48 protein-coding genes and 1 pseudogene (1 of these 49 only partly in view) are annotated in these 46981 nt (G+C 71.1%); 28 read left to right on the top strand and 21 right to left on the bottom strand.

Annotated features, from left to right (window positions below; all coding sequences use genetic code 11):
- The 10 genes and pseudogenes from ADL15_RS53120 to ADL15_RS21570 all read left to right on the top strand — a co-directional run.
- On the top strand, nt 1-363 hold a 363-nt coding region (locus tag ADL15_RS53120; RefSeq protein ID WP_232344260.1), incomplete at its 5' end, for a hypothetical protein.
- A gap of 210 nt (nt 364-573) precedes the next feature.
- Nucleotides 574-1644: an ATP-binding protein gene (locus tag ADL15_RS21610; RefSeq protein ID WP_067694033.1), complete on the top strand. Its 1071-nt coding sequence runs from the start codon at nt 574-576 to the stop codon at nt 1642-1644.
- A 79-nt stretch (nt 1645-1723) separates the two neighbouring features.
- Nucleotides 1724-2092: an STAS domain-containing protein gene (locus ADL15_RS21605; protein ID WP_067694029.1), complete on the top strand. Its 369-nt coding sequence runs from the start codon at nt 1724-1726 to the stop codon at nt 2090-2092.
- A gap of 792 nt (nt 2093-2884) precedes the next feature.
- Nucleotides 2885-3439 carry a cytochrome P450 gene (locus ADL15_RS21595; protein ID WP_157441506.1) on the top strand — a complete coding sequence of 185 codons (555 nt, stop codon included), beginning with the start codon at nt 2885-2887 and terminating at the stop codon, nt 3437-3439.
- 5 nt (nt 3440-3444) lie between these two features.
- The gene (gene ccrA, locus ADL15_RS21590; protein WP_067694021.1) at nt 3445-4791 is read left to right on the top strand and encodes a crotonyl-CoA carboxylase/reductase; all 1347 of its coding nucleotides are present in this window, start codon (nt 3445-3447) and stop codon (nt 4789-4791) included.
- Nucleotides 4788-5678, top strand: a pseudogene (locus ADL15_RS57110) (AMP-binding protein); the annotation flags it as partial. The gene ccrA and the pseudogene ADL15_RS57110, both read left to right, overlap by 4 nt.
- A 79-nt stretch (nt 5679-5757) precedes the next feature.
- Complete coding sequence (locus ADL15_RS54300; protein ID WP_198170934.1) at nt 5758-6528, top strand: acyl-CoA synthetase family protein; 771 nt, start codon at nt 5758-5760, stop codon at nt 6526-6528.
- Nucleotides 6525-7526, top strand: coding sequence for a beta-ketoacyl-ACP synthase III (locus tag ADL15_RS21580; protein WP_067694018.1), 1002 nt, complete (start codon nt 6525-6527; stop codon nt 7524-7526). Before ADL15_RS54300 ends, ADL15_RS21580 begins: the two co-directional genes overlap by 4 nt.
- A 72-nt stretch (nt 7527-7598) precedes the next feature.
- Nucleotides 7599-9401 (top strand): alpha/beta hydrolase, encoded by a 1803-nt coding sequence (locus ADL15_RS21575; protein ID WP_232344258.1) that lies wholly within the window; start codon nt 7599-7601, stop codon nt 9399-9401.
- Nucleotides 9402-9513: 112 nt separating this feature from the next.
- Nucleotides 9514-10161, top strand: coding sequence for a hypothetical protein (locus tag ADL15_RS21570; RefSeq protein ID WP_067694013.1), 648 nt, complete (start codon nt 9514-9516; stop codon nt 10159-10161).
- On the opposite strand, the gene ADL15_RS21565 is transcribed toward ADL15_RS21570, so the two are convergent.
- From ADL15_RS21565 to ADL15_RS21555, 4 genes are read right to left on the bottom strand one after another with little or no spacing between them, the layout of a single operon-like run.
- Nucleotides 10151-10516, bottom strand: coding sequence for an alpha/beta fold hydrolase (locus ADL15_RS21565; RefSeq protein WP_232344264.1), 366 nt, complete (start codon nt 10514-10516; stop codon nt 10151-10153). The two genes, ADL15_RS21570 and ADL15_RS21565, sit on opposite strands and share 11 nt — an antisense overlap.
- A 1-nt stretch (nt 10517) precedes the next feature.
- Nucleotides 10518-10811 carry an SDR family oxidoreductase gene (locus tag ADL15_RS56480; protein ID WP_198170932.1) on the bottom strand — a complete coding sequence of 98 codons (294 nt, stop codon included), beginning with the start codon at nt 10809-10811 and terminating at the stop codon, nt 10518-10520.
- A complete protein-coding gene (locus ADL15_RS21560; RefSeq protein ID WP_198170930.1) occupies nt 10769-11272 on the bottom strand; it encodes an SDR family NAD(P)-dependent oxidoreductase in 504 nt (167 codons plus the stop codon). Before ADL15_RS21560 ends, ADL15_RS56480 begins: the two co-directional genes overlap by 43 nt.
- 27 nt (nt 11273-11299) lie before the next feature.
- Nucleotides 11300-12172 carry an alpha/beta fold hydrolase gene (locus ADL15_RS21555; protein WP_067694010.1) on the bottom strand — a complete coding sequence of 291 codons (873 nt, stop codon included), beginning with the start codon at nt 12170-12172 and terminating at the stop codon, nt 11300-11302.
- Nucleotides 12173-12236: 64 nt separating this feature from the next.
- On the opposite strand from ADL15_RS21555, the gene ADL15_RS21550 reads away from it, so the two are divergent.
- Both ADL15_RS21550 and ADL15_RS21545 read left to right on the top strand, forming a co-directional pair.
- Complete coding sequence (locus ADL15_RS21550; protein WP_067694007.1) at nt 12237-12776, top strand: CGNR zinc finger domain-containing protein; 540 nt, start codon at nt 12237-12239, stop codon at nt 12774-12776.
- 18 nt (nt 12777-12794) lie between these two features.
- Complete coding sequence (locus ADL15_RS21545; protein WP_198170936.1) at nt 12795-13982, top strand: carboxylesterase family protein; 1188 nt, start codon at nt 12795-12797, stop codon at nt 13980-13982.
- A 58-nt stretch (nt 13983-14040) separates the two neighbouring features.
- On the opposite strand, the gene ADL15_RS54290 is transcribed toward ADL15_RS21545, so the two are convergent.
- From ADL15_RS54290 to ADL15_RS21530, 3 genes are read right to left on the bottom strand one after another with little or no spacing between them, the layout of a single operon-like run.
- Nucleotides 14041-14655 (bottom strand): hypothetical protein, encoded by a 615-nt coding sequence (locus ADL15_RS54290; RefSeq protein ID WP_067694001.1) that lies wholly within the window; start codon nt 14653-14655, stop codon nt 14041-14043.
- Between the two features lie 52 nt (nt 14656-14707).
- Complete coding sequence (locus ADL15_RS21535; RefSeq protein ID WP_232344257.1) at nt 14708-16450, bottom strand: sensor histidine kinase; 1743 nt, start codon at nt 16448-16450, stop codon at nt 14708-14710.
- Between the two features lie 19 nt (nt 16451-16469).
- Nucleotides 16470-17186 carry a response regulator transcription factor gene (locus ADL15_RS21530; RefSeq protein WP_067693995.1) on the bottom strand — a complete coding sequence of 239 codons (717 nt, stop codon included), beginning with the start codon at nt 17184-17186 and terminating at the stop codon, nt 16470-16472.
- Between the two features lie 91 nt (nt 17187-17277).
- Between ADL15_RS21530 and ADL15_RS21525 the strand changes: the two genes are divergently transcribed.
- The 3 genes from ADL15_RS21525 to ADL15_RS21515 are packed head-to-tail and all read left to right on the top strand — an operon-like array spanning nt 17278 to nt 20401.
- On the top strand, nt 17278-18534 hold the full coding sequence (locus tag ADL15_RS21525; RefSeq protein WP_157441504.1) for an efflux RND transporter periplasmic adaptor subunit: 1257 nt from the start codon (nt 17278-17280) through the stop codon (nt 18532-18534).
- Nucleotides 18531-19220, top strand: a complete 690-nt coding sequence (locus ADL15_RS21520) for an ABC transporter ATP-binding protein (protein ID WP_067693992.1) — start codon at nt 18531-18533, stop codon at nt 19218-19220. Before ADL15_RS21525 ends, ADL15_RS21520 begins: the two co-directional genes overlap by 4 nt.
- Nucleotides 19217-20401 carry an ABC transporter permease gene (locus ADL15_RS21515; protein WP_067693989.1) on the top strand — a complete coding sequence of 395 codons (1185 nt, stop codon included), beginning with the start codon at nt 19217-19219 and terminating at the stop codon, nt 20399-20401. Before ADL15_RS21520 ends, ADL15_RS21515 begins: the two co-directional genes overlap by 4 nt.
- A gap of 132 nt (nt 20402-20533) precedes the next feature.
- Here ADL15_RS21515 and ADL15_RS21510 read toward each other — a convergent pair whose 3' ends face one another.
- The 5 genes from ADL15_RS21510 to ADL15_RS21490 all read right to left on the bottom strand — a co-directional run bounded on the left by ADL15_RS21510 (nt 20534) and on the right by ADL15_RS21490 (nt 24325).
- Nucleotides 20534-21250, bottom strand: a complete 717-nt coding sequence (locus ADL15_RS21510) for an alpha/beta fold hydrolase (RefSeq protein WP_067693986.1) — start codon at nt 21248-21250, stop codon at nt 20534-20536.
- A 281-nt stretch (nt 21251-21531) separates the two neighbouring features.
- Nucleotides 21532-21951 carry a hypothetical protein gene (locus tag ADL15_RS21505; RefSeq protein WP_067693983.1) on the bottom strand — a complete coding sequence of 140 codons (420 nt, stop codon included), beginning with the start codon at nt 21949-21951 and terminating at the stop codon, nt 21532-21534.
- Between the two features lie 154 nt (nt 21952-22105).
- Nucleotides 22106-22771: a DUF305 domain-containing protein gene (locus ADL15_RS21500; RefSeq protein WP_083971540.1), complete on the bottom strand. Its 666-nt coding sequence runs from the start codon at nt 22769-22771 to the stop codon at nt 22106-22108.
- Between the two features lie 86 nt (nt 22772-22857).
- Entirely contained in the window at nt 22858-23301 is a 444-nt protein-coding gene (locus ADL15_RS21495) for a DUF6153 family protein (protein WP_157441503.1), read from the bottom strand.
- Nucleotides 23302-23320: 19 nt separating this feature from the next.
- Nucleotides 23321-24325, bottom strand: coding sequence for an SDR family NAD(P)-dependent oxidoreductase (locus ADL15_RS21490; RefSeq protein ID WP_067693974.1), 1005 nt, complete (start codon nt 24323-24325; stop codon nt 23321-23323).
- A 73-nt stretch (nt 24326-24398) separates the two neighbouring features.
- On the opposite strand from ADL15_RS21490, the gene ADL15_RS21485 reads away from it, so the two are divergent.
- Nucleotides 24399-25316: an AraC family transcriptional regulator gene (locus ADL15_RS21485; RefSeq protein WP_067693971.1), complete on the top strand. Its 918-nt coding sequence runs from the start codon at nt 24399-24401 to the stop codon at nt 25314-25316.
- A 78-nt stretch (nt 25317-25394) separates the two neighbouring features.
- Here ADL15_RS21485 and ADL15_RS21480 read toward each other — a convergent pair whose 3' ends face one another.
- A complete protein-coding gene (locus ADL15_RS21480; protein WP_157441502.1) occupies nt 25395-25775 on the bottom strand; it encodes a hypothetical protein in 381 nt (126 codons plus the stop codon).
- Nucleotides 25776-26144: 369 nt separating this feature from the next.
- Between ADL15_RS21480 and ADL15_RS53110 the strand changes: the two genes are divergently transcribed.
- Entirely contained in the window at nt 26145-26300 is a 156-nt protein-coding gene (locus ADL15_RS53110; protein WP_157441501.1) for a hypothetical protein, read from the top strand.
- A gap of 279 nt (nt 26301-26579) precedes the next feature.
- Here ADL15_RS53110 and ADL15_RS21475 read toward each other — a convergent pair whose 3' ends face one another.
- The 4 genes from ADL15_RS21475 to ADL15_RS21460 form a co-directional block, all read right to left on the bottom strand.
- A complete protein-coding gene (locus ADL15_RS21475; protein WP_067693965.1) occupies nt 26580-26846 on the bottom strand; it encodes a hypothetical protein in 267 nt (88 codons plus the stop codon).
- Nucleotides 26830-27288 (bottom strand): MerR family transcriptional regulator, encoded by a 459-nt coding sequence (locus ADL15_RS21470; protein ID WP_067693962.1) that lies wholly within the window; start codon nt 27286-27288, stop codon nt 26830-26832. Before ADL15_RS21470 ends, ADL15_RS21475 begins: the two co-directional genes overlap by 17 nt.
- Nucleotides 27285-27620 (bottom strand): hypothetical protein, encoded by a 336-nt coding sequence (locus ADL15_RS21465; protein ID WP_067693959.1) that lies wholly within the window; start codon nt 27618-27620, stop codon nt 27285-27287. Before ADL15_RS21465 ends, ADL15_RS21470 begins: the two co-directional genes overlap by 4 nt.
- 381 nt (nt 27621-28001) lie before the next feature.
- A complete protein-coding gene (locus tag ADL15_RS21460; RefSeq protein WP_198170928.1) occupies nt 28002-28931 on the bottom strand; it encodes an NAD(P)-dependent alcohol dehydrogenase in 930 nt (309 codons plus the stop codon).
- Nucleotides 28932-28995: 64 nt separating this feature from the next.
- Between ADL15_RS21460 and ADL15_RS21455 the strand changes: the two genes are divergently transcribed.
- Nucleotides 28996-29565 (top strand): TetR/AcrR family transcriptional regulator, encoded by a 570-nt coding sequence (locus ADL15_RS21455; RefSeq protein ID WP_067693956.1) that lies wholly within the window; start codon nt 28996-28998, stop codon nt 29563-29565.
- A gap of 24 nt (nt 29566-29589) precedes the next feature.
- On the opposite strand, the gene ADL15_RS21450 is transcribed toward ADL15_RS21455, so the two are convergent.
- Entirely contained in the window at nt 29590-30159 is a 570-nt protein-coding gene (locus tag ADL15_RS21450; RefSeq protein WP_067694062.1) for a TetR/AcrR family transcriptional regulator, read from the bottom strand.
- Between the two features lie 151 nt (nt 30160-30310).
- Between ADL15_RS21450 and ADL15_RS21445 the strand changes: the two genes are divergently transcribed.
- Nucleotides 30311-31471, top strand: coding sequence for an epoxide hydrolase family protein (locus ADL15_RS21445; RefSeq protein ID WP_067693953.1), 1161 nt, complete (start codon nt 30311-30313; stop codon nt 31469-31471).
- A 358-nt stretch (nt 31472-31829) separates the two neighbouring features.
- Nucleotides 31830-31985 (top strand): inositol monophosphatase family protein, encoded by a 156-nt coding sequence (locus tag ADL15_RS51575; RefSeq protein ID WP_232344256.1) that lies wholly within the window; start codon nt 31830-31832, stop codon nt 31983-31985.
- A 14-nt stretch (nt 31986-31999) separates the two neighbouring features.
- Here the strand turns inward: ADL15_RS51575 and ADL15_RS21440 are convergent, their stop codons facing one another.
- Nucleotides 32000-39517 (bottom strand): type I polyketide synthase, encoded by a 7518-nt coding sequence (locus ADL15_RS21440; RefSeq protein ID WP_067693950.1) that lies wholly within the window; start codon nt 39515-39517, stop codon nt 32000-32002.
- Nucleotides 39518-39655: 138 nt separating this feature from the next.
- Between ADL15_RS21440 and ADL15_RS21435 the strand changes: the two genes are divergently transcribed.
- The 5 genes from ADL15_RS21435 (at nt 39656) to ADL15_RS21415 (ending at nt 43801) form a co-directional block, all read left to right on the top strand.
- On the top strand, nt 39656-40201 hold the full coding sequence (locus ADL15_RS21435; RefSeq protein WP_067693947.1) for an RNA polymerase sigma factor: 546 nt from the start codon (nt 39656-39658) through the stop codon (nt 40199-40201).
- The gene (locus ADL15_RS21430) at nt 40198-40986 is read left to right on the top strand and encodes a cupin domain-containing protein (protein WP_067693944.1); all 789 of its coding nucleotides are present in this window, start codon (nt 40198-40200) and stop codon (nt 40984-40986) included. The genes ADL15_RS21435 and ADL15_RS21430 overlap by 4 nt, the downstream gene beginning before the upstream one ends.
- Before the next feature lie 72 nt (nt 40987-41058).
- Nucleotides 41059-41865 carry an ABC transporter ATP-binding protein gene (locus ADL15_RS21425; protein ID WP_067694060.1) on the top strand — a complete coding sequence of 269 codons (807 nt, stop codon included), beginning with the start codon at nt 41059-41061 and terminating at the stop codon, nt 41863-41865.
- Nucleotides 41862-43190, top strand: coding sequence for a hypothetical protein (locus ADL15_RS21420; RefSeq protein ID WP_067693939.1), 1329 nt, complete (start codon nt 41862-41864; stop codon nt 43188-43190). Before ADL15_RS21425 ends, ADL15_RS21420 begins: the two co-directional genes overlap by 4 nt.
- On the top strand, nt 43187-43801 hold the full coding sequence (locus tag ADL15_RS21415; protein WP_067693936.1) for a hypothetical protein: 615 nt from the start codon (nt 43187-43189) through the stop codon (nt 43799-43801). The genes ADL15_RS21420 and ADL15_RS21415 overlap by 4 nt, the downstream gene beginning before the upstream one ends.
- A gap of 56 nt (nt 43802-43857) precedes the next feature.
- Here ADL15_RS21415 and phoA read toward each other — a convergent pair whose 3' ends face one another.
- Nucleotides 43858-45204, bottom strand: coding sequence for an alkaline phosphatase (gene phoA, locus ADL15_RS21410; protein ID WP_067693933.1), 1347 nt, complete (start codon nt 45202-45204; stop codon nt 43858-43860).
- Between the two features lie 79 nt (nt 45205-45283).
- Here phoA and ADL15_RS53105 point away from each other — a divergent pair, with 79 nt between their 5' ends.
- Genes ADL15_RS53105 through ADL15_RS21400 form a run of 3 tightly spaced genes read left to right on the top strand, consistent with a single transcriptional unit; the run spans nt 45284 to nt 46816 of the window.
- A complete protein-coding gene (locus tag ADL15_RS53105) occupies nt 45284-45502 on the top strand; it encodes a hypothetical protein (RefSeq protein WP_157441498.1) in 219 nt (72 codons plus the stop codon).
- 46 nt (nt 45503-45548) lie between these two features.
- Nucleotides 45549-45929: a BlaI/MecI/CopY family transcriptional regulator gene (locus tag ADL15_RS21405; protein WP_067693930.1), complete on the top strand. Its 381-nt coding sequence runs from the start codon at nt 45549-45551 to the stop codon at nt 45927-45929.
- Complete coding sequence (locus tag ADL15_RS21400) at nt 45926-46816, top strand: M48 family metalloprotease (protein ID WP_067693927.1); 891 nt, start codon at nt 45926-45928, stop codon at nt 46814-46816. The genes ADL15_RS21405 and ADL15_RS21400 overlap by 4 nt, the downstream gene beginning before the upstream one ends.
- A 27-nt stretch (nt 46817-46843) precedes the next feature.
- On the opposite strand, the gene ADL15_RS21395 is transcribed toward ADL15_RS21400, so the two are convergent.
- Nucleotides 46844-46981: the 3' portion of a hypothetical protein gene (locus tag ADL15_RS21395; protein WP_157441497.1), read on the bottom strand. It continues 636 nt past the right edge of the window; the window shows 138 of its 774 coding nt (coding positions 637-774); its start codon lies off the right edge, out of view; the stop codon is at nt 46844-46846.

Below are 46981 nucleotides of genomic sequence, written 5' to 3'. Positions count from 1 at the left end.
AGCGACTCAAAGCCATGCAATACCGGCCCGCTCTCGCCACCGGCTTCCTCGGCAGCAGCGGCCTCAAACCACCCTGACCCTGACCCCGAAAGGTCAGTACTGCTTGCGCCGATGCTGGGCGACGAGGAGGCCGATACCGCTACAGCCCAGGCGCGCCTGCGGGAGGCGTTGACAGGAGTCGGCGTCAAGGGCGATCTCGCAGCCATCGCCGACGGCCTGCTGACTGCGTCACCCGCCACGTGGTCCAAGACGGCTGAAGCTGTCAGCATCTGCGAGCATCCGAGCAGCGCTCGTAATCCCGCCAGTCCCTGTGCGCTGAAGCCGGCGGATCTGCAGACCCTCTCCCGGGTTCTGCAGCCCTGAGCACCGCGGGCTTCGACCGTGTTTGCCTCCACGGCACGGATTGCCGCGTTTGAGTGCTGTGGCCGGGGCGGGTGAGGGCGTAGCGTCGGTGGTGAGTGTCCCCTTCGACGTGGCGGAGAATGTTCCCGCCGGGGGTGAGTGGCCGGCGGTCGCGGGTAGCCGAGGGTCCGACGCGGCGGCCGGCGCGGACGAAGACGAGGTCCCGAGGTCATGACAGACGAATATGCGGCCCGCCAGCCCAGTGTCGACGGCACCGGCCGGCGTGGCGACAGCCGGGTGTGGGAGTTGATCGGTACCCACGGACCCGATGTGGCCGACCTGTGCCGGGCCGGTGCGGTGCTCCTGCCCGACATCGCGGGGCTCGGTCTGTCGGCCGGTCCCCGAGCCGCCGGCCCGCCGGCCGGGTCGGTGCCGCAGACCCGGTTCAGCAGCGATGCGGTAAGCGCCCGGCTGGAGTCCGCGCAGTACAGCCTGGACGAGGGGCCGTGCCGCGACGCCGCGGGGATGCGCCGGCCGGTGCTGGCCGCCGATCTGCGGGTCGAGCCGTGGGCGCAGCGGTGGCCGCGATTCACCGGCGCTGCGCTGGCTGCCGGTGCCCGGGCGGTGTTCGCGCTGCCCCTGCACGCCGGCGCGGTGCGCCACGACGGCGCCGTCGACCTGTACCGGCGTACCCCTGGCCCGTTGGACACCCAGTATCCGACCGCGGTGGCGTTCGCCGCGGCAGCCGCCGAGCTGCTCACGCTGGAACGTCTCGGCCTGGACTTCACCATGGCGTTCGCCGCTGCCCGCCGAGGCCACCACACCCTCGGCCGGGCCGCCGGCGCCCCGGCCGATGCGCGCGCCGGGCTCGACGCCGAGCCGCCGGCCGTGCCGCTGGCCCGCTGGTTCAACCGCCTCACCCTGGCCACGGTCCGCTCCCACGTGCGCGCGGTCAGCACCGCCGCCGGGCTGTCCGACCAGGACGTCGCCCGGTTCGTGCTCGCCGTGCACGAGGCGATGCTCAACGCGGTCAACCACGGTGGCGGCTACGGGCAGCTGCTGCTGTGGCGCCGCGACGACCGGCTGTGGTGCGAGATCAGCGACCACGGTCCCGGCATGGACATCACCGCCCTGCCCCAGTACCCCGGCACCTCTCCGGACACCGGCACCGACCCGGACCCGACCGACCGGCACGGCCTGTGGTTCATCCGCCAGGCCTGCACCAGTCTGGACATCACCACCGACATCACGGGTACCCGGATGCTGCTGAGTTACCGGCTTGAACACGCCTCCTCGCCGTGACCACCGTCAGTACCCGGCCCGGTCCGGCCGTCGCCCGCCGCCGCACCACCGGGACGCCATCCCAGGGCAGGTGCCGGACATGAGCGACGCCGGACCGCGCCTCGCCCTGGTCGCCACCCCCGCAGCCGCCGAGGCCGGCACGGTTGCCGTGACCGTCATCGGTGACCTCGACGCCACCACGATGGCGGCATTTGATCACCAGCTGGCCGCCATCCTCGACAGCCATCCCCACCACCGTCACCTCGACCTGGACCTGTCCGCCGTCGACTTCTGCGACCTGACCGGCCTGCGCACCCTGCAAACCTTCGACCCCGACGGCGCCGGGCAGCGCCATCACCCGACAGCCCGGATCACCGGGGCCGGCACCGCCGTACAGGTCCTGCTGCGGCTCTGCCGGATCCCCACCCTGCTCGGCTACCATCCACCCACCGAACCCCGCGGGCGCTGACCGCCCGCGACACCCGCAGACAGTGGCCGGTGCCTGCTGCCGACGGCCAGGGCCGGGGTCGTGCCCGGCTGGGGGCCGGTCATTTTACCGGCAGTGCCTCCCACCTCGGGAACAGGCGAGTGGCGGATATGCGCACGTTATTTCGTGATCGGTGTCATCCAAGCCGCGTCACCCGGCGAATGACCAGCATGACGCCGACGCTGCAACTGTCGTCCGATGCCGCCGTCACCGTGGAACGCCGGAACCTCGCCGAGGCCGAGGCGCACACCTTCCGGCCGTCCGGCGAGTGGCTGACGATCGTGACCCCGACCAGGGGATCGTGCCGGATCTCCGGTGATCGTGCGGCGGGCCGGGACGGGATCCTCCGGCCCGGCGAGGTGTGCCGCATCGCCCCGAACCGGTTCGTGACGATGCGTCCGGCGCCGTCCGGCAAGGGAGCCACCGAGCTGGCAGCGGTCAGCCTGTCGACGGCGTCGCTGCGGCAGGTCGCCGCCGAGGACCTCGGGACCGATCTGGACGACGTCGACGCGCTGTATGCGCTGCGCGCCTTCGACCCGGCGGGCGCGAACGTCGTGCACGCGGTGCTGCAGTCCGAGGGCCAGCCGGTGCGGGCCCGCTACCTGGCCATCGCGGGGAGATTTCTGGCCCTGCACGTGCTGCTCTCCCGATCGGCCGGCCGGCCGCGACCCCGGCTTCGCCGCGTTCGCCGCGCAGCTGGTCGCCGACCGGCGCGCGAACCCCGGCGACGACCTGGTCAGCTCGCTGGTGCACGCCGCCGACGAGGACGGCGAGGTGAGCGAGCCGCAGATCGTCTCGCTGGTCGTGCTGCTGATCGTGGCCGGGCACGAGGTGACCACGACGGTGCTCGGCAACACGCTGACCTACCTGCTCACCGACGGCCGCGACACCTGGCACCGGCTCGGCGCGGACGAGGACCTCGCGGCCCGGGCGGTCGACCCGCTGCTGCGCGGGATAGCGATCAGCGACCGGGACGTGATGCCGGGGTTCTTCCGGCGGGCGGTCGAGGACGTGGAGATCGGCGGTGTGCTGATCGAGGCGGGCAGTGTGGTGGCGGCCGACACGATGACGGCCAACCTCGACCCCGACGTCTACCCCGAGGACTGGCGTGAGCACCCGTTCACCCCGTTGACGACGCCGCACCTGGCCTTCGGCGCGGGCCCGCACTACTGCCTCGGATCCTGGCTGGGCCGCATGGAGCTGGAGCTGGCGCTGCACCGGCTGCCCCAGCGGCTGCCCGGGCTGCGAGCGACGGTGGCGACGCGCGACATCGCGTGGCGCCGCGGACTGCTCACCCGCAGCCCGGAACTGCTGCCGGTGACCTGGTGAGTGCGATGGACCAGAACTTCCTCGACGTGATCACCGCGGCGGACCTCGACGCCGGCGCGGTGGCCGCGCTGCCCGTGCCGGAGGCGTACCGCGCGGTGGTGGTGCTCGCCGACGAGCAGAGCATGTTCGACGGCGTGGACGTCGCCGATCGGGAACCCGCGAAGTCCCTTCACCTGCGGGACGTGCCGACCCCGAGCCCCGGGCCGGGCGAGGCGCTGATCGCGGTGATGGCCAGTGCGGTCAACTACAACACCGTGTGGAGCGCGCTGTTCGCGCCCGTGCCCACGTTCCAGTTCCTGCGCGGTTATGCGCGCACCGGCGGGTCGGCCGCCCGGCACGACCAGCCGTGGCACGTGCTCGGCTCCGACCTGTCCGGCGTGGTGCTGCGGACCGGGCCCGGCGTACGCAAGTGGCAGCCCGGCGACCGGGTCGTCGCGCACTGCCTGAGCGTCGACCTCGAGGAACCCGACGGGCACGACGACACCCTGCTCGACCCGGCCCAGCGCATCTGGGGCTACGAGACCAACTACGGCGGACTCGCCGACCTGGCCCTGGTGAAGACGAACCAGCTGATGCCGAAGGCGGAACACCTCAGCTGGGAGGAGGCCGCCGCGCCGGGACTGGTCAACTCGACGGCGTACCGCCAGCTGGTCTCCCGCAACGCCGCGAACATGCGCCAGGGCGACACCGTGCTGATCTGGGGCGCGGCCGGCGGCCTCGGCTCCTACGCCACCCAATACGTGCTCAACGGCGGCGCCACACCCGTCTGCGTCGTCTCCAACCCGCAGCGCGCCCAGCTGTGCCGCGACATGGGCGCCGAAGCGATCATCGACCGCAGCGTCGAGGACTACCGCTTCTGGACCGGCGAGCACACCCAGGACCCGAAGGAGTGGCGGCGCTTCGGCCAGCGCATCCGGGAACTGACCGGCGGCCAGGACCCGGACATCGTGTTCGAACATCCCGGCCGGGAGACGTTCGGGGCCTCGGTCTACGTCGCCCGGCGCGGCGGCACGATCGTCACCTGCGCGTCGACCAGCGGCTACGACCACCAGTTCGACAACCGGTACCTCTGGATGAACGTCAAACGCGTCATCGGCTCGCACTTCGCCAACTACCGCGAAGCGTGGCTGGCGAACCGGCTGGTCGTGCAGGGCCGCATCCATCCGACGCTGTCGCGCGTCTACGACCTCGCCGACGTGGGCCAGGCGGTCGACGACGTGCACCGCAACCGCCACCAGGGCAAGGTCGGGGTCCGCTGCCTCGCCCCGAGCGCCGGCCTCGGGATCCTGGACCCCGCGACCCGCGAACGCCACGCGACCGCGATCGACCGGTTCCGAGCAGGTGGATCATGACCGCTACCACGTGCGATGTGCTGCTGCAGACCGCTCGGACGCTGCCGGAAGCTCTGACACTGCGCAGCCGGGAGCAGCCCGACGACATCGCCTACGTCTATCTGCACGACGGCGAGACCCCCGAGCAGACCATGTCGTACGGTCAGCTCGCCACCGCCGCCCGAGCCCGCGCGGCCGCCCTCGACGCGGCGCGCCTGGGTGGCGCACCCGCCGTCCTGCTCTACCCGTCCGGCCTGGAGTTCGTCGCCACCCTGCTGGGCTGCATGACCGCCGGAGTCGTCGGCGTGCCCGTGCCGGTGCCGACCCGCCGGGTGGCCCTGCAGCGGGTGCGCCGCATCGCCGACGACGCCGGCACCACCACGATCCTCACCACGGCGGCCGTCCGACGCGAACTCCAGCTCGGCGACCCGCCGGAACTGGCCGGGCTGACCCTGCTCGACACCGAGGCGATGGCGGACTTCCCGGCCGGCGACCGGACCTTCCCGCCGCCCCGGCCGGACGACATCGCGGTGCTGCAGTACACCTCGGGCTCCACCGGCGACCCGAAGGGTGTCGAGGTGACCCACGCCAACTTCCACAGCAACGTCGCCGAGACCGTCGAGCTGTGGCCGGCCCGGTCCGACGGGACGATCGTCAGCTGGCTGCCGCTGTTCCACGACATGGGCCTGATGTTCGGCGTGGTGGCACCGCTGTGGGCGGGCATGCCCGCGTACCTGATGGCCCCGCAGGCCTTCATCCGGCGCCCGGCCCGCTGGCTCGAAGCGATCTCCCGCTTCCGCGGCACCCACGCGGCGGCGCCCAGCTTCGCCTACGAACTGTGCGTGCGCGCCGCCGCCGAGTCCGGCATCCCGCCCGGCCTCGACCTGTCGTTGTGGCGGGTCGCCGCCAACGGCGCCGAGCCGGTGCGCGCGGGCACCGTGGCGGAGTTCACCAGGGTACGCGGCGGCCGGCTTTGCACCCCACGCCATGTGCCCGGGGTACGGGCTGGCCGAGAACACCCTGAAGCTCTGCGGCAGCCCGGACGACCGGGTACCCACCGTGCTGCGGCTCGACCCCGACGCGTTGCACGCCGGCCGGGTGGTGCCGCTGGCCGGCCGCGACGGCGCCGGTGTCCCGCTGGTCGGCTGCGGGGTGACCGTCGGCGCCTCCGAGGTCGCCATCGTGGATCCCGTCACCGGCGAGGCCCTGCCGGGCGACCGGGTCGGCGAGATCTGGATCAGCGGCCCCTGCGTGGCTTGTGGCTATCACGCCCGGCCGCTGGAGAGCGAGCAGACCTTCCGCGCCCGGATCACCGGGGAGCCGCACCGCGGCAGGTGGCTGCGCACCGGCGACCTGGGTTTCCGGCACGACGACGAGGTCTTCGTCACCGGCCGGTGGAAGGACGTGGTCATCAAGCGGGGCCGCAACTTCTATCCGCAGGACATCGAGTGGTCGGCCGAGCAGTCCGACCCGGCGCTGCATCCCAACTGTGCCGCCGCGTTCGCGGTCGACGACGGCAGCACCGAGCGGGTGATCCTGCTGGTCGAGGCGGACGGCCGGGCCCTGCGCAACGGCGGCGCGAGATCGCTGCGGGCCCGCGTCGCCGACGCGGTCCTGGACCGCCAGCGGCTGCGGATCGACGAGATCATTTTTGTACGGCGTGGAGCACTGCCCAAGACGTCCAGCGGCAAGGTCCAGCGCCGTGACTCCCGCCGCCGCTACCTCGAGGGCGAGTACGGGCCGGGGGAGGCGCCATGACGGCCGCCATCCGGGCGTCCACCCCGGTCGCCGGTTCGCGCATCGTCGGTGTCGGCGCCTACCGGCCGGCCCGGGTGGTGCCGAACGCGGAGCTGGTCGACCTGATCGACTCGAGCGACGAGTGGATCCGCCGGCGCTCGGGGATCGCGTCACGGCGTTTCGGCGCCCCGGAGGAGACCGTGGTCAGCATGGCGGTCGCGGCGTCGCTCAAGGCGCTGGCCCAGGCCGGGGTGCCCGCCGAGTCGGTCGACATGGTCGTGCTGGCCACGATGTCGCACCTGCGGCACTCGCCGGCCGCGGCGCCGGAGATCGCCCATCTGATGGGTGCCCGATCGGCCGGCGCGATCGATGTGAGCGCGGCCTGCGCCGGCTTCTGCCACGCGTTGGCGCTGGCCGACACGCTGATCCGCTCGGGAACCAGCCGCAACGTGGTGGTGGTCGGCTCGGAGAAGATGAGCGACATCGTCGATCCCCGGGACCGCGGCACGGCGTTCCTGTTCGGCGACGGGGCCGGCGCGGTGCTGGTCGGCCCGGCCGCCGAGGCCGGCATCGGTCCGGTGGTCTGGGGCGCCGACGGCGAGCACAAGGACGCCATCGCGCATTCCGCCTCCTGGCTGGACCTGCGCGACGGCACGACGCCGTGGCCGACCCTGCGGATGAAGGGTCCGATGGTCTACCGGTGGGCTGTCGGCACGGTGCCGGAGGCCGGCCGGCAGGCGGTGGCGGCGGCCGGTATCGGCCTTGCCGACCTGGCCGCCTACATTCCGCATCAGGCCAACCTGCGCATCGTCGAGGCGACGGCGAGCGCCCTCGAACTGCCGCCGCACGTGGCCATCGCCCGGGACGTAGTCGAGACGGCCAACACGTCGGCCGCCTCGATCCCGCTGGCGATGGACCGGATGCTGGCACAGGGCGAGGTCGACAGCGGCGGGTTGGCGTTGCTGGTCGGCTTCGGCGCCGGCCTGACCCACGCGGCCATGGTCGTCACCCTGCCGTAGAGGCCGAGACGCGGGATTCCCGCTCCGACGTGGATCGCTCCGCGTGCATCGACATCCTACGATGCGAGCCTCATGCGAAAGGGGCTCTGCATGCACCTATCAAGATCACGCCTGATGGCCGCCGGCATCGCCGGTATCGCTCTGGTCGCGGGTGTGTCCGTTCCCGCCGAGGCGGCGTCCCCCGCCAAGGCATCCACGGCCTCGGCCGAGACCGCTGCGGTCCAGGCGAAGCCGGCCAAGACCAGCAAGGCCGAGCGCAAACGGGTCGACTCGGTGCCCACCCCGAAACTCGGGTGGTACAAGTGCTACGGGATCGCCGAGTGCGCGACCGTGAAACTGCCACTGGACTACGACAAGCCGAAGGGTGCGAAGACCGAGATCGCGGTCCTTCGGGTCAAGGCCAAGGACCAGAAACACAAGATCGGCAGTCTGTTCGTCAACCCGGGCGGCCCGGGCGGCTCGGCCACCTCGTTCGCGCTGGACGCGCCGTACTTCCTCAGCGAGTCGGTGCTGCAGAAGTTCGACGTCGTCGGCGTCGACCCGCGCGGCATCGGCGCCAGCGCCAACATCAAGTGCTTCCGGTCAGTCAAGGCGCAGACCGCGGTGCTGAACAAACTGAACATCGCCTTCCCGGTCGGGGCGAAGCAGGAGGCGACGTACCTCGCCGGTGCCAAGGCGCTCGGGAAGGCCTGCTCGACCACCGGCAAGCCGCTCTCCGGCGCGATGTCCACCGCCGAGGTCGCCCGGGACATGGACGTCGTCCGCCGTGCCGTCGGAGACAAGAAGCTGACCTATCTCGGCTTCAGCTACGGCACCGCGCTCGGCGAGTACTACGCCAACATGTTCCCGGACCGGGTCCGGGCCCTCGCGATCGACGGCAACCTCGATCCGCGCGCCTGGGTGGGCGCGGGCTCGGCCGGAAATCAGATCCTGGACGCCCGGCTGCACTCGGCGAACGGCGCCTACCGCGCACTGAAGGAGATCTTCAAGCGGTGTGACCAGGCCGGTGAGAAGTACTGCGCGTTCGCGGCGGGTAACCCGGAGACGAACTTCGCGGCGATCGCCAAGAGCCTCAAGGCCAAGCCGGTCGTGGTGAGCGACGAGAGCGGGACCTTCACGATCACCTACGCCGACTTCGTGGGCGCCGAACTCGGCATGCTCTACTCGCCGTACGCCGGCGAGAGCACCATGCAGCTGGCGGCGGACGTCGCCGCGCTGATCAAGGGTGGGTCCTCGTCCGCGGTGTCGGCGGCACGAGCCTCGGTGCTGCACCGGATCCGGACCGCCCGGGCGACCGGGTACGACTTCCCGTACGACAACGGCTTCGAGGCGACCATGGGCGTGGTCTGCACCGACGGCACCCACCCGAAGAACGTGGCGAGCTGGCCGGCGGCGACGACCGTGCGGGACCGGCAGGCGCCGTACTTCGGGAAGGCGTGGGGATACATCGACGTTCCCTGTGCCCGCAGCACCTGGACGGTGCGGGACGAGGATGCGTACCGGGGGCCGTTCACCAAGCGGACGTCCGCTCCGGTGCTGCTCGTCGGGAACTTCTGGGACCCGGCGACCAACTACGACTCGTCCGTGGCGATGAGCCGGCAGCTGCCCAACTCGCGGCTGCTGACCAGCAACAACTGGGGGCACACCGCGTACGGGACGGGGACCTGCGCGACCGGCGCGATCGACAGGTACCTGCTCAGCGTCGCGTTGCCGGCCAAGGGCAAGGTCTGTGCCGCCGAGCACCAGCCGTTCACCGAGCCGATCGATCCCGGAGGCGTCCCGGCGACCGCGACCACGATGAGCGCGACGGCCGGCAAGCGGCTGCCGCCGGTGGTCGCGCCGCAGCCCGTATCGATCCTCACCGGCCGCCGGTGACGATCGGCTGACCCCGATGGTGTGTGAAGTTTCGGCGAGCTCCACGCCGAAACTTCACACACCCGGGTTCGGGCGGCCCTGTCGGGCAGACACCGATGTATACGGTGAGGCCATGGACATGGTGCGTGGTGACAGGACGTTCGAACGGACCATTCTGAAGTACGCGGCGGGCGTATGTCTCGGCATGCTGCTCCTCGTCGCCTACCCCGCCTACGTCGAGATCACGACGCGTGGCGACTTCGCCGCCGACCGCCTGGAGACGCACAGCGCGACCGTTCTGAACACGGACTACGACTCCGGCTGGGACACCAGCTCGAACTGGACGAGTCAGCAGATCACGCTGCGGCTGGACACCGGCGCGGAGCGGACCAAGCCGCGGAACGAGATCATGATCAGGGTGGACGAGGGTGACACCGTGTCGGTCGGGCTCTCCCACGGCCGGTTGGTGTCGGTGCAGGGCACCTACGTCAGGTCGCCTTCCGCCGTCACCGCATTCGGGCTGTTGATCATGGCGGGCGGGCTTGTGCTGTCGGCCATCTGCGCCGTGCAGATCCGCAGATCCCCCTCGACCCGGTCCACTCCGTACACTTCGGGCTACGTCCTCCAGGCCCTGGTGTTGTACCTGCTGCTCTTCCTCGTGACCTGGCCCGGCCGGTACGAAGCCTGGGGCCCCGTCATCAACCTGGTCCTGGCGACGGCCATCCCGCTGGCCATCTTCGGGGTGCGTCACCGGCGGCCCGTCCCGGCCGTCACCCCCTGAGGCGGCCCGCGATCGCGTCGGCGATCAGCGCGGCCACCCGGTCCGGGTGCGCGACCGGGACCGCGTGCGAAGCACCTTCGACGGGGGCGAACCCGGCGATGTAGACCAGCGCGCGGACATTGTCGTGGCCGCGGGCGGCGTTGGTGATGACCGAGCCACCGTACGAGTGACCGGCGAGCACGACCGGGCCCTCGATCGACGCGACCAGCCCGGACAGCGCGGCGGCGTCACGGGACAGGCTGCGCAACTCGTTGGGCGCGGCAATCACCCGATGACCGCCCGCTTGCAGCAGCGGAATGACCCCGGACCAGCTGGCCGATTCGGCGAAAGCGCCGTGCACCAGGACGACCGTCACGTCAGACAAGGGGCTCGCCTCCGTCGATCGCCAGCGAGACGCCGGTGAGGAAAGGTGTGGTCACCGCGAACACGACGGCATCGGCGATGTCGTCGGGGGTGCCGATCCGGCGAGCGGGGCTCGTCGTGGAACGCGCCGCGAACAGGCGCTCCTTGGCCTCGTCGCCGAGCGCGTCGTACGCGCCGGTGTCGATCGTCCCGGGTGAGATCGCGTTGACCCGGATCGGCGCGAGTTCCACCGCGAGGCCGCGGGTCAGCACGTCGACCGCGGCGTTGGTGGCGCCGACGGCGAGCATGCCGACCGCCGGTTTGCGGGCCGACCGCCGGTTTGCGGGCCGACCGCCGGTTTGCGGGCCGACGAGCCGGAGAACAGCACGAACGAGCCGTCGGCGGGCATCCGGGGTGCGAAGTGTTCGGCGAGCAGCAGGGGTCCGACGACCTTGACGTTGAAGGAGGTGAGGACGACCTCAGGATCGAGAGTGCCCACCGTTCCGCGGGCTCGGGCCGAGGCGGTCGACACGACGTGATCGACGCGGCCGAGACGCTCGGCCAGCGCCGCCACACTGTCCTCGTCGGTCAGGTCGATCCGTTCCGCGGCGATGCCGGGCATGTCGTAGGCGGCAGCGAGTTCGGCCGGGTTGCGGCCGGCGACCACGACCTCGGCGCCGGCGGAGTGCAGCGCCAGGGTGACGGCACGGGCGATGCCGCTGCCGCGACCGATGACCAGAACGGTACGACCGGAGAGTGGTGCACTCATCGTGTTCCTTCGTGTCCGGTTGCCGGCTCAGGCCTGAAGCTGACGTTTCTGGAGGAACGCGCTGATGATCGCGGCGACCTGATCCCCGGCGCTCTCGAGGAGGAAGTGGCCGCCCGGCAGCAGGTGGATCTCCGCGTCCGGCACGTCGGCGCCGAATGCCCGCGCGCCGTCCGGCCCGAAAATGGGATCGTCCTGGCCCCAGACGGCCAGCACCGGTGGCCGGACGCGCCGCAGGTAGGCGTGCAGGTCCGGGTACATCGCCGGGTTGGTCCGATAATCGCGGAACAGCGCCAGCTGGACCTCGTCGTTGCCCGGACGTGCCACCAGCGCGTAGTCGTGCTCCCAGGTGTCCGGGCTGATCAGGCTCTCGTCGGGGGCGCCGGTGACGTACTGCCACTTGATGGCGTCCCGGGTCAGGGCGGTGCGGATGTTCTTCTCGGTCTCCGGGGGCTGCTCCTGCTGGTAGGCCCAGACGGTCTGCCAGAAGCTCTCCACGAAGCCGGCGTCGTAGCCGTTGCCGTTCTGACTGATGATCGCGGTGATCGCTGCCGGGTTCCGCAGGGCGAGTCGCCAGCCGATCGGCGCGCCGTAGTCCTGCACGTAGATCGCGTAACGGGTCAGCCCCAGCTGGTGCAGCAGCCCCGACGTCAGGTCGGTCAGGGCATCGAAGGTGTACACGAACTCGTCGGCGCCGGGCGCGTCGGAGAGCCCGAAGCCGAGGTGGTCGGGCGCGATGACGTGGTAGCGATCGGCCAGGGCCGGAATCAGGTTCCGGAACATGAACGAGCTGGTGGGGAAGCCGTGCAGCAGCACGAGAACGGGTGCCCCGGCGGGTCCGGCCTCGCGGTAGAACAGCCGGCGGCCGTCGACGGTCGCATAGCGGTGATGGATCTCCACCATTTCTAACTCCTCTGGCTCATTTTGATGGTTAGACCACATCACGAGGGGGTGTAACCTGTCAAGCATGGAATGGCGGTTAGACGTGGATCGCGCGGACGAGCAGTTCCTCCTGGAGCTGCTGAACACCACACCCGTCGCCGACGGCGTCGACCTCGACGAACTCGCCGACGCCGACGCCGGCCGTGCGTGGCTGAGGGACCGTGGCCGAGACGCCTCACCCGAGGAATGGCGAGCGGTCCGCGCCGCCCGCGACGACCTTCAAGCGGTGGTCCGGGGCACCGCCGACCCGGCGACCCTCGCCGGATGGCTCGAGCGACTCACCTGGCAGCCCACCCTGGACACCGACGGCGTCCACTGGACGTGGGACCAGCCGTCCGGGCGAACAGCGGCAGCGGCGGCAGTCCTCGCCTGGAGCGCCTTGCGGAAGTCGAGCCCCGGGCGGCTGCGCCCCTGCGGCAACCCGGAGTGCCGCCTCTTCCTGATCGACCACAGCAAGCCCAACAGCGCCCGCTGGTGCTCGATGGCGGTCTGCGGGAACCGTATGAAGGCCCGCCGCCACTACGGCCGCGTCCGCCAGTCCGCAGCCGCCGAGCCCCGCCACTGAGCTTGCCGATGCACGCCTCTGACCCGTGGGCGGATATCCCGACACGCCCTGCGGCCGGATGCGGCACCGTCCGAGGACTGCCTCTACCTCAACGTCTGGACCCCGGCCGCCGACCGCAGACGCCGGCCGGTGATGTTCTACAACCACGGCGGCGGCTACATGATCGGATCCGGTTCGGCCACCGGGCAGGACGGCACCCGTCTCGCGCAGCGCCACGACGTGGTGGTCGTCGAGTCCCACCATCGCCTCGGTCTGCTCGGCTACCTGTTCCTCGGCGACCTCACCGGCGGTGACCACGCCGCCAAACAGGGCATGCTCGACATCCTCGCGGCGCTGCGCTGGACGGCCGAGAACATCGCGAACTTCGGCGGTGACCCGGACAACATCATGGTCTGGGGCGAGAGCGGCGGCGGCGCCAAGACCGCGGCCGTCTACACCATGCCGGCGGCTTCGCGGTTGTTCCACAAGGCGTCGGTCGAGAGCGCCGCCCCACTGCGGTTCCCGACCCGCGCCGGCGCCACCGCCCGCGCCGAACGCACTCTCGACCTGCTCGGGCTGGCCCGGCGCGACATCCGCACGCTGCACGACATCCCGGCCGCGCGGCTGCTGGAGATCCAGCAGTCCGAGGCCGCCAACGGTGTCGCGCCGTGGGGCGACCCCGACCCGCCGGACGTCTTCCGCATCGACGAGGCCGGCCTGCGCAGCCGGTTGAGTGGCACCTACCAGGGCGCCGAACTCGACCGGATCATCGACACGTTCCGCAAGTCACGGCCGGACGCCACCCCGGCCCAGTTGTACTTCGCGATCACCACTTCACCGATCTGGCGCGCCGCCATCAAGATCGCCGAAGCCAAGCAGGCGCAGCGCCGCGCACCGGTGTACATGTACCAGCTCGCCTACCCTGACCCCACCCTCGTGCCCGGCACGAACTTCCCGCTCGGCTCACCGCACGCCTCCGACATCCCCCTCAAGTTCGCCACCCTGAGCAGCGACGCGGTGCCGGGACGGCAGGACACGGCCCGTCACCTGAGCGCGTTGTGGGCCGGCTTCGCCCGCACCGGTCACCCCGCCGCGCCTGGTGTCCCGCATTGGTCCGCCTACACATCGAAGTCGCGCGCCACGATGTGGATCGACGCGGAGTGCAAAGTCGTCCATGACCTCGACAAGGCCGAGCGTTGGTACTGGGAGGACCGTCGCCACCGATGAATTGCCGGGCCGGACAAGAAGTCCGGCCGGCAATCGTGTCAATGTCGAGTAACGGCAATCATTTCAACGTCGAGTAATAGCTGGCGAACCCCTCTTGTTCGCAGTCCTGCATCCAGTGAGCCTTGCTCCCGGTGGGCATGACGTCGACCGACGACAACTCGCCATCCTGGAGGACAGCCTTGATATCGTGGTCGTTGAGGCACTTGATGAACGCCTCCATGTGGTCGGCGTAGGCCGGGTCGAGCCGCCTGGCACGGTCCCGCGCAAACTCGGGTTGCTTCGATGCGCAATTCTTCTTGAGGTCGGCCCGCACCTTGTCGGACAACGGGCCCCAAGCGTCCGAAATGTTGGCGGGATCGATCGTGTATCCGCCCTTCATGACGGCTGCCTTGGGGAGGCCGTTCGTCAGCAGGCAGTTGGTGAAGACGTCTGCCGCGCGTGTGATCTCCTCGTCGGAGGCGTCGAGCCGGATGAGGGGGCGCTCCGCCGATACCGCCGTGGCCGAGGCAGCGGCGGACGGCTGCTGGATGCTGGCGACACCCGTGGTGGCCTGGGCACCGGACGAGGAGTCGGTCGTGGCAGCGCCACTACAGCCGGCGACGAGAGTCAAGCTGACGGCGGCGGTGACAACCACGGCCGCGCTCCGCGAACGAGAAACTCCGATGATGGACATGCCGGAATCCTCACCGAGCAATGTCAGCGAACTGTCGAGACCTCCAACCGGGTCACGCCGGTGCCTGGCGGGCCCGGGGCAGGGTGATGGTGAAGGTGCTGCCGATGCCGAGCCGGCTTGTCGCGGTGATGTGGCCGTCGTGGGCCTCGATCAGCTTGCGGACGATCGCCAGGCCGAGGCCGCTGCCGCCGGTGGTTCGGCTGCGGGAGGAGTCGGCGCGCCAGAAGCGGTCGAAGATTCGTGGCAGGTCGGCGGGTGCGATGCCCGTTCCGGTGTCCGTTACCTCGATGATGAACTGATCGTCGGTTGCGGCGGTTCGTAGTGTGATGACACCACCGTTGTCGGTGTGCCGGATGGCGTTGGTGACCAGATTGCCGACGATCTGGCGCAGCCGGACCGGGTCCACCGACAGCTGCGGGTCGACGGTGAAATCGGTCGAGAGGCGTATGTGCTGAGACTCGGCGATCCTGCGGTGTGCATCGGCGACCTGCGTCAGGACGTCGTTGACGTACACGTACTCGGGATAGAGCTGCAGGTCTCCCGTGTCCGCGGCGGCCAGGTCGCGCAGATCGTCCACCACACGCTGCAGCAGGGACGTCTCCTCGAGCAGCACATCCAGCAGTTTGGCGTCGGTAGGTGTCATACCGTCCTGGGCGGCCTCGATGGAGCCACGGATGTTGGTCAGCGGCGTGCGAAGTTCATGGGCCAGGTCGCTCACCAGGGCTTTACGCTGCGCCTCCAGGGTCTCCCGCCGGTCGAACAGATCGTTGAGGGCCACGGCCAGGTAACCGATCTCGTCGCGGGCGCCGACCGGGACCCGGCTCTGCTGCTCGACCGGGCGGCGGACGGACGCGGTGAGCCGCCGCAGCGGCCGGACCAGACGGGTGCCGACCAGGAGGGTGACCGCCACCGCGATGATCAGCACGAGTCCGGTGCCCACGGCGATCCGGATGACGTTGGAACGGGTCAGGCTGATCGAGGTGGCCGGCGCGCGGGCCTCGTGGTCGGTGATGAAAAGTAGTGCGGCCGGCGCCACGTACGGGGTGAGCTGCACCTGGCGAGCGGATAACAGGCATCGCTGGATTTTTTCCAGGCTGATGCCGCGAGGCAACGGCACACCTTTGCTCAGCACGGCGAACTGCTGATCGACATAGATGGAGCCCGGCAGCTTCTGGCCCAGACAACTGCCCATCAGGCCCCGCAGGGTCCGCAGTGCCTTCACCTCGGTCGGCGTCGGGTCTTGCAATCCGGTGGATTCGCAACCGGCCCCGAAGGGGTCCGGGGTCACGACGGGACGGCCGCTGGGTGTGTGTGTCAACCGCGCATTGACGTTGCTCTTCACGCACGCGAGGGACTGGCGGGCGTGGTCGTCCAGTTCCCGGCGCTCGCGAGCAGGGAGCCGGTACGGCCCGACCGCGCGAGCATCGATGGTCGCCTTGCCCGCGTCGGTGCTGTCGGGGTTGACCCGGAGCGGGTCGACGACGGCCGACGGTCGGGTGACTTGCAGGCTCGGCCCTGCCGACGAGTCGGCGATCGGCTGGCGGTCCCGGGTCAGCAGGGTGACCCGATGGCCGGTTCGTCTGCCCAGTTCCGCGACGGTGGGCGAGACATCGTCCCAGCTCGAGTGGGTGGCGGCGAATCCGATCAGCGTGTCGTAGATCAGCGTGTCGTCGGCGAGCGAGCGACCTTGTTGCTGCGCGATGGCCCGGGTCGTCGTCCTGGCCGTGAACCACGCGGTCGCCGCGATCGCCGCGATGGCGATCAGGATCGACGTCGCCAGCAGCCGAATGATCAAACTACGATGCCACGGCAGGTCAGGACGGCGCATCAGCGTCTTTCGGCGCGACGGCCGGATCGGTGAGCTTGTATCCGAGGCCGTACACGGACAGCAGCCGGACCGGATGCCGCGGGTTGTTCTCGATCTTGCGCCGCAGATTCAGCACGTGGGTGTCGACCGCCCGGTTGGTGGAGTCCCGGTCCAGTCCCTGCGCGTGTGCGAGCAGCTGGCCGCGAGTGAAGATCCGATCGGGCTGCCCGGCCAGCATCGCCAGGATCGCGAACTCGGCCGGCGTACACGAGATTTCTCGCTCACCGATGGTGACGGACCGCCGGGGTACATCCATCGTCAGGTCACCGACGTGCAGCAGGTCGTCGTCGACCCGGACCCGATCCACGCGCCGCAGCAGGGTACGCACCCGAGCCACCAACTCCCGCGGGCTGTACGGCTTTGTCACGTAGTCGTCGGCGCCCAGGTCCAGCCCGAGCAGCAAGTCGTCCTCTCCGGAACGGGCGGTGAGCATCAGGACCAGCACCGACGACTCCTTACGCAGGATCCGGCACACGTTCAGGCCGTCGAGGCCCGGCATCATCACGTCGAGAATGATCAGATCCGGTCGCGTCCGGCGTGCCTCGGCGAGCGCCTCGCGCCCGTCGTGCACGACGAGGAGCCGATGGCCTTCGGCCCGCAAGTAGCTGCCCACCAGGTCGGCCTGACGGCGGTTGTCCTCGGCGACGAGAATGTCAGCGCACACCCGGCGGACTATAAGCCGCCACCGGCGACCGTCGCCAACGTGCGGTTTCTTCCTTGACAATCTCTCGACAATCGCCCGGCAACCTGCCGGTATGCGAATGATCCCGCGATCCGTGCCCGCCGGATCGGCCATCTCGGCGGCATCCCGGCCGAGTCGATCCCGCAGCCGGCGCCGTCTTGTCGGCGTCGTCTGCGTCATCGCGGCCCTGTCCGTCCTGGGCCTGGGTCTCGGCTTCGCCCGGTGGGCCGGTCGAGCCGCCGCTGCCGACCAGCGAGCGGAACCGGTGACCCCGACGGCGACCACGACGGTCACCAGAGGGGACATCTCCACCGCGCGCACCATCTCCGGAACTCTCGGTTACGGCGCGACCCGCGTCATCACCGGCAGCGGGAACGGAGTGATCACCTGGCTGCCGGCCGCCGGGACGACGATCACTCGCGGACAGCGGGTGTACGCGGTGAACGACCAAGCCGTGCCGCTGTTCTACGGCAGGATCCCCCTCTTCCGGGATCTCGACACCAGGGGCACCGTGGGGCGCGACGTGCGGATGGTGTTCAACAACCTGCGCGCCCTGGGCTACGCGGTAGGCGGACAACCGTCACCAGGAACAGCCGTCACGACCGACGCGCCCGCGGGAGCTCCTTCGCCGGCGGCCCCGACAGACAAGGTGCCGACCATTACCCAGCCGCATCCCCCCTCAAAGGTCATCACCAGGACGGTCCACGACGGTGAAGCAGTCCTGACCGCGGCCCTGATCACGGCGATCAAAGCCTGGCAGCGACACCTCGAGCTCCCGGCGAGCGGCGAGCTCACGGTCGGTTCCGTCCTGGTGCTCCCGGCCGCGGTCCGCGTCAGTGCACTATCGGCGCAGGTCGGTGCCCCCGCCTCGGGAGAGCTGCTGTCGGCCACGTCGACCAGCAAAGTGATCACCGCGCTGGCCGACCAGAGTGAGGCCGCCGCCGTCGACAACGGCGATCACGCCACGGTGGCCCTCTCCGACGGCACCACTGCGCCGGCCACCGTGACCTCGGTAGGCACGGCGTTGCAGACCCCGGACGGCGGTGACCCGTCGAACCCGAAACTCACCATCACCCTCGTCCTGGACCAGCCGTCGAAGCTCAAGCTGGTCGACTCGGCCGATCTGCAGGTCTCCTTCGCGGCGCAGACCCACAAACAGGTCCTGACCGTCCCGATCAGCGCGCTGCTCGCGCTGCAAGAGGGCGGGTACGCGCTGCAGACACCCGCCGGCGCCCTGATCGCCGTCAAGACCGGCATCTTCGCCGACGGTCAGGTCGAGGTCAGCGGGACCGGTGTCGACGAGGGCATGACCGTGGTGACGACGTCGTGAGCACGGTGCTGTCGGTGCGCCGGGCAAGCATGCGGTATGCCCCCGAGGTCACCGCTCTCGACGAGGTGTCCCTCCGGATCGAACGGGGCGAAATGCTGGCCATCGTCGGGCCCTCCGGCTCCGGCAAGTCGACCCTGCTGAACATCATGGGGACGCTCGACCGGCCCACCTCCGGAACGATCGAGATCCTGGGCCAGGACGTCACCCGGCTCTCCGACCGCGACCTGTCCGACATTCGCGGCCGGCTGCTCGGCTTCATCTTCCAGCAGTTCCACCTCACCGCCGGGCTGAGCGCCGCCGAGAACGTCGCCACCGGCCTGCTCTACGCCGGCATCCCGCGGCGCAACCGGCGCGCCATGGCCGAGGAGGCCCTCGACCGGGTCGGGCTCGGCCATCGCATGACCCACCGCCCGCACGAGTTGTCCGGCGGTGAGCGGCAGCGGGTTGCCATCGCCCGAGCCCTGGTGAACGGTCCGGTCCTGGTGCTGGCGGACGAACCGACCGGTGCCCTCGACACGGCCAACGGCCAGGCCGTACTGGGGCTGCTGACCGAACTGAATGCGGAGGGCACGACCATCGCGCTCATCACCCACGATCGGGACATCGCCGCCCGGGCACCACGGCAGGTACACATGCGCGATGGGCGCCTCGTCGCGGACGTGATCTCGACGGAGAGTGCCGCATGAGCCGGCTCGGCCCTCGTGACCTGCTCGGTGTCGGCCTGATCGGCATCCGTACCCGCAAGATGCGAGCACTGCTGTCGGCGTTGGGAATCTCCATCGGCATCGCGACGATGGTCGTGGTGACCGGCATCCCGGCGTCCAGCCAGGCGGACCTGCTGCGGACCCTGTCGGCACTGGGCACCAATACCCTGCAGGCCGCACCCATCGATCGCGACCCGCCGGTGACCCTGCCGGAGGAGGCACCCGCCATGGTGGCGCGGATCGGACCGGTCCTCACCGCCAGCGCCGTGGCCAACACACACACCGTGGTCCGCCGCAACGACCGCACCGATTCCCAGGACGGGCTCGGCCTGACCGTCCTGGCCGGCAAGAGCAACCTGCTGACCACCCTCAACGGCACAGTCCGCTCCGGTCGTTTCCTCGACGCCACCAGTGAAAAACTGCCGATGGTGGTGTTCGGCTCGGTGGCCGCGACCCGGCTCGGCTTCAGCGACCTGCCCGCCGGTGCGACCCCGCCGCAGGTGATGATCGGCGACCAGTGGTTCACCGTCATCGGCATCCTGCACAGCATCGCGCTGCACCCCGACATCGACCGTGCGGTGCTGATCGGCTGGAACGCCGCCCGTACGCTGCTGCGTTTCGACGGCCATCCCACGGTGATCTACCTGCAGGCTCAGGAGGACTACATCGAGGCCGTCCGGGCCGTGCTCCCCGCCACCGTCGACCCGCAGCACCCGTCCGACGTCCAGGTCACCGCCCCGTCCGACGCGCTGGCCGCCAAACGGGCCACCCAGACCAGCTTCTCGGCGCTGTTCCTCGGCCTGGCCGCGGTGGCGCTGCTGGTCGGTGGCATCGGGGTCGCCAACACCATGGTGATCTCGGTCCTGGAAAGGCGCGCCGAGATCGGGCTGCGCCGCGCACTGGGCGCCCACCGCGGCCAGATCCGGGCCCAATTCCTCACCGAGGCGGTCGTGCTGTCCGCACTGGGCGGCATCGGCGGAACCCTGCTCGGCATCACCGCGACCACCGGATACGCGTGGTCACAGAACTGGCCGGTGGTCATCCCCGCCGGAGCCACGCTGACCGGCCTCGGCGGGGCAGCGCTGATCGGTGCGGTCGCCGGCGCCTACCCGGCGATGCGCGCCGCCCGGCTCATGCCCACCGAGGCGCTCAGCGGAAGCTGACCGACGACCTGCCGGGCCGGACCGCCACGAGCGGCGCTCCCGCCGGCGGCATCGGCCGGAACCGGTCCGGCCGCAACCTCACCGTCACCGGCGGGCCGGCTCCGGTCCGCCACCAGGTCTGCGCCGGCCACCTCACACCAGGGTGGTGATGTCCGAGGCCAGGCGACGCAGGTCGGTCAGGTGCGCGAACCTGCCGGGCCGGTGGTAGACGTGCTGCTGCCAGCAGTGCCTCGCGGCGCCGGGGCAGTTGCCGGGCGGGCTGCTGTGCACGGCCAGCGCCGCCGTGCCGGGTGCCGGTGTCACGGTGAGGTCGAGGCATGGCTGGTAGGCGCGGAGCAGGCCGGGTGCGTCGCGGGGCTGGGCCAGCGACCGGAACGCGGCGGGGATGTCGTCCAGGGGCAGGGCGGCCAGGTACGCCTCGTAGTCGACGGCTGCCGATGTCGCCGGGTCGGCGGGGACGGTGGCGTCGACGGTGACGACCGCGTGGGTGGCGTACCGGGTAGCGAACAGGGTCGCCAGCGCCGCCGACGAGGCGTGCCCGACGATGACCGGAGCCCGCCGGACACCCAGGCTGTAGATCAGGCCGGCGAGATCGTCGATCAGGTCGTCGGGCGTGTACCGCCCGCGCCGGTCACCGCTGTCGCGGTGGCCGGGCAGGTCGACGGCGATCACCGTGGCGTGTGGGCGCAGCTCGGCAGCCAGCGGCCACCAGAGTTCCCGGCCGAACAGGACCGCGGGCAGCAGCACCACCGGCCGGCCGTTGCGGCCCCACGTGTCGTAGCACCACCGGCCCTGGAGGCCTGGCCACGCGTGGCTGGTGCGCAGCGGCGGAAGGATCTGCTCCTTCATCGCTGCGCCACCGCTGCGTCACGGCCGGAGCCTTCCGGACGCGGGCCGGCAGGGCCATGCGGATGGTGCGCCCAGCGGCCCGGTCGCTCGCCGCGCATGGCGGCGCGAAAGAAAATGTCGGACGGCACGATGCCAGACGAAGTCATGAAAAGTCGGCTTTCAACGCGAAGTGTTAGGACGGAGCCGCGAGTGCGCGGCACAGCGACGCAGGCCTCCGCGCGGAGGGCTGAGCCGTGATGGCGGTGAGCTGCCCCTGGTGGCGGGGCAGCGCGGCCGGTGTCCTAAATGCGGCTGATGCCGAGCTGGCTGAGTGTGGCCGTGCTGACCGGGCGCGGGCGTGGTGGTGCCGGGCGCGGCCTGGTCGCGCCGATGCGGGTGATCGTGACCGGTGGATGCACCGCAGCGGCGCTGACGATGGTGAAGGTGGTCGTTCGCGCCTCGGCGTCGCAGTCCTCGGTGCTCGCGCCGGAGGCCGGCCGTTCGGCGCCGACCGGGTGGTCACCGTGCGTGGCGTCGTTGCCGGCGGCGAATCCGGCGTGTGCCGTGGTGTCCAGCCGGTCGGCGGTGTTCACGCCGAGGTGCGGCGGGTGGATCGCGCCGCAGTGCGCGCCCTGCAGCAGTCCGAGGCCGGTCAGGGTAAGCACCACCAGCAGCCAGCGCAGCGGCCACGCTGCGCGACTCGTCGGCTGGGGATGCGTCATCGGGTCAGGCTACGACATCGTGGGATACACCCGGCACGGGCATCGATCTTGCCGGGTGCCCGGGCTGATGGGCACCGAGGGCGCCGGTGCTGCGCACAGTTGCAGCACCGGCGCCACCTTCCCGGCGGCTACCGGCGTGGTGCGGACGACGGCATCAGAGTTTGCCGAGCAGGCCCTTCATCTCGGTGATCTCGGCCTGCTGATCCGTGATGATCTTTTGCGCGAGGGTCTTCGCCTCCGGGCTGGTGCCCTGAGCGACTTCCTGCTGAGCCATGGTGACGGCGCCTTCGTGGTGACTGATCATCAAAGTGAGGAACTGCTTGTCGAACGCGGCTCCCTTGGCCGTGGTCAGCTTGTCCATGTCGGCCGGCGACATGGCGCCGGGCATCGCGTCGTGGTCCATGCCGGGCATCACCGAGGCGTCCATGCCGGGCATCACGGAGCCGCTCATCGCCGGCATCGGGTGACCCCAGGCAGTCAGCCACTGGCTCATGGTGTCGATCTCGGGCTGCTGTGCGGCCTTGATGGTGGCGGCGAGGTCCTTGACCTCGCTGCTGCCGGCCCGGCCGTCGGCCAGGGCTGCCATCTGCACGGCCTGCTGGTGGTGCGGGATCATCGAGCCGGCGAACGTGACATCGGCGTCGGTGAACGTCGCCGCGGAGGCGGCCGTGGCCGGCGTCGTGCCGCCGTGGTTCATGCCGGAGTCCGCGGCGGTGTCGTCACCGCCGCAGGCGGAGAGCACCAGTGTGGCGGTCACGGCGGCGCCGGCCAGCAGGCCACGGCGCCAGGTGGGAGAAGACAGCATGGAGGTACGCAACATCGCGGAACTGACCTTTCGACAGGTTACGGGTGTGCGGAAGCTGCCCTGGGACACGGCGGATGGCCGTGACCGAGGGACGCGAGCTCCTATATGCGCAGCACCGCTGTCGAAGCGAGGGTGAGCCCGGCACCGGCGACCGGGGGCGCGCGGGTGGCCGGTCGCCGTGATGCCCCGGCGCCGCGCGGACGCAGATCCGGGCGGGCACCGGCCAGCAATGCCAGCGCCAGCAACACGATGACGGTGAGCCCGCCCAGGATGGCCAGGCACACGCTCCACACGCTCATCTGATCGTGGTCGTGGTGGCCGGTGCAGTGATCGTCCGGGCAGGTCTCGGCGGCTGGGGCAGCGACGAACGACGCTCCGGTCAGGGCCGTGGCCGCTGAGACGGTGATCATCGCCGCGGCGCCGGAGTGCTCGGCGCGTACGCCGGCGTGGCCCAGCGTGTGCATGGTCGCCAACCCGAACACGGTGCACAGCAGCAGCACCGTCCGGGCGGTACGCCCGATCGTTGCCGCTGCTGTGCTCGTCACGGCGACCACGATAGCGGAACTACCTGGTGAGCAGTTTTTCGCTGAGTTCCCAGAGCCGCTGCGCCGACGCGGGGTCGAGCGCGTGCGGTGCGGCGTCGGACAGCACGATCGGCTTCTCGCCCACCGGGGTGGGGCCCCACGGGGTCGGGTCCAGGGGCGCGACATTGCTGTTCTTCAGGTAGACGCCGCCGATGCCGTCGAGCAGCGGGCTGGTCGCGCCGAACACGATCGTCGCGGCGGCCTGCTGCGGGGTCTTCTTCTCGTGCTCGGGGTCGATGATCGGCTGCTCGTTCTCGTCGACCAGCCCCATCGCCTGCAACTGCCGCATGGTGAAGGTGCCCTGCTCCATGTGGGCCAGGCTCGAGGCGATGGAGATGCCGGGGTGCACGGCGAACGCGCGGATGTCCTCGCCGGCCCAGCGCCGGTCGAGTTCGACGGCGAACAGGACGCCGGCGGTCTTGGTCTGCCCGTAGGCGAGGTTGCCGTTGTAACCCTGCGCGAAGTGCAGGTCGTCCCAGCGGATGTCGCTGGTGCGGTGCGCGCCGGAGGAGACGTTGACGACCCGGGCGCCGTGCGCGGCCTGCAACGCCGGGTGCAGGGCCAGGGTGAGCTGGAAGTGGCCGAGGTGGAACGCGGCGAAACCCGCCTCGTAGCCGCGGGCGTCCAGGGTGTGCTTGCCGTAGGTGTTGCCGGCGCTGTTGATGAGCATGTGCAGCGGGCGGCCGGTGGCGAGGTAGCGGCTCGCGAAGGCGTCGATCGAGGCCGGGTCGAGCAGGTCCAACTCGCCGACCTCGACACGGTCGATGCCGGCCAGGGTGGCGGCGGCGCGTCCGGTGGTGCGGGCCGCGACGGTGATCGACGCGCCGGCCTTGCTCAGCGCGCGGGTGACCTCCAGGCCGAGGCCGCCGGTGCCGCCGGTGATGACGACGTGCCGGCCGGTCAGGTCGAGGCCGGTCAGAACCTCGTCGGCCGTCGATGCGGCGGTGAACGGAGTGTCGATGCGGTGCTGTTGTCCGGTGGTCATGAGGCAAGGCTAGGAGCTATTTATCGTACGATGAATGGTTTGAAATTCGTTTTTTCTTTGCGATAGTCCGGGTGTGGACGAATTCTCTGAGGTGTTCGAGGTCGTTGAGGCGCGGGGGCAGGTGACCGGTGCGTTCGCGGCGCACGGGCGGTGGGTGGCCCGCTCGTTCAGCCGGACCCCGCTGAAGCTCACGGTGATGGTGCGCGGGAGCGCGCGGCTGTCGGCCGACGGCCTCGACGCGCCGGTGCACCTCGAGGAGGGCGACGTCGCCATCGTGAACAACCGGTCCTGGCTCGAGCTCGAGGGCGGTTCCGGTGACGGCCCGGTGCGGGAGATCGAGCCGGAGATCACCGACCTGGCCACCGGCGTGCTGACCGCCGGCGCGGATGGCGATCTCGTCCTGGGTGGCCGGGTGCTGCTCAACCGGGCCGGTGAGGACTTGCTGCTGCAGGCGCTTCCGCCGGTCGGCCACGTCCGCGCGAACGCCCCGGAGGCCACCCGGCTGCGCGTCATCGTCGGCCAGCTCGTCGATGAGGTGAGCGCTGCGCGGATGGGATCGGGCTTCGCCGTCCGGCAGTACGCGCAGCTGCTGGTCCTCGAAGTGCTCCGGGCATATGTGGGGCAGGCGGACCTGCCGCCGGGACGGTTGCGGGTGCTGACCGACGCGCGCCTGCGCCCCGCGGTCAGCCGCATGCACGCCGAACCGGGCCGGGTCTGGAAGCTGGAGGAGCTGGCGTACGCCGCGGCGATGTCCCGCACGTCCTTCGCGGAACGCTTCCGGGCGGTGGCCGGGGTGCCGCCGCTGACCTACCTGAACGGCTGGCGCATGCTGCTGGCCCAGCGCGCGCTGCGCGACGGCGACGTGCGGGTGGGCGCGATCGCGGCAGACCTGGGTTACACGTCGGAGAGTGCGTTCAGCACCGCCTTCAAACGCGAGGTCGGCGAGTCACCCTTGCGTTACCGCGCCCGCATCCGCAACGAGGCCAACTGATCACGGCTCGCAGGGGATTCGGCGCCGCGCCACGTCCCTGGATCAGCATCACGGTCGCGGTAGGTCAGCCTGTAGAGGTCAGACGGATTGGCGCCGCCGGAGCGGATAGCGGACCAGTTCGCGTTCCTCCACGATGTAGGTCGCGGCGGCCTCGGCCAGTCGTCCGGTGCGGGCGAGTAGGCAGGCGATCCGCGCGGGCACGGTCTCCGCGCCGGCATCACGTTCCACCTCGTCGACCTTCAGAGCGAGCTCCAGCGCACCCACGTAATCACCACGGGCCTCGAGTACGTCGCACAACAACCGTCCCAAGTCTCTCCGGTGGCGCCAGGCGCGGGTCCGTTCCCAGGCCTCGGTGAGCTGTTCGACCAGGTCGTCGCCAGCGCCGTCGAGGGCAGCGAGGTAGAGCTGCCAGTAGCGCAACGACCCCGCGAACCACGGCGCGTTGGTAGGCGGGGCCATGGCGGCAGCCCCATGCTGCCGTTTGGAGTGGCGCACGCGAAACGGTCAAGGCGTGGGCGACCAGATGAGGCAGGCCGTTGTCGACCCATACGGCTCCTGGCAGGCGATCGGGGCACTGGCGACCAGCTGCAGCGGCGTGGTGCCGTGGATTACGACGGCCGCCGCCGGGCGCTCTGCGGCCTTATCGACGGTGCCTCGGCCGCCAGCCGTCGATCAGGACAGCCGGCGCGCGATGAGGACGATCTCGAGTGAATCGGTGATCAGCGGTATGCGGGCGGGGTTGCGCTGCCACGGACGCGAAGCCGGGAGAGCACACTCGTTGGAGGGACCTCCTACGCTGACAGGATCCGGATCGGACGGGTGCCGACGATGGAAAACCTGAAGATGATCGTGTTTTTCGCAGGCTTCGTGCTGCTCTCTTGCGCGGGAGCCGTGATGCCCGGCCACTTCTGGCTCGGCGTCGGCTTGGCGGCCTTCGCCGTGATGCTGATCCTCGGCACTCTCAAATCCTCCAATGAGGAATGAAGACCGTCGGTTGATCAGGTCCACACCGCGGTGTCTGCATCGAACTGCCGCCGACAGGGTTCGCGGCGGCTTGGACAGTCTCAGCCAGGGACGATCCGGACAGACACGGCCGGCGGCTGGCGGATCGAGAAGCGCCCCGGTTCGTTGCCGACTGCACTGGGGACAGCAAGGGCACGATCGTCGGCGTGGCGAGGCGGGCGTCTGGCTCGCCCGGTCGTCACGGCCTTTGGGTATACCGGCTCTGCATCGGAACCCGGACGCCGACCGGAGTCAAGGCGCTCACGCTGTCTCGCAGGCGCAACCGCCGCCGGCGCACCCGGCACGGTGGCGTCGCCGCGACGTCCACCACCAGGTGCCGGCCGCGGCTGCCGCGAGGGCCACGGTGAGGCCGGGCATCCAGTCGACGGCGACCGCCCAGCCCGCGCCGGACAGCACCCCGGCGGCCAGGAGCAACGGGAGCACACAGCACGCGGCGCAGGCGATCCCGGCCAGGCCGGTCAGCCCGGACGGCAGCAGGCGGCGTAACCGGTCAGCGAGGGTCGGCATCGGATGCTCCTTCAGTGGCGGGCGGGGCGGAGGCGATGGTGGCGAACGGTATCGGGCAGCACGGCCGGCCGGCGCAGGTGACCAGGTCGTCGCAGCCCGCGGCGACCGCGGCCCGCAGGGTCGACGCGATCACCTGCAAGTCGGCGATCTTCGTCTCCACCTCGGCGAGTTTCACCTGGGCCCGCTGCTGGAGCCCGGTGTCCGGGCGGCCGTGCCGGTGCCCACCGGTGGCGAGCAGGTCGGCGACCTCGTCCAGGGTGAACCCGAGCCGCTGCGCCGCCTTGATCACCTTCAGCACGGTGACCGTTTCGGCGGGATAGAGCCGGTGGCCGCCGAGGCTGCGGTCCGGCTCGGCCAGCAGCCCACGACGTTCGTAGTAGCGCAGCGTCTGCAGATTCACCCCGGCCGCGTCGGCGACCTGGCCGCTGCGCAGGCCGGTCACGGCCGGACCCGGGCGGTGGCCCGCTCGGCGAGCGCGTCGAGCACCGCGACGTGTGCGTCCGGGACCTTGACGTCAAGCCCGAGCAGCCCGTCGCCGGGGTGGAACGTGAAGCTGAAGAACGAGCAGCAGCCGCTCTCCCGGCCGGCCAGGTCCCGGGCCGTGGTCTCGGCTGCCGGGTCGAGGTCCCAGCGCAGCACGGTGGGTGACAGGCGCTGCTGGCCGCGCAGTGCGGTGGCGAACAGGTCGTCGAACTCGGCCAGCCGCAACGGCCGTGCGACGGTGGGCAGGGTGCAGGCCTCAGGCACCCATGCCGGGTCCTCGGTGGTGGTCATGCCTCGAGGCTAAGCCTGTACCTGGGTACCGGATGCAACCCTGACGGGGAGGTCGGCTGCCCCTGTGTGCCGGAGGTCTTCGGTCAGGCGAGGTCCGTTGGCAGCTCGGACGCCACGATCGGCGCGCAACCCCGGCTGGGCGGCGACCGTCTGCACCTCCGCCAGGGTGCCCAGGACCAGGCCGGCACCGGAGGCGTACGCGGCGTCGCGGTCCGCGACGGTCTTGCTGTGGCCGTACAAAATAGTTTTTTGCGGCCGGAAACCGGACAGCAACGCCGTGCGCAGATGGTCTGCCGAGCCGACATGACAGCCGAGGCCCTGAGCGGCGATCCAGCGGCCGGAGCCGGGGGTCAGGCCGGCGCGGGCGCAGCGAGGCCGGTGTCAGGGGACGAGGACGAGTTTGCCTCGATGGCCGGGTTCGGTGAGGGCGCGGTGAGCGTCGGTGATGCGGTGCAACGGGAAGATCGTGTCCACTACCGGCCAGACCGAGCCGGTGGCCACGTGTCCGGCCAGGTCGTCGAGGAGCCGGGTGTCCGGGTAGCTGCTGAACGTGCGCACGCGCTGCTCGCCGAAGACGGTCGAGGCGGCGATGGCCGTCATCGCTTTCGCCGAGCCGAAGTTGACGGTGACCATGCGTCCGCCGCACGTGAGGCGCCGGCGGTAGGCGAGCAGGTCCGTTCCGGTCGTGTCCACGATGACGTCCGAGGGCTCGAGATCGGCCGGTGTCACCGTCCGGTAGTCGATGACCTCGTGCGCACCCAGGGACGTCACGAAGTCGAGGTCGCGGGCACCGGCCAAGGCGGCCACGTGCGCGCCCAGGGCGACGGCGAGCTGGACGGCGACCATCCCGACGGTGCCGGCGGCGCCGCGGATCAGTACCCGCTCGCCGGGGCGGACCCGGGTCACGTCACGCAGGGCAGTCAGCGCTGTCGTGCCCGACGTCACCAGCGCAGCCGCGTCGGTCCACGTCAGCGAGGCAGGCATGCGGGCCACCCGGTCGGCCGGCACCACGACGTACTCCGCGGCGGAACCGGTGACGTGACCCGATTTCGGGGAGACCATGCCCCAGACGGGGGTGCCCGTGGACATGTCTGTCCCGGCGAAGTCGAGGCCGACGCCGAGCGGGAACCTGCGGCCGGTCACGATTTTCAGGGTGCCGCTGCGGACCACCGCGTCGTGGTGGTTGACCGCGGCCGCCTCCACCTTCACCAGCACCTCGCCGGGACCCGCGGACGGCCGGGGCACCGTCGTCAGCTCCAGCACTTCGGGGCCGCCGTACCGCTGGAACTGTGCCGCCGCCATCTGCTGCATGGAAACCTCCGTGATCGTTCGATGTGAACGGCACTAACATAGCAGCAATGTTAGAGTCGTCAACATGGCGGAGCGCGGGACTTATCACCACGGGACGCTGCGGCAGGCGCTGATCAACGGGGCCAAGGAGATCCTCGCCGAGCGGGGGCACGGGCAGTTCAGCCTCAACGAGGTCGCCCGGCGCGCCGGGGTCAGCACCGCCGCCCCCTACCGGCATTTCCGCAACCGTGACGAACTACTGGGCGCGGTGGCCGAGGAGGGCTACGCGACGCTCGCCGAACGGCTCGAGCAGGCCAGCGGGCTCGCCGGCCTGGGCGGCGTCTACGTCCGGTTCGCGCACGACAATCCGGGGCTGTTCGTCACGATGTTCCGCAGCCGGCCCGGCGGGACGGAGTCCGTCGCGGGCCGAGCCGCCTTCGAGACGCTGCTCCGGGCGATCACCGCGGCCCAGCACAGCGGGGAGATCGCCACCCACGCCTCATCGGAGATCACCGCCCGCTCCCTCTGGGTCACGCTGCACGGCCTGGCGGTGCTGCACCTGCAGCAGCCACACGACCGCTACGGCCTGGGCGGGGAGCCGGAACAACTCGCCACGACCACCCTCTCGGCGTTGCTGGGCCTCAAGGGTGATTGACGCGGCGCCTGCCCGGACCGCAGGTCAGGGCTGGTCGTCCAGGAGAGCGACGGCGCGCGTCTCGGGAACCCCCAGCATCAGCAAGCTGGTGATCGTCGCTGCGCGGGGGTCGGGGTTCTCGTTCGGCAGGTCGCTGGTCGCGATGGCGAATACCGCGCCGTAGGCGACCTGGCTCAGGATCCCGGCCGGCAGGTGCTGTGCGAACCGGCTGCTGTCCTGGCCGCGTTTCACCAGGTCGGCGAGGAGCTCATCGACCGGCCCGAGCAGGCTGTGGATCGCCTCGCCGTACTCGCCCCGGCGCAGCGCCAGCAGCACGCGATACCGGTGTGTCACCGGCCAGATGCGGGCGATGAACGCGACCCACGTCGCGTCTGCTTCGGCGGCGGCGGCGTTGACTTCGGCGAGCACGTCTGTCATCTCCGCGACGGCCCGTTCCGTGAGGGTCCGGATCAGGTCCAGGCGCGACGGGAAGTGGCCGTAGACGGTGCGGCGGACGACGCCGGCGGCGGCGGCGATGTCGCCCATGCCGGCGTCGGGGTTGTCGCCCAGCACGTCGAGGGCGACGTCGAGGATGCGATCACGGGTCTCATTCATCGAGCGCAGACGGGAGGACTCGGCGGGCACGACTCATCATTGCGCATCCGTGTGCAACGAATCACACTGCACAGCAGTGTGCATTGACATACGCTGCACACCAGTGCGCAATGAGAATTGTGCCGCGTTCCGGAGCTCAGGGGAGAAGGTCATGACCGTACCGACGCCGACCTCGGCCCTCATCCGCCCGTTCACCGTCTCGATTGCGGATGCGGAGATCGACGACCTGAAGCGGCGACTGGCCGCAACCCGCTGGCCGGATCCGGAAACGGTGGGCGACTGGTCACAAGGGGTTCGCGTGGCGAACGCCAGATCTCTGGTCGAGCACTGGGAGCACCGCTACGACTGGCGGCGCTTCGAGTCCGATCTCCATCAGTTCCCCCAGTTCCTGACCGAGATCGACGGGCTGGACATCCACTTCATCCACGTCAGGTCCAAGAATCCCGGCGCGATCCCGCTGATCCTGACGCACGGATGGCCGGGCTCGATCGTCGAGTTCCTGAAGCTGATCGGCCCGCTGACCGATCCGGTCGCGTACGGCGCGGACGCCGCCGATTCCTTCGACGTGGTGATCCCGTCGCTGCCCGGGTTCGGGTTCTCCCAGAAGCCCGCGACGACCGGGTGGACGGTGTCGCGCATCGCGAGTGCGTGGGTGGAGCTGATGAACCGCCTCGGTTACCCGAGATGGGCCGCGCAGGGCGGCGACTGGGGCGCCGTCGTCACCACCGCCCTCGGTGCCATGCAGCCCGAGGGGCTTCTCGGCATTCACCTGAACACCCCGTTCGCCTTCCCGGCCCGGATACCGGACACCCTGTCGCCCGAACAGCGCTACGCCGTGGACACCCTCGCCCGCTACACCGGTGATCTCGGTGGCTCGAACCACCTGCAGAGCACCAAGCCGGAGACCGTCGGCATCGCCTTGGCCGACTCGCCCGCCGGCCAAGCGGCCTGGATCTACGAGAAGTTCCAGTCCAAGACCGACAATCGCGGGCTCGCCGAGGACGTCCTCAGCGTCGACGACATGCTCGACGCGATATCGCTCTACTGGTTCACCAACAGCGCGGCGTCATCCGGCCGCATCTACTGGGAGAACCGGTCGGGGACCTTCGCCGGCCCGAAGCTGACACTTCCGGTCGCGGTGACCGTCTTCCCCGGGGACATCCCGCGCCTGCCGCGAAGCTGGGTCGAAGACACCTACAGCAACCTGATCCACTACGGCGAGGCCGACAAGGGCGGCCACTTCGCCGCACTGGAGCAGCCCGAGATCCTGGTCAGCGAAATCCGCGCCGGCCTGCGCACCCTTCGTTCCTGAAGCCATCTCGCTCTGCCCGCCTCCGGGAGCGCGTCGAGCACCGCATGGATTCCATTGCATGACGGTAAATGCTGGCGTAACGAGAGTGCACTGGACTTAATCATTGCCGGGATAGATCGTTGACGCATTCCCGACGGCAGACCTGAACTCCGTAGTTCAAGAGACCGTCAATGGAACAGCTCCTCGAACAGGTCAAGGCCGTGGTCCTCCAGGCTGGTGAAGCACTGCTTACCGGGTACGCCGGCTCGGCGCGCCCAGCGGGCAAGGCGGAGATGGCAACGGCCGGCAGGCAGTTGGACGCACTGGTCACCGGCATGCTGCGACCCGCACTCGCCGAGATCCGGCCCGCAGCGCGCTGGTGGCCGCGGGCGTACTGCTCGTCACCGAGGCGGGAGGCGTGGTCACCGACCTGCACGGTGAGTCCTGGCAACCCGGTTGCACCGACATCCTCGCGGCGGCTCCCGGCCTGCACGAGGAACTGCTGGCGGTACTGCAAGGGGTAGGCGCGCACTGACAGGGAACTCGTAGTCATGCGTGGCCGTTGTCGCGCAGCCAGAACCGGATGGCGTCCGCGGTGGCACCGGCGTCGGTGTTCAGCGTCGTGTAGTGGTCACCGGGGATGTCGGCAACGTCGTGCGGCACCGGCCAGCGCGGTCGCCAGTCCCGGGCGGGATCGGCATCGATCATCTCCCGGGTCGGTGCCGCACGCAGCAGGAGGGTAGGCAGCCCCGCGGGTTCCGGCCGCCAGCCGTCGAAGATCCGCACGTAGGCCCCGCCAGCGATCATCATGGCGTCGGAGAAGACGCCGTCGAACATCTCCGCCGGCCGGTTGCGGTCGGCCGCCACGAGCGCGAGCAGCCTCGGATCGTCGCGGCCCTCGGCGCCGTCATGGGAGTCGATCATGATGACGCCCCGTGGTGGTGTGCCCGCTGCGCCCAGGTGGGTGGCGACGGCATGGGCGACCCCGCCGCCGGTGCTGTCGCCGATCAGCACGAACGGCCGGTCGCCGGCGACGGCGTGAACCGTGTCGGCGTGCAGTCGCACCAGGGTGTCCACGCTGTCCGGGACGTCCCTGCGGGCCCCGAACCCGGGATGGGTGAGCATGTGCAGGTCGTAGTCGCCGTCAACTGCCTCACCCAGCCCGGTCGGCGTCGGATCGTGCAGGGCCAGGAAACCCGGGAAGAAGATCAAGACTGGCCGGTGCGGTTCACCGGTTGCGAGGCGCACCGGGGCGACGGCGTGCCGGGCACGGAGCTCGGAGCCGAACGTGGGCAGTCCGTAGGAGGCGACGTAGCGCAACGTCATCGCCGCCGGGGCGCCCTGGTCGCGGATCACCCGGTGGTAGATGGCGGTGAACCGTTCGCTGGCGACGACCGCGGGCTCCGTCTCCTCCGGCGCGGCGAATCCGTCCATGGCCGCGTACACGTGCGCGGTCAGGTCGGCCAGCGTCGGGTGGTCGAAGGCGATCGTCGCCTTCAGCCGTACGCCGGTGACGGCGCTGAGCCGGTCGCGGAGCTGAATGGTCGCCAGTGAGTCGAAGCCGAGGTCCTTGAGGTGCCGGCCGTTGCCCAGCGGCGCCGCCTCCGGATCGGGGTAGCCGAGCAGGTCGGCGATCTCGGCGTGGATCAGCGTCGACAGGGCCCCGTTCCGGGCGTCCACCGGCAGGCGCGCCAGCACCTCCCGCCAGTCGCCGGGCTGGCCACCGGTGTTCCCTGGAGCCTCGGCGTGCGTGATGCCCGGCCCGGCGGGTGCCGGCCGGCGGGGGACGAGCCCGCTGAGGATCGGCGGCGCGCCCGTTGCCGGCACGTCGATCACGATCGGTACGAGCAGCGTCGCGGCGGTCCGCAGAGCCCGGTCCAGCAGCGCCGTGCCCTGTGTCGCGCTGATCGCCCGGATGCCGCCGTCGGTCAGCACCCGTCGGGCCGCACCGGCCGCCGTGCGGGCGGCCATGCCACCGTCGTCGGCCTCCCACAGGCCCCAGGCCAGTGATTGGGCCGGCAGCCCGAGGGCGGCGCGGTGGGCGGCGACGGCGTCGACGAAGGCGTTCGCGGCGGCGTAGTTGGCCTGGCCCGGCCTGCCGAGCACGCCGGACGCCGAGGAGTAGAGCACGAACGCCGCCAGGTCCAGGTCTTTCGTGGCCTGGTGCAGATACCAGGCGGCATCCGCCTTGGGAGCCAGGACAGTGGCGATCCGTGCGGGAGTCATCGCGGTCAGCACCCCGTCGTCCAGGACCCCGGCCAGGTGGAACACCCCGGTCAACGCGGGCCCGCAGGAGGTGACCAGGGAGGCGACGGCTGTCCGGTCACTGAGGTCACAGGCGGTGACGGTCACCCGTGCCTCCAGATCGTCGACCCAGGCGGGTGCGGTTCCCGACCGGTTCGCGAGGACGAGATCGCGTACTCCGTACGCGGTGACCAGGTGGCGGGCCAGGATCGCGCCGAGGGCACCGGTCCCGCCGGTGATCAGGACCGGTCCCGCGGGGTCCAGCGCGGCGGGGGTCGCGTCGGCCGGGCCGGCGAGGGCCAGGCGCGGTGCGAGGATGGCGCCGTTGCGCACGGCAACCCGGGGTTCGGCCAGCTCGGCGGCCTGCGGCAGGACGGCCGCGGAGGCGGGCGCGCCACACAGATCGACGACGGTGATACGGCCGGGGTGTTCGCTCTGGGCGCTGCCGAGGAGACCCCAGACCGCTGCGGCGGCCGGATCGGGGTCGTCGGCGGTGGCCCGCTCGGTCACGATCACGAGCCGGCCGGGCTGGTCGGCGGCGAGCCAACCGTTGACCTCGGCAAGGGCTCTGGTCAGCATGGCACGGGTCCGGGCGGGCACGTCGCCGGAGGGCTCGGCGATGTGGACGATGTGGTGCGGGGTCTCGTCCCGGGTGGTGGGGGAGGGAACCCAGGTGAGACGGTGCAGTGAGCGGCGGGCGGCCGACGCCGCCGCATCCGGGCCGTCGATCGGGCGGGTCTCCATCGCGTCGACGGTGACGATCGGGCGGCCGGAGTGGTCGGTGACGGTGATCCGGGCGCTGTCGGGGCCGATCGGGGACAGGACCACCCGCGCGGTGGTCGCGGCGGCGGCGTGCAGTTCGATGCCGTGGAGAACGAACGGCACCCGGAGCCGGTCGGGCTGCTCGGCCAGCAGGACGGCGTGCAGCGCCGCATCGAGCAAGGCCGGGTGCACACCGAAGCGAGCGGCGCCGGCAGCCGCCACGGACGGCAGGCTCACCTCCGCGTACACCTCGTCGGGTCCTTGCCAGACCGCGGTGACCGCGCGGAACGCCGGGCCGTAGTGGAAGCCGGCGGCGGCGAGCCGCGCGTAGTCGACGGTGACGGGTCGTGCGCCGGGCGGTGGCCACGTCGCGGGAACGTCCGGCACGTGGCCGGTCGCGGCCGTGAGGGTGGCGGTGGCGTGGGTAGCCCATCGGTCTGCTGAACCGGCGGGCCGTGACCAGACGGTCAACAGCCGGTCGCCGACCCGGTCCGGTGCGTCGACGACAACCTGGACGTCGACGGGCCCGGCGAGAGTCAGCGGCAGACCCAGCGAGAGCTCGGCGAGCCGGACAGCAGTGCGATGGGGTGTGCCGGCTGCGTGGAAGGCGAGTTCGACCAGGGCCGCGGCCGGGACGATGACGTCGTCGCCGATGACATGGTCGGCCAGCCACGGCTGGCGAGCGGGGGACAGGACCCCGGAATACCGGATCTGCGGTCCGTCGGCGGCCGGTTGCGGGTCACCGAGCATCGGGTGCGACACCGACGGTTCGGCGTTGTCCAGCCAGTAGCGCCGCCGTTGGAAGGGGTACGTCGGCAGGTCCCGGCGGCGGGCACCACTGCCGGCGTACACCAGCGGCCAGTCCACCGGCGCGCCGTGCACGTGCAGGGTGGCGAGGTTGTCGAGGAACCCGGTGAGCCCGGCGGTCCCGGGTACGAAGGCATCGGCGGCCACGCACCGTTCGGCCAGCAGGGCGAGAACGGCGGCGGGCCCGATCTCGACGTATGCGGTGGCACCGGCCGTCTGCAGGCCTGTCACCGCGTCGGCGAAACGGACCGTGTCGCGTACGTGCCGCACCCAGTAGCCGGCGGTGGCCATGTCGGCCTGGACGGCGAGAGCACTCGACACCGGGATCGACGGCTGGTGGTAGGTGATCGATGCGGCGACGGTGCGGAAGTCGTCCAGAATCGGCTCGAGAAGTGATGAATGGAAGGCGTGACTCACGCGCAACCGGTCGGACCGTCCGTCCAGTTGCCCGGCCATCGCGATCACGGCCTGTGACGTGCCGGAGAGCACGACCGACTCCGGACCGTTGACCGCGGCGATCGACACCTGATCGTCCGCCGCGGCGAGCAGCTTCCGTACCTCGTCCTCGGTCGCTCGTACGGCGATCATCGCGCCACCCGCGGGGAGCGTGGCCATCAACCGTCCCCGCGCGGCCACCAGGACGACCGCGTCGGCAAGGGAGAAGACCCCGGCGACGTAGGCAGCCGTGATCTCACCGAGTGAGTGACCGGCCAGACGGTCCGGCCGGACACCGAACGACTGGTAGAGCGCGTGCAGCGCCACCTCGAAGGCGAACAGCGCGGGCTGGGCGTAGTCGGTGCGGTCGAGCAGAGCGGCGTCCGTACCGTCGATCACCGCCCGCAGGGGCCGGTCGAGATGAGGCGTGAACGCCGCACACACCGCGTCGAAGGTGTCGGCGAAGTCCGGGAAGGCCTCGGCCAGCTCACGGCCCATGCCGAGGCGCTGCGCGCCCTGACCGGTGAAGAGGAAGGCCAGTCGCGGGTCGCGCCGGGTGGGTGCCCGGTGCACGGACGGATGCGCGAGACCGCGAGCCAGCGCGTTCAGGCCGTCACGGTGACCGGCCCGGACGACTGCCCGGTGATGCAGCGCGGCTCGACCGGTCGCCAGGGTGAAGGCCACATCCCGGGCGGGATGGTCCGGTGACCCGTCGGCGAGCTGAGCCGCCCGGGCCCGCAGCCCCGCCTCGTCGGCACCGCCGAGCAGCCACGGTGCGGCGTCCCATCCGAGGTGCGCAGGCGTGTCCCGGCTGTCGTCGACGTGACCGGGTTCCTCGAGGATGAGGTGGGCGTTGGTGCCGCCCAGGCCGAAGGCGGAGACCGCGGCCCGCCGGGGACGATCACCGGCCGGCCAGGGCTGTGCGGTGTCCAGGAGCCGGACCGCTCCACCGGCCCAGTCGATGTGCGGCGACGGCTCCTCGGCATGGAGCGAGCGGGGCATCTCCCCGTGTCGCATCGCCTCGATCATCTTGATCACCCCGGCGATGCCGGCGGCGGCCTGAGTGTGCCCGATGTTCGACTTCACCGAGCCGAGCAGCAGCGGGCGGTCGACGGAGCGAGCCTGGCCATACGTCGCGAGCAGCGCGTGGGCCTCGATCGGGTCACCGATCCGGGTGCCGGTGCCGTGTCCCTCCACGACATCCACGTCGGCGGGCCCCAGGCCCGCGTCGGCCAGGGCCAGGCGGATCAGGTCACGCTGCGCCTCACCGTTCGGGGCGGTCAGGCCGTTGGAGGCACCGTCGGAATTGACCGCGGAACCCCGCAGGACAGCCAGCACCGGGTGCCCGTTGCGCCGGGCGTCGTCCAGACGCTCCAGCAGGACCATCCCCGCACCCTCGCTCCATGCGGTGCCGTCGGCGCCCGCGGCGAACGACCGGCACCGGCCGTCGGCTGCCAGGCCGTGCTGCCGGCTGAAGATGATGAACGACTGCGGGGTCGCCATCACCGCCGCGCCACCGGCCAGCGCCAGCGTGCACTCACCGGCCCGCAGCGCCTTCGCGGCCAGGTCCATCGCCACCAGCGACGACGAGCACGCGGTGTCGATGGTCATGCTGGGGCCGCGCAGGCCCAGCAGGTACGCGATACGCCCGGACGCGAGACTCCCGGCGGAGCCGAGGCCGATCTGCGACTCCAGCTCGTGGGCGTCGCGACGGTGACCGTAGTCGCCGTGCATCAGCCCGACGAACACGCCGGTATCGCTGTTGCGCAGGCTGGGCGCCGGGATTCCCGCGCGTTCAAAGGTCTCCCAGGCGACTTCGAGCAGCATCCGGTGCTGCGGGTCGGCAGCCAGGGCCTCACGGGGAGAGATACCGAAGAAGGCCGGGTCGAAGTCGGCGGCGTCGTGCAGGAAGCCACCGCGCCGGGTGCTGGTCTTGCCGATCCGGTCCGGGTCCGGGTCGTAGACGGCGTCGACGTCCCACCCGCGGTCGGCGGGGAAGTCACTAGTGGCGTCCACCCCGTCGGCGACCAGTCGCCACAGGTCCTCGGGAGTGCGCACACCGCCCGGATACCGGCAGCCGACCGCCACGATCGCGATCGGTTCGCCGGCCTGCCTCGACCGGCGGCCGGGAACATCGCGAACGTCACCGGTAAGGCGTGCCTCCAGGTAGCTGATCAACGCGGCCGGACTGGGGTGGTCCCACATCAGGGTGGCCGGGAGCCGCAGGCCGGTGTGCTGACCGAGCCGATGCCACACGGTCATCGCACCCATCGACGTCAGGCCGAGATCCGCGAACGCCGTGTCCAGGTCGTCGAACGGACCGCAGAGCGCGGCCACCTCGGCACGGACCAGGTCGGCGGGCGAGCGCGTCCCGCTGAGGCGCCCGGTGCCGGACACGAGCGTTTCCCGCAGCAGCCGGCGGCGGGGCTTCCCGGACGACGTACGCGGAATGATCGGGGCCAGGAAGATCTCTTCAGGGATTTTGTACGACGACAGCTGCCGCGCGAGCCCCGTGAGCAGGACGGTGGGGTCGATCGACTCGTCGGCCGGTACGACGAACGCGACAGGCACCTCACCGAGCACCGCATGAGCGCGAGCCACCACGGCCGCGTCCCGCACGCCCGGCAGGGCACACAGGGCCAGCTCCACCTCGGCCGGGTCGACCTTGAGACCGCCCCGGTTGATCACGTCACTGACCCGGCCCACGACACTGACGTGGCCGTGGGCGTCGAGCCGGCCGAGGTCGCCGGTGCGGTACCAGCCATCGACCAGCGCCGCGGGCCGGCCGTGGTAGCCGAGCATCAGATTCGGGCCGCGAACCCAGATCTCGTCGTCGACCAGTCGCACCTCGACACCGGGGGCGGGCGGGCCGCTGGTGCCACCGACCCGGGGCCCGGTAGCCGGTTCGACGGCGATCATCCCGCAGGTCTCGGTGCTGCCGTAACAGTCCAGCAGCGGCGCGCCGATCAGCGCCTCCACCGCAGAGCGCAGCGCCGGGTCGCTGGCCGCGCCGGCGGTCAGAGCGATCCGCAGCGACGAGGCGGCCACCGGGCCACCGTCGAGCAGCTGACGGTAGACGGCCGGCACCCCGGCCAGGACGGTCGGCGACTCCTCGGCGATCAGCCGGGTCACCTGGCCCGGCCCGGGCTCACCGACGATCCGGGCGCTCGCACCGGCCACCGTGACGCCGAGGATGCACAGCGAATGGGCGAAACTGTGCGCCATCGGCAGCGGCCAGAGCAGATGGTCGTCGGCGGTCAACCCGAGCACCGGGCCGTAACAGGTGAATGCCGACCAGAGCGCGGCCCGCTGGGTGGAGACCGCGGCTCTCGCCGCACCGGACGTGCCCGAGGTGTAGAGCATGAACGCCGGCTCGTCCAGGCCCAGGTCGTCGTCCGGCGTTCCGGCCGGCAACGGTGCGGCCCCCGCCACGAGCAGCCGCACCGGAGGGCCCGCGGCGGTCACCCGGCGGACCTGGTCGAGATGCCGCTCGTCGGTGACCAGCAGGGCCGGTGCGCAATCGGCGAGCAGGGCGGCCAGTTCGGCATCGGTCGCCTGCGCGTTCAACGGCACGCCGATCGCCGAGGCCCGCACCGCCGCCAGGACGGATTCCACCAGGTCCACACTGTTGCCGAGGACGAACGCCACCCGGTCGCCGCGTCCGACACCCAGGCCGGCCGCGAGCCGGGCGGTCCGCTTTTCCAACTCGCCCCATGTCACCCGGCGACGGTCGTCGGCGAACGCCAGCCGTTCCCCGTACCGTCGGGCGTTCTCCTGCAACAGCTGCGGTATCGACCGGATCGCGTCCTGTTGCAGCATCGATGTGGAGCCTCTCGCTTGCCGGCAGCTTGTCCAATGTGGGCGCCATGGTGGCACGACCCCTCCACCCGGCTGAAATGTGGCTCGGGTCACAGTGCTGCGGCTATCCGTCAGGCGACCGGCACCGTCCTACTGAGCGTGGGTGATCAGGAGGCGGAGACCGAGGTGCAGCTGGTTCGCCGCTGCGCGCGCGGTGAGCATGCCGCTTTCGACGAGTTGTACCGGCGTACGGCGCCATGGCTGACAACCCGGCTGCGGCGCCGGTGTTCCGACGACGAGATCGTGGCCGAGGTCCTGCAGGAGACCTACATGGCGGTGTGGCGATCGGCCGGGTCGTTCACCGGTACGGCGCAGAGCGGCGCGACCGGTTGGATCTGGACGATCGCGGCACGCCGCCTGGTGGACGCGTTCCGGCACCGGGCCCGGGCCACGGAACTCCCGCTCGCGATCGCCGCCGAGGCGCCGGCGCCCGCCGCGGAGGACGAGGTGCTGGCCGGCCGGGTCGAGGCGGACCTGCTGCGGGCCTTGCACACCCTGGCTCCGGAGGTCCGGCGTGTCCTGCAGGCGATGGTTCTGGACGGGCTCTCGGTACGGGACACCTCGGCGCTGCTCGGCGTACCCGAGAGCACGGTGAAGTTGCGGGCCAGGATGGCCCGCCTGCGGCTGCGGGAGGCGCTGTCATGACCTCGCACATCGACGACGATCTGCTGGCGCGCTATGCCGGGATCAGCGAAAGCCTGCCGGATGCCGCCGTCTGGGTCGTGGAGGTGCACCTGGAGACCTGCTCCGGTTGCCGTAGCCGGCTCGGTGCGGTCGTTCCCCCCGAGACGGCGATGATCGTCGCCCGCATCGGCAGCGAGCTCACCGGTGCGTTGCCCGCGGTGGTGCCGCACCGGCGGCTCGGGGTGGTGCGCCGATGGTCGACGTGGTCGTTGCTGCCGCGGCTGATGGTCAGCGTCGGCGCGCTGCTGGCGGCGCTGCTGCTGGAGGTGGTCAATCCGCACTATCCGTCGCCGGTGCTGCTGATCGCCCCGGTCGTGCCGCTGTTCGGCGTCGCGGCAGCCTGCTCACGCCGCGACGACCCGGCGTGGGAGCTGGTCGCCGCCTCCCCTCAGGGAGGTGTCCTGATGGTGCTGCGCCGCACCGTCACGGTGCTCGCGGCGCTGCTGCCGGTCCTCGCGCTGGTCGGCTGGGCCGCCGGAACGTCGGTGGCGTTGTGGCTGCTGCCCTGCCTGACCGTCACCTCGGCCACGCTCGCGCTGGGCAGTCTGCTCGGCGTGCGACGGGCTGCCGGCGTCGTCACCGCCGCCTGGGTCGCCGTGGTGACGGCACCGGCGATGCTGACCCATCAGCTGCCCGCTGTGCTGAACGCCGGCACCGCCCCGGTCTGGGCAGCGACCGGACTGGCACTGGCCGCTCTGGTCTGGAGCCGCGCCGATGCTTTCCAGCGGCTCGCCAGCCGCAACTGATCAAAAAAACCACTTCCCCCCGGTTCTTCCGCTGCCGCCGGGCAGCTGATGGTCGATGTCCAAGGAGCGATGATGGTACGAACTCTGCCCGAAGCCGCGGTGGCGCCGGCCACGTGGGACCACGCGGTGCAGGCACACGGCTTGCAGGTCCGGGCCGGCCGGCATCTGGCGGTCACCGGCCTCGACCTGCGCCTCGGTGTCGGCGTCCACGGCCTGCTGGGCCCCAACGGCGCCGGGAAGACCACGCTGATGCGCGCGCTGGCCACCGTGCTGAGGCCGGCGGGCGGCCGCCTGGAACTCCTGGGCCGACCGGCGCACGAGCTCCGGGCCGACCTGCGGCCGATCCGCCGCATGATGGGTTATCTGCCGCAGGAGTTCGGCTACTACCCGAAGTTCACCGTCCGCGAGTTCGTCGCCTACATGGCCTGGCTCAAGGAGGTGCCCACGACCGATGTCGCCGTGGCCACCGAACGAGCGATCGCCCGGGTCGGGCTCACCGACCGTGCCGACAGCAAGCTCAAACAGCTGTCCGGCGGGATGCTGCGTCGTGCCGGGGTCGCCCAGGCGATCGTCAACGACCCGGCGTTGCTGCTTCTCGACGAGCCCACCGTGGGTCTCGACCCGGAGCAGCGGCTGACCTTCCGCGAACTGCTCCGCGATCTCGGCGCCGACACCTGCGTGCTGGTCTCCACCCACCTGGTCGAGGACGTGGTGGCCTCGTGCACCGATGTGGTCATCGTCCATGCCGGCCGGGTGGTGTGGCAGGGCACGCCCGCGGAACTGGCCGACCACGGCGGTACCGGTGACGCCGGGGACAGTGCCGCTGAACGCGGCTACTCCGCGCTGGTCCGCCAGGCCCGGCGCGAGGCCGGCGCATGATCCGCGCGCTCGGCATCGACCTGCGTCGCAGCGCTGCGGTGGGCAGCGGGCTGATCGTGCTGCTCCTCGGCCTCGCCGCGATGTATCTGCTCTTCGGACCCGAGGCGTGGAGCAGCCGATGGTCCCCGCTGGCGACGACGCTGCGCAGTGCGATGGGCTTCACCTGGCCACTCACCCTCGCCGCCGGGGCGTGGCTGAGCGACCGTGACCGCCGTGGGCGCGTCGGCGAGTTGTTCACCAGCACGGCCCGGCCCGCCTGGCAACGCGCCGCGTCTCCGGCCCTCGCGCTGTGCTCCACCGTCACCGTCGCCTACCTGCTGACCGTGGCCGCGTGCCTGCCGCTGGTGGCCGGCTCGGCGACCTACGTCAACCCCGCCGCGTTCGCCGTCATCGCCACCGGCCCGCCGCTGCTGCTCGCCGCGGGACTGCTGGGCATGGGCCTGGGCGCCGTCGTACCGTCGCGGTTCACCGCGCCGGCGCTGGCCATCGCCGGACTGATCCTGGCCAGCGCCCCCGGCCTGCTGTCCGCCTACGACGCCGGCCGCGTCCAGCAGCGTGTCGCCCTGCTGTCGCCGGTGCTCGGCCAGAGCGGCGATTTCGCCATCGTGCCGGCCCCGCTGAGTCTGGCCCAGTCCATCTGGGCGCTCGCCCTGGCCGCCACCGGATTCCTGCTACTGGCGGCCATCGGCGCCCGCGCCCGTACGGCTGCCGTCCTCCCGGCCGTGGCCGGCGCCGTGACCGCGCTGCTCCTGCTGGCCCCGACCGGCCCGGCCAGCAGCGTCGACGCCGCCGACGCCGGTGCCCGGGAACTGGTCTGCGCCGACGGAACGCCCCGCGTCTGTGTCAGACGGGTACACGCCGGCATGCTCCCCGACGCCGTTGCGCCGTCCGTCGACGCCCTGCGCCGCCTCAGCCGCCTGCCGGATCCACCCACCGCCGTCGAGGAGGGGGTCGAGGTCATCAGCGGTGACCCGGCCGAGCAGGACACCCCGTCGGCGCAGACCGTCCGTTTCTATATCCCGACCGGACAGGCCGCGGAGATCGACACCGCACAGGTCACGCTGCAACTGCTGACCGGCGCCGGGGTGATCAGCTGCGGAGACGCCAGCAACTGGCAATCGTACGAGGCTGCCCGGCTCGCCGCCGCGTACTGGCTGCTCGACACCCCGCCACCGGCCACGGAACAGAAAGTCGTCGAGGCGTGGCAGCGGCTGACGTCACGGCCGGCAGCCGAACAGGTGGCCCGCATCGCCGCGCTCCGCGAGGCCGGCCTCGCCTGCAACGCCGACGCCCTGTGGGACATCCTGATGGACGGCCCGCGATGACAGGGCTGGTTCACCACCTTCGCGCACGCCGGGTACCGGCCGCCATGATGGGCGCCGCGGCCTTGGTGTGGGGCCTCTGGGCGATCTGGACCGCGATCTCGCCACCGGACACCCTGCCGGCGCCCCTGGCCATGGCCGCCATCGGCTTCGCCGCGGTCGCCGCCGGCACCACTCTCACCGGTGCCGACCCCGACCTGGATCGCACCGCGGCACTGCCCTGGCCGACTCGGCGTGCCCTGCACCTGGCCCTCGCCGCCCTGGTCATCCTCGGTCTGCTGCTGTCGGTGGCCGGTACCGCGCACGGATACGGCGAGCCGGTCGCCCTCGTGCGCAACTGCGCGGGCGCGCTGGGTCTGATCAGTCTGGGCGCCGCGACCCTCGGTGGCGCTCGATCGTGGTTCTATCTGGTCCCCTTCATCACCATTCCACCGTTCCTGCCGATCAGCCGTACCACCGGGGACGGCGTGCTCGGCCAGATTCTCGGCTGGCCCGTGCAAGCCGCTGAATCCACGGCAGCCGGAACTACCGCAGCCGTACTGCTCGCCCTCGGCGCCGCCGGCTACATCCGGCGAGGATCCCGATCGGCCACATCAGCACGAGCCGCCGCCTGACAGCCGGGTGCCCCGGAAGAACGACGTCTCCCGGGGCACCCGGCTGGTAGCGGAGGTCAGCGGATGCCGAGCGCCCGCTTCATCGTGTAGAACAGGTCGGTCTGGTTGGTGACGCCCAGGACGTTGGCGGCCTGCGGGCCACCGGCGGCGATGCGCACCTCGGTGCCGGTGTGCTGCTGCGAGCCGGTGATCTCGGCGGTGGCGTAGCTGATCGTCATGTTCGCGTTGTCGTGGGTGATCAGCGTCGCGGTGTAGCCGAGCGTGGCCGCCTCGACGATCTGGCTGGTGTGGCCGTGGTCGGCGGTGACGACGACCAGGGTGTCGCGGTGCGACTTCTGGTAGTCGAGCGCCTTCTTGATCGCGGCGTCGAACGCCACGGTCTCACCGATCTGGCCGCACGGGTTCGCGGCGTGGTCCTGCTTGTCGATCGAGGCGCCCTCGACCTGCAGGAAGAAGCCCTTCTTGCTGTGCTTGGTCTGCTTGTCGAGCACGTCGAGGGCCTTGGTGGTCATGTCGACCAGGTGCGGCTGGGTCGCCGTGCGGGCGGTGTTGGTGGCGCACCGGACCGGGGTGGTGCCGGTCCGCGTCGGGGTCGGGCCGACCCACTCGACGTCCATGTTGTTCGGCGCGAAGGCGCCCAGGATCGGGGCCTTGTGCGACGCGCCGGCCAGCCCGGCCGCGTCGGTGACGACCTGGTAGCCGGCCGCCTTGGCCTGGTCGGTCACGGTCTTGCCCTGGAAACTGCCGGCCTGCACGGTCTGGTCGAAGAAGACCTTGCCACCGCCCAGCAGGACGTCCGGCCGGGTCTGCACGAGCTGCTCGGCGATCGAGCCGGCCCCGCCGTTGACCTTGTCGTTGACGGCGCACGCGGTCATCGACTGCGGGCCCTTGCAGCCACGGTCGACCACGTGCGAGCCGAGCACGGCCGGGGTGGCGTCCTGCAGCTCGGCGGTGGTGACGTCGCCGGTGCGGTAGCCGGCCTTCTTCGCCAGCTCCAGCACGGTCGGGACCGGCTTGCCGTCGGGCAGCACCGAGATCGCGCCGTTGTAGGTCTTGTGGCCGGTCGCCCAGCCGGTGCCGGACGCGGCCGAGTCGGTCACGTACTCGGGCAGCGCCGGGTTCGCCTTCTGCACCGCGTAGGTGGTGTACGCCCCGGTCAGCGGCAGCGTGTCCATGGCCAGCCGGCCGGCCGCGCCGACCTGGTAGTTGCGGGCGATGGTGATCTCGCTGTCGCCCATGCCGTCACCGATCAGCAGGATGACGTTGCGGGCGGTGCCGCCCTGGATCGCGTGCTTGGCGGCCGACGTCTTGTCCTGGTGGGAGTCACCGGCCATCGCCATCGACGGGATCGCGACGACCGCGACGGCAGCGGCCGCGAAGGCCACACGTCCTCGGATGTTCATAGGTGCGTACTCCCTGATAGATCGTGGTCGGGGATCAGGCCATCAGCCGCCGGCAGCCGGGAGGTGGCGCCGGGGTGCCGTGTCCGCAAACGAGCGACTACGGGACGGCGAAGAGAACTGCCTTCGTGATATTTCGGTCCGGGCGGTCGTACCGGCTGCCGGCCGCTTCGCCACCGGGTGCACGACCAAGATCAAGACCAGGATTGTGTACGTCGGGCACGCCGCGATCTCCAGCATCGCGGCGGACCGGGTCACGGCGCTGGTGGCGGTGGGCAGCGCGCCCTACCTCCTACAGTGAGTAGGATTATGGGCCGGGCTATTCTGGGCGCGGAGGTCAGCGAACAGTGACGACGAAGGACGGGCGCCGTGCGCCGGGCACGCTCGAGGCCGGCGTGATGGGGGTCCTGTGGGCCGCCGCGACGCCGATGACCGCCGCCGACGTGCAACGCGAGCTCGGCGGTGAGCTCGCGTACAACACCGTGCAGACCATCCTGATCCGGCTGCACGAGAAGAAGACCGTCGAGCGCCGCCGGGCCGGGCGGGGACACGTCTACTGGCCGGTCGAGGACGCCGCCACCGCGGCCGCCTCCCGGATGCGGGCCGCCCTGGCCGGCCTGCCGGACCGGCGCGCGGTGCTGCAGCATTTCGCCGAGGCGCTCGACGACGCCGACGCCGAGCTGCTGCGCGACCTGCTCGCCGGCACCGAGCAACGCCGGCAGCCGTGACGTTCGCCGTCTACCTGCCGCTGCTGCTGGCGTTGCCGCTGACGGTCACGGCCCGGCGGATCGCCGCCCGCGGCACCCCGGGCTCGGCCGCGTGGGCGCTCACCGTCGCCGCGGTCATCGCCGCCGCCTGCTCGACCTGGTCGCTGATCCTGCTGGCGCTGACCATGCTGGACGATCTGCCGCCGCTGTCCGCGCTCGACGACCACCCGACGCTCGAGCTGCCCGAGCCGGTCCCCGGCCCGATCGCCCTGGTCGCCGGCCTGCTGCTGCTCGCGGGCGGGGCCCGGCTGCTCACCGACGTACGACTGCGTCTGGCCACCTACCGTGACCTGCGCGCCATCAGCGAGCCGGGGGAGCGGTTCGTGGTGGCCGACCTGGCCACGCCGATGGCCGTGGCGGTGCCGGGCACCGCGCGCCGCCCCGGGCACCTGCTGGTCACCACCGGCATCCTGCGGCTGCTCGACGCGGACGAGCGCCGGGTGCTGTTCGCCCACGAGCGCGCCCACCTCGACCGGCACCATCACCGGCTGGTCGCCGCGGCGGCTGCCGCGGCCGCGCTCAACCCGCTGCTGATCCCGGTCCGCGAGACCGTCGCCTACCTGGTGGAACGCTGGGCCGACGAGGATGCGGCCGCGGACGTCGGCGACCGGGTGCTGACCGCCAAGGCGGTGGCCCGCGCCGCGCTGGCGACCGCCGGCACCCCGCCGCTGACGGCGCTGGGCATCGGCGGTGGCGCCGCGGTCCAGCGGGTCCGCGCGCTGACCGCACCGGCGCCGGCGCCCCGGCGGCGCCGTCTGGTCGTACCCATGCTGGTGGTGGTGGTTCTTCTCGCGGTCGCGACCGTGGCGACCGCGGAGTTCATCGCGCTGGCTCGCGCCTGGTTGTAAGCCGGCGCCTGCGGGCGGGCCGGAACCTCAGGACAGTGCGAGTCCGCTCAGGATCGTCCGGTCGGCCTCGACCACGTCGCCCGGTGCGGTGATGTCGGCCGGCGTCCCGAAGTCGGTGAACCGGAAGATCGCGGGTCGTGCGGGGGTCTTCGGGTTGAGGTAGAG

Origin of the sequence: Actinoplanes awajinensis subsp. mycoplanecinus (genome assembly GCF_001509495.1) — a bacterium.
GTDB classification, from domain to species: domain Bacteria; phylum Actinomycetota; class Actinomycetes; order Mycobacteriales; family Micromonosporaceae; genus Actinoplanes; species Actinoplanes palleronii.
This window is presented reverse-complemented; position numbering and strand designations above follow the sequence as displayed.

Bases quoted from the DNA above. Each gene is read 5' to 3' on its own strand.
- ADL15_RS21610 (WP_067694033.1), top strand. From the start codon at position 574: ATGACAGACGAATATGCGGCCCGCCAGCCCAGTGTCGACGGCACCGGC.
- ADL15_RS21605 (WP_067694029.1), top strand. From the start codon at position 1,724: ATGAGCGACGCCGGACCGCGCCTCGCCCTGGTCGCCACCCCCGCAGCC.
- ccrA (WP_067694021.1), top strand. From the start codon at position 3,445: ATGGACCAGAACTTCCTCGACGTGATCACCGCGGCGGACCTCGACGCC.
- ADL15_RS54300 (WP_198170934.1), top strand. From the start codon at position 5,758: ATGTGCCCGGGGTACGGGCTGGCCGAGAACACCCTGAAGCTCTGCGGC.
- ADL15_RS21580 (WP_067694018.1), top strand. From the start codon at position 6,525: ATGACGGCCGCCATCCGGGCGTCCACCCCGGTCGCCGGTTCGCGCATC.
- ADL15_RS21575 (WP_232344258.1), top strand. From the start codon at position 7,599: ATGCGAAAGGGGCTCTGCATGCACCTATCAAGATCACGCCTGATGGCC.
- ADL15_RS21570 (WP_067694013.1), top strand. From the start codon at position 9,514: ATGGACATGGTGCGTGGTGACAGGACGTTCGAACGGACCATTCTGAAG.
- ADL15_RS56480 (WP_198170932.1), bottom strand. From the start codon at position 10,811: ATGCTCGCCGTCGGCGCCACCAACGCCGCGGTCGACGTGCTGACCCGC.
- ADL15_RS21560 (WP_198170930.1), bottom strand. From the start codon at position 11,272: ATGAGTGCACCACTCTCCGGTCGTACCGTTCTGGTCATCGGTCGCGGC.
- ADL15_RS21555 (WP_067694010.1), bottom strand. From the start codon at position 12,172: ATGGTGGAGATCCATCACCGCTATGCGACCGTCGACGGCCGCCGGCTG.
- ADL15_RS21550 (WP_067694007.1), top strand. From the start codon at position 12,237: ATGGAATGGCGGTTAGACGTGGATCGCGCGGACGAGCAGTTCCTCCTG.
- ADL15_RS54290 (WP_067694001.1), bottom strand. From the start codon at position 14,655: ATGTCCATCATCGGAGTTTCTCGTTCGCGGAGCGCGGCCGTGGTTGTC.
- ADL15_RS21525 (WP_157441504.1), top strand. From the start codon at position 17,278: ATGCGAATGATCCCGCGATCCGTGCCCGCCGGATCGGCCATCTCGGCG.
- ADL15_RS21515 (WP_067693989.1), top strand. From the start codon at position 19,217: ATGAGCCGGCTCGGCCCTCGTGACCTGCTCGGTGTCGGCCTGATCGGC.
- ADL15_RS21510 (WP_067693986.1), bottom strand. From the start codon at position 21,250: ATGAAGGAGCAGATCCTTCCGCCGCTGCGCACCAGCCACGCGTGGCCA.
- ADL15_RS21505 (WP_067693983.1), bottom strand. From the start codon at position 21,951: ATGACGCATCCCCAGCCGACGAGTCGCGCAGCGTGGCCGCTGCGCTGG.
- ADL15_RS21500 (WP_083971540.1), bottom strand. From the start codon at position 22,771: ATGTTGCGTACCTCCATGCTGTCTTCTCCCACCTGGCGCCGTGGCCTG.
- ADL15_RS21490 (WP_067693974.1), bottom strand. From the start codon at position 24,325: ATGACCACCGGACAACAGCACCGCATCGACACTCCGTTCACCGCCGCA.
- ADL15_RS21480 (WP_157441502.1), bottom strand. From the start codon at position 25,775: ATGGCCCCGCCTACCAACGCGCCGTGGTTCGCGGGGTCGTTGCGCTAC.
- ADL15_RS53110 (WP_157441501.1), top strand. From the start codon at position 26,145: ATGGAAAACCTGAAGATGATCGTGTTTTTCGCAGGCTTCGTGCTGCTC.
- ADL15_RS21475 (WP_067693965.1), bottom strand. From the start codon at position 26,846: ATGCCGACCCTCGCTGACCGGTTACGCCGCCTGCTGCCGTCCGGGCTG.
- ADL15_RS21465 (WP_067693959.1), bottom strand. From the start codon at position 27,620: ATGACCACCACCGAGGACCCGGCATGGGTGCCTGAGGCCTGCACCCTG.
- ADL15_RS21460 (WP_198170928.1), bottom strand. From the start codon at position 28,931: ATGCAGCAGATGGCGGCGGCACAGTTCCAGCGGTACGGCGGCCCCGAA.
- ADL15_RS21455 (WP_067693956.1), top strand. From the start codon at position 28,996: ATGGCGGAGCGCGGGACTTATCACCACGGGACGCTGCGGCAGGCGCTG.
- ADL15_RS21450 (WP_067694062.1), bottom strand. From the start codon at position 30,159: ATGAATGAGACCCGTGATCGCATCCTCGACGTCGCCCTCGACGTGCTG.
- ADL15_RS21445 (WP_067693953.1), top strand. From the start codon at position 30,311: ATGACCGTACCGACGCCGACCTCGGCCCTCATCCGCCCGTTCACCGTC.
- ADL15_RS21440 (WP_067693950.1), bottom strand. From the start codon at position 39,517: ATGCTGCAACAGGACGCGATCCGGTCGATACCGCAGCTGTTGCAGGAG.
- ADL15_RS21430 (WP_067693944.1), top strand. From the start codon at position 40,198: ATGACCTCGCACATCGACGACGATCTGCTGGCGCGCTATGCCGGGATC.
- ADL15_RS21425 (WP_067694060.1), top strand. From the start codon at position 41,059: ATGGTACGAACTCTGCCCGAAGCCGCGGTGGCGCCGGCCACGTGGGAC.
- ADL15_RS21420 (WP_067693939.1), top strand. From the start codon at position 41,862: ATGATCCGCGCGCTCGGCATCGACCTGCGTCGCAGCGCTGCGGTGGGC.
- ADL15_RS21415 (WP_067693936.1), top strand. From the start codon at position 43,187: ATGACAGGGCTGGTTCACCACCTTCGCGCACGCCGGGTACCGGCCGCC.
- phoA (WP_067693933.1), bottom strand. From the start codon at position 45,204: ATGAACATCCGAGGACGTGTGGCCTTCGCGGCCGCTGCCGTCGCGGTC.